53 protein-coding genes (2 of these 53 cut by a window edge) are annotated in these 56,949 nt (G+C 62.4%); 16 read left to right on the forward strand and 37 right to left on the reverse strand.

Annotated features, from left to right (window positions below):
* The 3 genes in view from EK23_RS10485 to djlA are tightly spaced (at most 19 nt apart) and all read right to left on the reverse strand, a layout consistent with a single transcriptional unit that may run on beyond the window.
* Window positions 1-462: the 5' portion of a pteridine reductase gene (locus EK23_RS10485; protein WP_235282000.1), read on the reverse strand. 297 nt of this gene lie to the left of the window's left edge; 462 of the gene's 759 nt are visible here — the first part of the coding sequence; its start codon is at window positions 460-462; the stop codon falls past the left edge of the window.
* Complete coding sequence (locus EK23_RS10490) at window positions 455-937, reverse strand: YajQ family cyclic di-GMP-binding protein (protein WP_045225299.1); 483 nt, start codon at window positions 935-937, stop codon at window positions 455-457. Before EK23_RS10490 ends, EK23_RS10485 begins: the two co-directional genes overlap by 8 nt.
* Window positions 938-956: 19 nt before the next feature.
* A complete protein-coding gene (gene djlA / locus EK23_RS10495; protein ID WP_045225300.1) occupies window positions 957-1,793 on the reverse strand; it encodes a co-chaperone DjlA in 837 nt (278 codons plus the stop codon).
* A gap of 96 nt (window positions 1,794-1,889) precedes the next feature.
* On the opposite strand from djlA, the gene EK23_RS10500 reads away from it, so the two are divergent.
* The 5 genes from EK23_RS10500 to purH all read left to right on the forward strand — a co-directional run bounded on the left by EK23_RS10500 (window position 1,890) and on the right by purH (window position 5,915).
* Window positions 1,890-2,795 (forward strand): phosphoribosylaminoimidazolesuccinocarboxamide synthase, encoded by a 906-nt coding sequence (locus tag EK23_RS10500; RefSeq protein WP_045225301.1) that lies wholly within the window; start codon window positions 1,890-1,892, stop codon window positions 2,793-2,795.
* Window positions 2,796-2,809: 14 nt separating this feature from the next.
* Window positions 2,810-2,965: a hypothetical protein gene (locus tag EK23_RS23925; protein WP_200892140.1), complete on the forward strand. Its 156-nt coding sequence runs from the start codon at window positions 2,810-2,812 to the stop codon at window positions 2,963-2,965.
* A gap of 89 nt (window positions 2,966-3,054) precedes the next feature.
* Window positions 3,055-4,038 (forward strand): tRNA dihydrouridine synthase DusB, encoded by a 984-nt coding sequence (gene dusB / locus EK23_RS10505; RefSeq protein WP_045225302.1) that lies wholly within the window; start codon window positions 3,055-3,057, stop codon window positions 4,036-4,038.
* Window positions 4,035-4,319, forward strand: a complete 285-nt coding sequence (locus EK23_RS10510; protein ID WP_052808102.1) for a helix-turn-helix domain-containing protein — start codon at window positions 4,035-4,037, stop codon at window positions 4,317-4,319. The genes dusB and EK23_RS10510 overlap by 4 nt, the downstream gene beginning before the upstream one ends.
* A gap of 30 nt (window positions 4,320-4,349) precedes the next feature.
* A complete protein-coding gene (purH, locus tag EK23_RS10515; RefSeq protein ID WP_045225303.1) occupies window positions 4,350-5,915 on the forward strand; it encodes a bifunctional phosphoribosylaminoimidazolecarboxamide formyltransferase/IMP cyclohydrolase in 1,566 nt (521 codons plus the stop codon).
* Between the two features lie 76 nt (window positions 5,916-5,991).
* On the opposite strand, the gene EK23_RS10520 is transcribed toward purH, so the two are convergent.
* The 3 genes from EK23_RS10520 to ilvA form a co-directional block, all read right to left on the reverse strand.
* Window positions 5,992-6,255 (reverse strand): RNA recognition motif domain-containing protein, encoded by a 264-nt coding sequence (locus EK23_RS10520; protein ID WP_045225304.1) that lies wholly within the window; start codon window positions 6,253-6,255, stop codon window positions 5,992-5,994.
* A 113-nt stretch (window positions 6,256-6,368) separates the two neighbouring features.
* Entirely contained in the window at window positions 6,369-6,578 is a 210-nt protein-coding gene (locus EK23_RS10525; protein ID WP_045225305.1) for a cold-shock protein, read from the reverse strand.
* Between the two features lie 258 nt (window positions 6,579-6,836).
* Window positions 6,837-8,387, reverse strand: a complete 1,551-nt coding sequence (ilvA, locus tag EK23_RS10530; protein ID WP_268748175.1) for a threonine ammonia-lyase, biosynthetic — start codon at window positions 8,385-8,387, stop codon at window positions 6,837-6,839.
* Between the two features lie 91 nt (window positions 8,388-8,478).
* Between ilvA and rpiA the strand changes: the two genes are divergently transcribed.
* The 4 genes from rpiA (at window position 8,479) to EK23_RS10550 (ending at window position 15,393) form a co-directional block, all read left to right on the forward strand.
* Complete coding sequence (gene rpiA, locus EK23_RS10535; RefSeq protein ID WP_045225307.1) at window positions 8,479-9,135, forward strand: ribose-5-phosphate isomerase RpiA; 657 nt, start codon at window positions 8,479-8,481, stop codon at window positions 9,133-9,135.
* Window positions 9,136-9,315: 180 nt separating this feature from the next.
* The gene (locus tag EK23_RS10540) at window positions 9,316-9,870 is read left to right on the forward strand and encodes a hypothetical protein (protein ID WP_045225308.1); all 555 of its coding nucleotides are present in this window, start codon (window positions 9,316-9,318) and stop codon (window positions 9,868-9,870) included.
* 313 nt (window positions 9,871-10,183) lie between these two features.
* Window positions 10,184-14,737: an EAL domain-containing protein gene (locus EK23_RS22495; RefSeq protein ID WP_158002490.1), complete on the forward strand. Its 4,554-nt coding sequence runs from the start codon at window positions 10,184-10,186 to the stop codon at window positions 14,735-14,737.
* Window positions 14,738-14,838: 101 nt separating this feature from the next.
* Window positions 14,839-15,393, forward strand: coding sequence for a lipid-binding SYLF domain-containing protein (locus tag EK23_RS10550; RefSeq protein WP_045225309.1), 555 nt, complete (start codon window positions 14,839-14,841; stop codon window positions 15,391-15,393).
* A 54-nt stretch (window positions 15,394-15,447) separates the two neighbouring features.
* Here EK23_RS10550 and der read toward each other — a convergent pair whose 3' ends face one another.
* The 10 genes from der to iscR form a co-directional block, all read right to left on the reverse strand.
* The gene (gene der, locus EK23_RS10555; protein ID WP_045225310.1) at window positions 15,448-16,845 is read right to left on the reverse strand and encodes a ribosome biogenesis GTPase Der; all 1,398 of its coding nucleotides are present in this window, start codon (window positions 16,843-16,845) and stop codon (window positions 15,448-15,450) included.
* A gap of 2 nt (window positions 16,846-16,847) precedes the next feature.
* A complete protein-coding gene (gene bamB, locus EK23_RS10560; RefSeq protein ID WP_097990938.1) occupies window positions 16,848-18,035 on the reverse strand; it encodes an outer membrane protein assembly factor BamB in 1,188 nt (395 codons plus the stop codon).
* A complete protein-coding gene (locus tag EK23_RS10565) occupies window positions 18,035-18,682 on the reverse strand; it encodes a YfgM family protein (RefSeq protein WP_045225312.1) in 648 nt (215 codons plus the stop codon). Before EK23_RS10565 ends, bamB begins: the two co-directional genes overlap by 1 nt.
* Window positions 18,683-18,698: 16 nt before the next feature.
* A complete protein-coding gene (hisS, locus tag EK23_RS10570; protein WP_045225313.1) occupies window positions 18,699-19,973 on the reverse strand; it encodes a histidine--tRNA ligase in 1,275 nt (424 codons plus the stop codon).
* A gap of 27 nt (window positions 19,974-20,000) precedes the next feature.
* A complete protein-coding gene (gene pilW, locus EK23_RS10575; protein WP_045225314.1) occupies window positions 20,001-20,750 on the reverse strand; it encodes a type IV pilus biogenesis/stability protein PilW in 750 nt (249 codons plus the stop codon).
* The gene (rlmN, locus tag EK23_RS10580; protein WP_045225315.1) at window positions 20,747-21,835 is read right to left on the reverse strand and encodes a dual-specificity RNA methyltransferase RlmN; all 1,089 of its coding nucleotides are present in this window, start codon (window positions 21,833-21,835) and stop codon (window positions 20,747-20,749) included. Before rlmN ends, pilW begins: the two co-directional genes overlap by 4 nt.
* 45 nt (window positions 21,836-21,880) lie before the next feature.
* Complete coding sequence (ndk, locus tag EK23_RS10585; RefSeq protein ID WP_045225316.1) at window positions 21,881-22,312, reverse strand: nucleoside-diphosphate kinase; 432 nt, start codon at window positions 22,310-22,312, stop codon at window positions 21,881-21,883.
* 135 nt (window positions 22,313-22,447) lie between these two features.
* The gene (locus EK23_RS10590; protein ID WP_045225317.1) at window positions 22,448-22,771 is read right to left on the reverse strand and encodes a HesB/IscA family protein; all 324 of its coding nucleotides are present in this window, start codon (window positions 22,769-22,771) and stop codon (window positions 22,448-22,450) included.
* A 47-nt stretch (window positions 22,772-22,818) separates the two neighbouring features.
* Complete coding sequence (locus tag EK23_RS10595; RefSeq protein ID WP_045225318.1) at window positions 22,819-23,961, reverse strand: cysteine desulfurase family protein; 1,143 nt, start codon at window positions 23,959-23,961, stop codon at window positions 22,819-22,821.
* An 8-nt stretch (window positions 23,962-23,969) separates the two neighbouring features.
* The gene (gene iscR / locus EK23_RS10600) at window positions 23,970-24,458 is read right to left on the reverse strand and encodes a Fe-S cluster assembly transcriptional regulator IscR (protein ID WP_045225319.1); all 489 of its coding nucleotides are present in this window, start codon (window positions 24,456-24,458) and stop codon (window positions 23,970-23,972) included.
* A gap of 205 nt (window positions 24,459-24,663) precedes the next feature.
* On the opposite strand from iscR, the gene EK23_RS10605 reads away from it, so the two are divergent.
* A complete protein-coding gene (locus tag EK23_RS10605; RefSeq protein ID WP_158002491.1) occupies window positions 24,664-25,998 on the forward strand; it encodes a YfiM family lipoprotein in 1,335 nt (444 codons plus the stop codon).
* Window positions 25,999-26,053: 55 nt separating this feature from the next.
* Here the strand turns inward: EK23_RS10605 and EK23_RS10610 are convergent, their stop codons facing one another.
* Window positions 26,054-27,091, reverse strand: coding sequence for a cytochrome-c peroxidase (locus EK23_RS10610; RefSeq protein ID WP_045225321.1), 1,038 nt, complete (start codon window positions 27,089-27,091; stop codon window positions 26,054-26,056).
* Window positions 27,092-27,346: 255 nt separating this feature from the next.
* On the opposite strand from EK23_RS10610, the gene EK23_RS10615 reads away from it, so the two are divergent.
* Window positions 27,347-28,771, forward strand: coding sequence for an amino acid permease (locus tag EK23_RS10615; protein WP_045225322.1), 1,425 nt, complete (start codon window positions 27,347-27,349; stop codon window positions 28,769-28,771).
* 61 nt (window positions 28,772-28,832) lie between these two features.
* On the opposite strand, the gene pgi is transcribed toward EK23_RS10615, so the two are convergent.
* Window positions 28,833-30,485, reverse strand: a complete 1,653-nt coding sequence (pgi, locus tag EK23_RS10620) for a glucose-6-phosphate isomerase (protein ID WP_045225323.1) — start codon at window positions 30,483-30,485, stop codon at window positions 28,833-28,835.
* 447 nt (window positions 30,486-30,932) lie between these two features.
* Window positions 30,933-31,169: a hypothetical protein gene (locus EK23_RS10625; protein WP_045225324.1), complete on the reverse strand. Its 237-nt coding sequence runs from the start codon at window positions 31,167-31,169 to the stop codon at window positions 30,933-30,935.
* 208 nt (window positions 31,170-31,377) lie between these two features.
* Between EK23_RS10625 and EK23_RS10630 the strand changes: the two genes are divergently transcribed.
* Entirely contained in the window at window positions 31,378-31,752 is a 375-nt protein-coding gene (locus EK23_RS10630) for a YkvA family protein (RefSeq protein WP_045225378.1), read from the forward strand.
* Between the two features lie 21 nt (window positions 31,753-31,773).
* On the opposite strand, the gene EK23_RS10635 is transcribed toward EK23_RS10630, so the two are convergent.
* On the reverse strand, window positions 31,774-32,916 hold the full coding sequence (locus tag EK23_RS10635) for a GNAT family N-acetyltransferase (protein ID WP_045225325.1): 1,143 nt from the start codon (window positions 32,914-32,916) through the stop codon (window positions 31,774-31,776).
* 102 nt (window positions 32,917-33,018) lie between these two features.
* On the opposite strand from EK23_RS10635, the gene EK23_RS10640 reads away from it, so the two are divergent.
* Entirely contained in the window at window positions 33,019-33,339 is a 321-nt protein-coding gene (locus EK23_RS10640) for a hypothetical protein (RefSeq protein ID WP_045225326.1), read from the forward strand.
* 86 nt (window positions 33,340-33,425) lie between these two features.
* Window positions 33,426-33,869, forward strand: a complete 444-nt coding sequence (locus tag EK23_RS10645; protein ID WP_045225327.1) for a hypothetical protein — start codon at window positions 33,426-33,428, stop codon at window positions 33,867-33,869.
* 56 nt (window positions 33,870-33,925) lie between these two features.
* On the opposite strand, the gene EK23_RS10650 is transcribed toward EK23_RS10645, so the two are convergent.
* Window positions 33,926-34,432, reverse strand: a complete 507-nt coding sequence (locus EK23_RS10650; protein ID WP_235282003.1) for a VOC family protein — start codon at window positions 34,430-34,432, stop codon at window positions 33,926-33,928.
* Between the two features lie 544 nt (window positions 34,433-34,976).
* On the opposite strand from EK23_RS10650, the gene EK23_RS10655 reads away from it, so the two are divergent.
* Entirely contained in the window at window positions 34,977-36,290 is a 1,314-nt protein-coding gene (locus EK23_RS10655) for a glycoside hydrolase family 140 protein (RefSeq protein ID WP_045225328.1), read from the forward strand.
* Between the two features lie 34 nt (window positions 36,291-36,324).
* Here EK23_RS10655 and EK23_RS10660 read toward each other — a convergent pair whose 3' ends face one another.
* Genes EK23_RS10660 through secA form a run of 3 tightly spaced genes read right to left on the reverse strand, consistent with a single transcriptional unit; the run spans window position 36,325 to window position 41,808 of the window.
* A complete protein-coding gene (locus EK23_RS10660; RefSeq protein ID WP_045225329.1) occupies window positions 36,325-37,803 on the reverse strand; it encodes a UvrD-helicase domain-containing protein in 1,479 nt (492 codons plus the stop codon).
* Window positions 37,804-37,853: 50 nt separating this feature from the next.
* A complete protein-coding gene (gene argJ, locus EK23_RS10665) occupies window positions 37,854-39,071 on the reverse strand; it encodes a bifunctional glutamate N-acetyltransferase/amino-acid acetyltransferase ArgJ (RefSeq protein WP_045225330.1) in 1,218 nt (405 codons plus the stop codon).
* A 16-nt stretch (window positions 39,072-39,087) separates the two neighbouring features.
* Window positions 39,088-41,808, reverse strand: a complete 2,721-nt coding sequence (gene secA, locus EK23_RS10670; protein WP_045225331.1) for a preprotein translocase subunit SecA — start codon at window positions 41,806-41,808, stop codon at window positions 39,088-39,090.
* A 158-nt stretch (window positions 41,809-41,966) separates the two neighbouring features.
* On the opposite strand from secA, the gene EK23_RS21720 reads away from it, so the two are divergent.
* A complete protein-coding gene (locus tag EK23_RS21720; protein WP_158002492.1) occupies window positions 41,967-42,386 on the forward strand; it encodes a DciA family protein in 420 nt (139 codons plus the stop codon).
* A 124-nt stretch (window positions 42,387-42,510) separates the two neighbouring features.
* Here EK23_RS21720 and lpxC read toward each other — a convergent pair whose 3' ends face one another.
* From lpxC to EK23_RS10740, 13 genes are all read right to left on the reverse strand, one after another.
* The gene (gene lpxC, locus EK23_RS10680; RefSeq protein WP_045225381.1) at window positions 42,511-43,428 is read right to left on the reverse strand and encodes a UDP-3-O-acyl-N-acetylglucosamine deacetylase; all 918 of its coding nucleotides are present in this window, start codon (window positions 43,426-43,428) and stop codon (window positions 42,511-42,513) included.
* A gap of 128 nt (window positions 43,429-43,556) precedes the next feature.
* Window positions 43,557-44,708, reverse strand: coding sequence for a cell division protein FtsZ (gene ftsZ, locus EK23_RS10685; RefSeq protein WP_045225332.1), 1,152 nt, complete (start codon window positions 44,706-44,708; stop codon window positions 43,557-43,559).
* Window positions 44,709-44,743: 35 nt separating this feature from the next.
* Window positions 44,744-45,979: a cell division protein FtsA gene (gene ftsA / locus EK23_RS10690; RefSeq protein ID WP_045225333.1), complete on the reverse strand. Its 1,236-nt coding sequence runs from the start codon at window positions 45,977-45,979 to the stop codon at window positions 44,744-44,746.
* A 3-nt stretch (window positions 45,980-45,982) separates the two neighbouring features.
* Entirely contained in the window at window positions 45,983-46,819 is an 837-nt protein-coding gene (locus EK23_RS10695) for a cell division protein FtsQ/DivIB (RefSeq protein ID WP_045225334.1), read from the reverse strand.
* Between the two features lie 6 nt (window positions 46,820-46,825).
* The gene (locus EK23_RS10700; RefSeq protein ID WP_268748176.1) at window positions 46,826-47,749 is read right to left on the reverse strand and encodes a D-alanine--D-alanine ligase; all 924 of its coding nucleotides are present in this window, start codon (window positions 47,747-47,749) and stop codon (window positions 46,826-46,828) included.
* Window positions 47,746-48,678 carry a UDP-N-acetylmuramate dehydrogenase gene (gene murB / locus EK23_RS10705; protein ID WP_052808104.1) on the reverse strand — a complete coding sequence of 311 codons (933 nt, stop codon included), beginning with the start codon at window positions 48,676-48,678 and terminating at the stop codon, window positions 47,746-47,748. Before murB ends, EK23_RS10700 begins: the two co-directional genes overlap by 4 nt.
* Window positions 48,675-50,123, reverse strand: a complete 1,449-nt coding sequence (murC, locus tag EK23_RS10710) for a UDP-N-acetylmuramate--L-alanine ligase (RefSeq protein ID WP_045225335.1) — start codon at window positions 50,121-50,123, stop codon at window positions 48,675-48,677. The genes murB and murC overlap by 4 nt, the downstream gene beginning before the upstream one ends.
* The gene (gene murG / locus EK23_RS10715; protein ID WP_045225336.1) at window positions 50,120-51,190 is read right to left on the reverse strand and encodes an undecaprenyldiphospho-muramoylpentapeptide beta-N-acetylglucosaminyltransferase; all 1,071 of its coding nucleotides are present in this window, start codon (window positions 51,188-51,190) and stop codon (window positions 50,120-50,122) included. Before murG ends, murC begins: the two co-directional genes overlap by 4 nt.
* The gene (gene ftsW / locus EK23_RS10720) at window positions 51,172-52,377 is read right to left on the reverse strand and encodes a putative lipid II flippase FtsW (protein ID WP_045225337.1); all 1,206 of its coding nucleotides are present in this window, start codon (window positions 52,375-52,377) and stop codon (window positions 51,172-51,174) included. Before ftsW ends, murG begins: the two co-directional genes overlap by 19 nt.
* Window positions 52,374-53,753, reverse strand: a complete 1,380-nt coding sequence (gene murD / locus EK23_RS10725; RefSeq protein WP_045225384.1) for a UDP-N-acetylmuramoyl-L-alanine--D-glutamate ligase — start codon at window positions 53,751-53,753, stop codon at window positions 52,374-52,376. Before murD ends, ftsW begins: the two co-directional genes overlap by 4 nt.
* 17 nt (window positions 53,754-53,770) lie before the next feature.
* Window positions 53,771-54,853 (reverse strand): phospho-N-acetylmuramoyl-pentapeptide-transferase, encoded by a 1,083-nt coding sequence (gene mraY, locus EK23_RS10730; protein WP_045225338.1) that lies wholly within the window; start codon window positions 54,851-54,853, stop codon window positions 53,771-53,773.
* Window positions 54,853-56,217 (reverse strand): UDP-N-acetylmuramoyl-tripeptide--D-alanyl-D-alanine ligase, encoded by a 1,365-nt coding sequence (locus EK23_RS10735; RefSeq protein ID WP_045225339.1) that lies wholly within the window; start codon window positions 56,215-56,217, stop codon window positions 54,853-54,855. Before EK23_RS10735 ends, mraY begins: the two co-directional genes overlap by 1 nt.
* On the reverse strand, window positions 56,204-56,949 hold the end of the coding sequence (locus EK23_RS10740) for a UDP-N-acetylmuramoyl-L-alanyl-D-glutamate--2,6-diaminopimelate ligase (RefSeq protein WP_045225340.1). It continues 799 nt past the right edge of the window; the window shows 746 of its 1,545 coding nt (coding positions 800-1,545); its start codon lies beyond the right edge, outside the window — the gene reads right to left on this strand; it ends in the stop codon at window positions 56,204-56,206. Before EK23_RS10740 ends, EK23_RS10735 begins: the two co-directional genes overlap by 14 nt.

The raw sequence follows: 56,949 nt of genomic DNA on the forward strand, positions 1-56,949 counted from the left end.
CCCCCGCTCGGCGTGAATGTCGATAAGATTGACCACCGAACCACGCCGCGCACGAAGAAAAGGCGCAGCCGCCTGGCACAGAAAGAAAGGCGCTTTGAGGTTGCTGCCCATAAGCTCCTCCCACTGCCCCTCGGTCACATTTTCAAGGGGCGTGGGATAAAAACTGGAGGCATTGTTCACCAATACATCCAACCGGCCCCAGGCGCCGGCTGCTTCATTCGCTACATTTCCGAGAGCGGAAAGGTCCAGGAGATCGGCCTGACAGACCAGCGCCGAGGAGGCTCTCAGCCCATTCAGCTCGGCAGCCATCGCGGCAGCCTCCGGTCCGGAATTTCGAACGTGGAGCACGACATTGCAACCGGCGCCATGGAAGCGGCGCGCCATGCAGGCGCCCAGGCGCCGCCCGGCCCCGGTGATCAGCGCGACCGGCGCCTCGCCCCCGGCCGGTCCCGGCTCAATCACGGAAGTTGTCGAACTGCAGGGGCTGTTCCAGCTTCTCGGCACGCAGGGCCGCAATGCATTCCTGCAGATCGTCGCGCTTCTTGCCGGTCACGCGTACCTTGTCCCCCTGGATCGCCGCCTGCACCTTGAGCTTGCGGTCCTTGACCAGCTTGACGATCTTCTTCGCCAGCAGCGTGTCGATGCCCTGGACCAGGCTGATGGCCTGCCGCGCTTCCTTGCCCGCCTGAGTCGGCGGCTCGGTCTTCAGGCTGGCGATGTCTACGCCCCGCTTGGCCAGCTTGTTGTGCAGAATGTCGCGCATCTGCTGCAACTGGAATTCGCTCTCGGCGCTCAGGCTGATGGTCGCATCGTTTAGAACGAATTTGGCGTTACTGCCCTTGAAGTCGAAGCGGGTCTCCACCTCGCGATTGGCCTGGTCCACCGCGTTGCTGACCTCGTGCAGGTTGACCTCGGATATCACGTCGAATGAGGGCATGGCTGTCTCCTTGAATTCACTAAATTTTCAGTTTTCGGTGCTTGCAGATAATCTCGTAGGCTTGGCGGATCTGCCGCGTCTTCTCGTTGGCCAGCTTCACCATTTCCTCGGGAAGGCCGCTGGCCACCAGCTTGTCCGGGTGGTGCTGGCTGATCATGCGGCGGTAGGCGCGCTTGATCTCGGCAGCCGAAGACGAGGGCTTGATTCCAAGCGCCGCGTAGGCGTCGGCCAGGCTCGGTTCCTGGCGCAGCACCCGCTGCTGGCGATAGCCCGAACCACCGGACTGCCGCCAAGCGCCAGCCACCCGCAATTGAGCCTCCAGCGCTGCGCGAATGGCATGAAACTCGAAGCGGGAAAACCGGAGACGATCGCAGATCTCAAGCAGCAAGCGCTCCTCCTCGGCCCGCAAGGCGCCATCGGCCAGGGCGGCCTCCAGTTGGATCTCGATAAATACACGAATCAGGGTGTAGCGCCGGTGGCACTCCTTGTGAAACTGCTCGAGCACCTCGCCCAACGGAAAATCGGCCCGCTTGCCATCGGTGAACAGGCTTACCGCCTGTTTGCGCATCTCATCGGACAGGTCCATGCGGCTCATGATGGTGCGTGCCGCGGCGATTTCTGCTTCGCTGACACGTCCATCGGCTTTGGCCACATGCCCCATCACCGCGAAGGTGGCGGAGTAAAAGGCGGTTTGCACCCTCTGCTGGTCACCCGGTCCAAAATGCAGGCCGAGCACACCCTCCGTCAGGTGGCGCCGGTCGAACTGGTGCCCCACGGCAGCCCCCAGGATGGCGCCGGCAGGCCCTCCCACCAGCAGCCCCAGCGCCCCACCGATGACCTTACCGAACCAGTTCATGGGCTGTGCCGTTGATTTATTTTATGCTTGCGATCAAAGTGGCAGAAAGTACATGATTGCCCGCTTTTCATAAAGCCCGCCACGCCGAGAGGAAGCATGAACCCGCCCGAAGTCCTTTACGAGACCGATCTAAAGAGCCTCGCCTTCAAAGCCCGCGGAAAAGTACGCGACATCTACGACGTGGATGAGCGCCACATGGTCATCGTCACCACCGACCGGTTGTCCGCTTTCGACGTTGTATTGCCGGACCCTATTCCCGGCAAAGGCCGCGTGCTCACCTCCGTCTCGAACTTCTGGTTTCAACGGTTGGCGCACGTCATTCCCAACCATTTGTCCAAGCTGAAGCTGGAGCAGGTCATCAGGGACCCGGCGGAATGCGCCCTTCTGCAAGGCCGCGCCATCGTGGTCCGCAAGTTGCGGCCGCTACCGGTGGAAGCGGTGGTACGCGGCTATCTCATCGGTTCCGGTTGGAAGGACTACCAGCGCGACGGCGCCGTCTGCGGAGTATCCCTGCCTCAGGGACTGCGCCAGGCCGAACAACTGCCCCAGGCCATCTTCACCCCTTCGACCAAAGCCGAACTGGGCTCCCACGACGAGAACATCGATTTCGCGCGCACCGTTGAACTGCTGGGAGCAAGCCTGGCACAGCAGGTGCGCGATACCAGTCTCACCCTCTACACGGAAGCGGCTGCCTACGCCCGGGAGCGCGGCATCATCATCGCCGACACCAAATTCGAATTCGGCTTGGACGAGGCAGGGCACCTTTTGCTCATCGACGAGGCGTTGACCCCCGACTCCTCCCGCTTCTGGCCGCTGGACCAGTATCAGGTCGGCATCAGCCCCCCCAGTTTTGACAAACAGTTCGTGCGCGATTACCTGGAAACCCTGGATTGGGACAAGACCCCCCCCGGCCCCAGACTGCCGGCGGACATACTGGAGCGTACCGCGCAGAAGTACCGCGAAGCGGAAACGCGGCTGACGGGCGCCGTTGGGCCCGCCTGAACCCACGGGGCCGCATGCGCGCCAAGACCCAGTTGTTGATCTGGCTCAGCCTTATCGCCGTGTTGGACACACTGCCCATCCCGATCTTGGCCCTGATCCTGTTTTACATCGTCCTGACCCGCCCGCCTGCCTTCAAATCCCTGGTCGACCGCCTCTACCAAGGCAACTGAAAACCGGCGCGGCGGGCGGGAAAATTGACTTTGCCAGCCTGAGGCTTTCCGTTTAGACTTCACGCCCCGCTGCTGGACACACCCTCCCGATGCACATAGGACCGTATCGACTCGATAGCCGCTTGATCCTGGCGCCCATGGCCGGGGTCACCGACCGACCCTTTCGCGCCATCTGCCGGAGTTACGGCGCGGGTCTCGCGGTGTCCGAAATGGTGAGCTCCAATCCTGCCCTGCAGGATGACCGCAAGACGCGCCTGCGTTGCGATCATCTCGGCGAACCTGAACCCCGCGCGATCCAGATTCTCGGCGCCGACCCGCTGCACATGGCCCAGGCGGCGCGCCTCAATGTGGAGCGCGGCGCACAGATCATCGACATCAACATGGGCTGCCCGGCCAAGAAAGTGTGCAACGTGGCGGCCGGCTCGGCGTTGCTCAGGGACGAAACACAGGTAGCACGCATCCTGGAGTCCGTGGTCAAGGCCGTCGAAGTGCCGGTGACACTCAAGATCCGCACCGGCTGGGACCTCCAAAACCGCAACGCCGTGCGCATCGCCAGACTCGCCGAGGACTCAGGGATCCAGGCCCTTGCGGTGCACGGCCGCACCCGCGCCTGCGGCTTTTCCGGAATGGCCGAATACTCTACAATCGCAGAGGTCAAAAGCGCCGTCGGCATCCCGGTGATCGCCAACGGTGATATCGATTCCCCGGACAAAGCCAGGTTCGTCCTCGACACCACAGGAGCCGACGCTCTCATGGTGGGACGTGCGGCCTTAGGCCGTCCCTGGCAATTCAGAACGATCAACGCCTTTCTCACGGAAGGGCTAAGGCTCCAAGACCCCGAGCCCACCGAACGCCACCGCGTCCTGATCCAGCATGTGCAGGAACTGCATGCGTTTTACGGCCCCATGGCCGGCGTACGCATCGCCCGCAAGCACATCGGCTGGTACGCCAAGCACTGGCCAGGTTTCGCCCTTGATCGCCTGAAGCCCTTATTTTCCGAGGAAAAACCGGATCGACAGATCCAGCTTACACGAGAACTCTTCGAAACCGCATTCCGGAAACTGGCCGCATGAAAGTGGACGCAAGCGAGACTGGTATTGACACAGTCCAGGGAACCCCAACCAACTCCCTGGTGCTCAGCGAGCATGTGCGCATGGCGATCAAGGATTATTTCTCCCAGCTGGGTGGCTGCGACGTCACTGAACTGCACGCCCTGGTCCTGAGCGAGGTGGAACGACCGCTCATTCAGACGGTGCTCGAACACTGCGGCTACAATCAAACACGCTCGGCGCAGATGCTAGGCATGAGCCGCAGCACCTTGCGCAAGAAGATCGCCCAGTACGGACTGGAATAATCGCCCCTTTCACTTCACGGCGAAAACAGCATGAACCACACAATCTCCCGTGCGCTACTGAGCGTTTCGGACAAGAGCGGCATTGTCGAACTGGCCCGCAATCTCGCCGCACTCGGCATCGAGATCCTCTCGTCGGGGGGTACGGCGCGACTGCTGGCAGACAGCGGCATCGCCACCACCGAAGTGTCGCAGCACACCGGCTTCCCGGAGATGATGGACGGGCGCGTCAAGACCCTGCACCCCAAAATTCATGGCGGTATTCTGGGCCGGCGCGGCATCGATGAGGCGATCATGGCCGAGCATGGCATCGCCCCGATCGACCTGGTGGTAGTCAACCTGTATCCCTTTACCCAGACCGTGGCGCGATCCGATTGCAGCCTGGACGAGGCCATCGAGAACATCGATATCGGCGGTCCGGCCCTCATCCGGGCCGCCGCCAAGAATCACGCATCCGTCGGCGTGGTGGTGGATCCAGCCGACTATTCGGCCCTGCTCGAGGAACTGCAGGGTAACGCCGGCTCCCTCTCGGCTGCGACGCGGTTCCGCCTCGCCGCCAAGAGCTTTGCCCATACCGCACGCTACGATGGCGCCATCGCGCACTATCTGGCACAGCGAATGGAGAACGCGCCGCCTTTTCCGGAACATCTGAGCCTGAGCTTTGAACGCGCACAGAGCATGCGCTACGGCGAGAATCCGCACCAGCGTGCGGCTTTCTACGTGGAAGCCGGCGCACCCGCGGGCAGCATCGCCAGCGCGCGGCAACTGCAGGGCAAGGAGTTGTCCTATAACAACATCGCCGACGCCGACGCCGCCCTGGAATGCGTGAAAAGCTTCGCCGAGCTACCCACCTGCGTCATCGTCAAGCACGCCAACCCCTGCGGAATCGCGCAAGCGGAAAGCTTGCTGACAGCCTACGAGCGGGCGTATGCCACCGATCCCACTTCGGCGTTTGGCGGCATCATTGCGTTCAACCGTCCGCTGGACGCCGCGACCGCCAAGGCCATCATCGACCGCCAGTTCGTGGAAGTAATCATTGCGCCGGGCATCGACGCCGATGCGTTGCCGCTACTCGCAACCAAGCAGAACGTACGGGTGCTGGATTGCGGTCAGTGGCCTAAAGTCAGTCAGCCGGCGCTGGACTTCAAGCGCGTCACCAGCGGCCTGCTGGTGCAGGACCGCGACGACGGCGTGATTGGCCGCGAACACTTGAAGATCGTCACCCGGCGGGCTCCGAGCGAGCAGGAGATCGTTGATCTGCTGTTCGCCTGGAAAACGGTGAAGTTCGTGAAATCCAACGCCATCGTCTACTGCAAGAATCGTCAGACCATTGGCATCGGTGCCGGCCAGATGAGCCGGGTCTATTCGGCCCGTATCGCCGCCATCAAGGCGGCCGATGAGGGCCTGGAGGTGAAGGGTTCGGTGGTGGCCTCAGATGCCTTTTTCCCGTTCCGCGACGGCGTGGACTCCGCCGCACAGGCCGGCATCACCGCGGTCATACAGCCCGGCGGCTCGATGCGGGACAGCGAAGTGATCGCCGCCGCCGACGAGCACGGCATGGCCATGGTATTTACCGGCATGCGGCACTTCCGGCACTGAACGCCAGAAAGCGTCGCTACTCGGCATGCTCGGCCCGTGCCAAGGAGCGACGGGCCGCCTGACTCAGACGAAAATCTCAGCGTCGGCCACGCCCATTGCGCGGGCCTTTATCCAAGGCCACATAGATGGTGTTGCCGTTGAAATCCGACCCGTCCAGTCCGGCGATAGCCTGGCGCGCCTCATGACCTTCCATGTTGACCGAGGCCGTGCCGCGGGCTTTGCCCGTGAAAAGATCACGGCTGACCTTTAGATCAAACACCTTGCCGTAATGGCTGAACAACTCGGTCAGGTTGGTTTCAGTGGTGGTGGGGGGAAGGTTACGAACAAAAAGGGTCAACATGCGCTGCCTCTCCTTAAGTCAAGAACGTGACATGCGAGCCTTAGAGGGCCCGCAAAAGAAAAAGGGTGGGCTGCCATTGCAGCCCACCCTTGCGGACGAGCAGGTTACAACTGTTAGAGAACGATCACGTTCTCGGCCTGCGGGCCCTTCTGGCCGCTGACCTCCGTAAAGCTCACGCGCTGACCTTCCTTCAGAGTCTTAAAACCCTGCCCCTGAATCGAGCGGAAGTGCACGAACAGGTCGCTGCCGTTTTCGCGCTGGATGAAGCCAAATCCCTTGCTTTCGTTGAACCACTTAACAGTTCCGTTCTGAGTCTGTGACATGCTGAAATCTCTCAATAAAACGCTTGCGCTGAAAACCCCGACAGCCATTTAAGCGCTGGCCAGGGCCGGTGTGGAGTATTACGGAAGGCGGGCAGTTGGAGCAGAAAAATTCCAGATGGAACCAATACTACGGTGCGCTGGCGCGGACCCCAATACAACAGTGGCAACAATAGAAGAAAACCGCCGGCATTACAAGCAAAATCTGAATATCCAGGGCCTTTCGGTCCAAGCAAGCCGCCGGACCGAGTCCCAACGCCATCACATCCCACCCCCGGCAAACAGTCGGTAAGCCGGATTCTCGGTTTCCTCGCGATAGACATACCCCAAGGCGTCGAGAAACTCCCTGAATGCCTTGCGGTCTGCCTTCGGCACCTGGATGCCCATGAGCACGCGACCAAAAGCGGCCCCGTGATTGCGGTAATGAAACAAGCTGATGTTCCAGCGCCCGCCCATCAAGGACAGGAACTTCAACAGGGCGCCGGGACGCTCCGGAAACTCGAAGCTGTAGACGATCTCGTCCAGCAGCCGCGGCGGGTGCCCGCCCACCATGTAGCGGATGTGCTCCACCGCCAGTTCGTTTCCGGTCATGTCGGTGACATCGAAACCCTGACTGGCCAGGTCCTTGATCAGGACCTCGCGATCCTTGCGGCCATCGCTGATCTGCACGCCGACGAACACATGCGCCGCCTGTTCATTGAAGAAGCGGTAATTGAACTCGGTGATCCCGCGCCGCCCCAGGGAACGGCAAAAATTCAAGAAACTGCCGGGCCGCTCGGGAATCGTGACCGCCAACAGGCTTTCCCGCTGCTCACCCACCTGGGCGCGTTCCGCCACATGCCTGAGGCGGTCGAAATTGATGTTGGCGCCGCTTTCGATGGCGATCAGCGACTCCCCGGACAGTGCCCTGTCCTCTGCGTAGCGCTTCAGTCCGGCGATTGCCAGGGCCCCAGCCGGTTCGGCGATGGACCGGGTGTCGTCGAAGATGTCCTTGATGGCGGCGCAGATTTCGTCCGTGGTCACCGTGACCACCTCATCCACATACTGGTGACAAATATGGAAGGGTTCCTTGCCGATCTGCTTCACCGCGACGCCGTCGGCGAACAGGCCCACCTGTTTCAACACCACGCGCCGCTTGGCCTTGAGCGCCCGGTTGAGGCAGTCCGCATCGTCCGGCTCGACGCCGATGATCCTGACCTCGGGCCGCACGAATTTCACGTAGGCGGCAACGCCGGCAATCAGACCTCCGCCGCCCACCGGCACGAAGATGGCGTGAACCTCGCCGGTATGCTGGCGCAGGATCTCCATGCCGACGGTGCCCTGCCCAGCGATCACATCCGGGTCATCGTAGGGGTGCACGAAGGTGAGGCGCTGCTCCTGCGCCAGGGTCAGCGCATGCTCGTAGGCCTCGTCGTAGGAATCGCCGTGCAACACCGTTTCTCCACCCAGATTGCGCACCGCTTCCACCTTGATGGCCGGCGTGGTGCAGGGCATGACGATGAGGGCACGGATGCCGAGCTGCTGGGCCGCCAGTGCAACACCCTGGGCATGGTTGCCGGCGGAGGCGGCAATGACGCCGGCGGCGCGGGACTCTTCGTCCAAGGCGGCGATCTTGTTGTAGGCTCCGCGCAGCTTGAAGGAGAATACCGGCTGCAGGTCTTCCCGCTTGATGTACACCGAGTTTTGCAGCCGCCGGGACAGGTTCGGGGCAAAATCCAGCGGCGTCTCCACCGCCACGTCGTAGACACGGGCGCGCAGAATCTTCTCTATGTACTTGTAAATCATCGGTGCAGTCTCGGAGATAGCGGCCACGCCGGTCGGGGCGCGGGCGAGCCGGGCATGACAGGGCCGGCCGACGCGAGGTATTATCGCACGGATGTCGAACCCATGACGGAGCTAAGCTATGACACAAGATGAGCTGAAGAAGAAGGCTGCCGAAGCAGCCCTGGAATACGTGAAAGGCGTTACGCTGCTGGGCATCGGCACCGGCTCCACGGTCAACCATTTCATCGAACTCCTGGCGGACCTGAAGGGCGACATCGAAGGCACGGTCTCCAGTTCCGAAGGCAGCACCAAGCGCCTGAAGGAGCTTGGCATTCCCGTGCTGGACCTGAATGCGGCTGGGGAATTGGAAATCTACGTGGACGGCGCCGACGAGGTGAATCCCCATTTCCAGATGGTGAAGGGCGGCGGCGGCGCACTGACCCGCGAGAAGATCATCGCTGGGGCCAGCCGCAAGTTCCTCTGCATCGCCGACGAAAGCAAATACGTGCCCGTGCTGGGCAAGTTCCCGCTGCCGGTGGAGGTCATCCCCATGGCGCGCAGCTATGTGGCGCGCGAGATGGTCAAGCTGGGCGGCCAGCCGCAGTGGCGCGAGAACTATGTCACCGACAACGGCAACCACATCCTCGACGTGCACAATCTGGAAATCCTCGACCCGCCGGCGCTGGAGCGCACCATCAACAACATCCCGGGCGTGGTCACCGTGGGCATCTTCGCCCTAAGGCCCGCGGACATCGTTCTGTTGGGCTCGCCGGACGGCATCCGCGCGCTGAAGTGAGATCACGACCCGCCATTGCAGGGATGCAGTGGCAGCCGCCTTCGCTTCCCGGCCAAGGCGTGGCCTGCACGTAAAAATTTCGCAATAATCCCGACCGGTGGATAGAATTCGAATGGCCGCCGCCTCGACTCCGATACCGTCCCGCATGCCGCTTATTAGAAAACAACTGGGTAGAGAATTATGAGCACATCACCCGATCAGCCGCGCAACGAGCGATTCTACCGCCGCCAAGACAGCGATCCGGGACCGCCGCCGCAAGTCTCGCCGATCCGTGGCCTGATCTGGCTCACCCTGTTCATCGCCGCTATCGTGCTCGGGGTGATGTATTGGGAAATCCTGTGGAACCTGGTCAGCGAATTCGTGCCGCTGACCCTGGAGTTTGTCGAGGAAAGCCTCGACACCTTGTTTGAACTGGTGGGGCTCAGCCCGCCCATCGCACAGATGGCCACCGCCTATACCGGCGTGGTCATCGCCTTGGCGCTGTTTTACATCCTGCTGCGCAAGTCCATCACCATCAGCAAGAAGACGCGTCAGACGGTGACCGCCTACAAGACCGTCTACAAGGATCTGAGCAACCAGTGGTATGCCAGGAAGCGGGCCCAGGCGCTGGAGTGGTGGGATACCCTGGACTGGATGCAGCGAGTCGCCGCCATAGGCGCATTGGTGCTCATCGGCATCCCGCTGGCATTGCTGCTGTCCTTCATCCTCGGAAGCCTGGTCACCATGCTGATCTGACCGGCCATCATTACCGATGCCACAGCCGATGCGGTCAGAGCCTTGATTCTGGAACCTTTCGGGCGGGGAGGAGTCTCAAATGGCGTTCCTCCTCTTGCTCCGAGAGGTTTGGTAGACCATCTACTAAACCCGCCTTCCGGCGGGTTCTTTTTTGCCCCAGCAAGGCGGAAGCGGCGTCGCCAGATCGACATCCAACGGCCGTTTCCGCGCCATTTGCCGCGATGCCCCCACCGCAATACGCGTCGCCTTCCCGCCTGCTATGTTTTCTCAGGCAGGTTGGGGAAATCGCATCCCCGGGAGAACTAAGCGGACTATGTCTTCCATTGAAGCCTTGAAACTGGGCGACATCATGAGTCCCAGGGTGCGGACCGTGGACCCGCGCTGCCCGATTGGCGAGGCCGCCCGGCTCATGGGCGAGGCGCGCATCTCATGCCTGGTGGTGGCGGATGGTCACCAGCCCGTCGGCATCATCACCGAAAAAGACCTTCTGACCCTGCTGAACCGCCAGGATGGCGGTCAGGCTGCGGTCAACGAGCGCATGAGTTCATCGCTCATCACCGCCACCGTCGATACAGACTTCCATTCAGCGTACTCAATTCTGCGCCGGCACCGCATCCGCCACCTGGTGGTAACGGACACTGCAGGCACACTGGTCGGAATCGCAACCGCCACCGATTTCCGCAATCATCTGAACCAGGAAGTTTTCAGCAAGATTGATCGCCTCGACGCGGTGCTGGATCCCGTGGTGTCGCAACTGCCACCGGACATGCCGCTGGGCCAGGCCATCCAACACATGGTGACTTCGGGCTGGGACTATGTGCTGGTGGTGGAAAGCCAGCGGCCCTTGGGCATCTTCACCGAGCGCGATATTCCGCGGCTGTGGAACGCCGGCGTGGATCTGGAGGCCGTGCCCATTTGCCAGGTCATGACCGCGCCACTGCACTGCATCCCCGTTTCGACCCAGGTAGCCGAGGCGTCCGCCACCATGGCGCGCTGGAAGCTCCGGCACCTGCCCGTCGTTGATGGGGAAGGACACTTGCTCGGGGTGGTCAGCCAGAACCGCATGCTGGAAAAGCTCGGGTTGGCGCTGTTCGACGAAGTCTGGCACGAACGTGCCAGCTTGCAGGAGCAGAACTCCGATCTCGCCGCGCGACTGGGCTTGATCCTGGAAGGCAGCGGCGTGGGCGTCTGGGAATTTGACCATGAGACCGACGGGGTCGTCTGGAGCCCCAAGTTGGCCCTGCTGTGCGGAAAGCCGGAAGGCTGGGCGCCCACCGGACTGCGCGGCTGGCTGGACCTGATTCACCCGCAGGACCGGCCGCACACCTTCGAGCACCTGCGCGCGCCCCAGAGTGCCGCCGGCGAACTGTTCGAAACGGAGTTCCGCCTGCGCGGCGCGGACGGACGCTGGCTGTGGCTGGAGGCCAGGGGACGGGTACTGCACCGGGACGAGCAGGGCCGCCCGCTGCGGACGGCGGGCAGTCTGCTGGATATTTCCGAGCGCAAGCACGCCGCCTTGCTCATGGATGCCCAGCATCGATTCATGCAAGCCCTGATGGCCCGCCCAGGACGGGATGCCCTGCTGCGCGCCGCCCTGGACTTTGCCCTGTCCTTGACCGATCTGGACGGCGGCCTGGTGTTTCAAAGCTTGCCCGACCAGTCCATTACGGTATTGAACCGCCAAGGCGTTTCCGAGCACTTCGAACAGGACTGGCCGCAGCTTGTGGCCAAACTTCGACCGGAGCCGCTGAGGCCGGGCAAGCTCTATTGCAGTTGCCCGGCACGCGACGACCTGTGCCCCGTAGCCAGCGCCCCTCACAACCTGTGTGGACAAGCGAACTCCTCCTGGGATGAAATCCGCGCGCAAGACGGCGCCAGCGCCGCCGTCTTGCTTCCCCTCGGCGTCGCTGGAGACCCGCTCTGGGAAGGCGGTCTGTTGCTGGTCTGCCGACATGTCCCGCGCATCACCAGTCATACCGCGACTGCCCTGCAAACCTTGGCCAACCTGTTCGATCAAGCCCTGCTCAGCCTTCGGGCACAGAACGAGGCAGAACGGCAGCATGCCCTGGTTCATGAAGAAAAGCTCTTTTCGGAAGACCTGATCAACGCCCTGCCGGGCAGTTTCTACATGACCGACGGCACGGACCGGATCCTGCGCTGGAACCAGCATCTGAAGCAACTGACCGGTCTTTCTGACATCGATCTGCCCCGCCTGCGCAGCGCCGACCTGTTCCAAGCCGCAGACCGCCCGCACATCGCCAAGGCCCTGGCCGACGCGTTCGCCCAGGGCGGAGCCACGGTGGAAGCCGGCATGCACACGGCCAGCGGCGCGACCATTCCGGTGCTTCTGACCTGCAAGCGGACGCACATCGGCGATCAGACCTACCTGCTGGCCCTGGGCGTCGACATCTCGGAATCCAAACAGGTGCGCCGCAGCCTCGATGAGGAACGCCTGCGCTTGCGATCCCTGCTCAACACCATCCCCGACATGGTCTGGCTCAAGGATCCCGATGGCGTCTACCTGTTCTGCAACCCCAGTTGCGAGAGGCTGATGGGGCATCCGGAGGCGACGATCATCGGCAATACCGATTACGCGTTCTTCCCCAGAGAGACAGCCGATTTCCTCCGCTCCCGTGACCTTGCCGCCGTCGCGGCGGGAGTATCGGTCGTCAACGAGGAATGGCTTACTTCGGCAACGGACGGCCACCGCGGCATCTATGAGACGGTCAAGACACCGCTCCTGAACCAGCAAGGGGCATTGGCAGGCGTTTTGGGCATAGCCCGCGACATCACCGACCGGCGCGATGCCGAGGAGGCCATGCGCCGTGCCTCCAGCGTGTTTCACAACACCCAGGAAGGCATCATCATCACCGACGCCGAGAACAACATCATCGACGTCAATCCCGCCTTTACCCAGATTACCGGCTACACGCGGGATGAAGTGCTGGGGCAAAACCCGAAACTGCTCGGGTCCGGTGTCCAGGGCTCAGGCTTTTACGAGGAGATGTGGCGATCGGTGCTGCAGACCGGGCAATGGCGCGGGGAAATCTGCAACCGGCGGCGCGACGGGAGCCTCTACACGGAGATGCTGTCCATCGCCGCGGTGCGCGACTCGCACGGACAGGTTCAGGAATACGTGGGGGTGTTTTCCGACATCAGTCGCCTCAAGGAGCACGCCGCGGAGTTGAACCGCATCGCCCATTTCGACCCTCTGACCGGCCTGCCCAACCGCCGCCTGCTGGCCGACCGCCTCAATCATGCCATCGCCCACGCCCGCCGCAGCGGCAAGCTGCTTGCCGTGTGCTACCTGGACCTGGATGGCTTCAAGCCGGTCAATGACCGCCTCGGCCACGACGCCGGCGATCAGCTTCTGGTCATGCTGACGCGCAATCTGCAGGAAGTGCTGCGTGCCGAGGATACCCTGGCGCGGCTGGGTGGCGACGAATTCGTGCTGCTGCTCAACGACCTGTCCCGGGAAGAGGAAAGCAGCCATTTGCTGGAACGGGTGCTCGCCACGGTTTCCCACCCCCTGCATCTGGACGAACAGGTCATCACGCTGTCCGCGAGCATCGGCGTCACGCTGTTCCCCCACGACAATGCCGATGGCGACACGCTTCTGCGTCACGCCGACCAGGCCATGTACCGGGCCAAGGAGAACGGGCGCAATCGCTTCCATCTGTTCGATCCCGAATTTGACCGCCAGGCGCGGGAACAGCGTGACTTCCTGCAGCGCGTATCACACGGGATCAGGCATGACGAATTCATCCTCTATTTCCAGCCCAAGGTCAATCTGGTCACGGGCCAGGTGATCGGCGTCGAGGCCCTCATTCGCTGGCGCCATCCTGACGAGGGTCTCTTGACGCCAGCTGCCTTCCTGCCGTTTCTGGCAGGCACGGAACTGGATGGCCAACTGGGCGAGTGGGTCATCGACGCCGTACTGGAGCAGATGGAGGCCTGGAAAAAGCTCGGGCTGGAACTGGCCGTGAGTGCCAATGTCAGCGCTGAGCACCTGTTAAGTCCGGACTTCATCCATCGGCTGGAACTGGCACTGCAACGCCATCCGGCGATCGGACCCCGCCGCTTGGAATTGGAGATACTGGAAACCGTCGCCATCAGCGACCTGGAAAAAGCCTCGGCTGCGCTGCAGGCAGGACTCGATCTGGGCGTGGGCTTTGCTCTCGACGACTTCGGCACCGGCTACTCCTCTCTGACCTATTTCCGGCGACTCCCGGTGGAATCGCTGAAGGTGGACGGCAGCTTTGTGCGCGACATGCTGGACGACCCCGACGACCTGGGCATCGTGGAAAGCGTGATTCATCTGGCCGAGGCCTTCAACCGGTACGTCATCGCCGAAGGGGTGGAAACCTTGCAGCATGCCATGCTGCTGGTCAAATTGGGCTGCAAGCTGGGCCAGGGCTACGGCATCGCGCGGCCCATGCCGGCAGAGGACATTCCGGCGTGGATGGAACGCTGGATGGCGGAGCGCCCATGGCAAGATCTTGGGACCAGTTGCCTACCCGCGGAGGACACTGCTCTGCTGCTGGCCATGGTCAGCCACCGTCAATGGTGTGAACGGGTGGCCGCCTATGTCCGGGCGCCGAAAGGCCCTCCGCCCGCCCTAGGCAGCCGGGCCTGCCGCCTGGGACAATGGTATTATCGGGGAGGCATGCGCCGCTATGGCCAGGTTGCGGAATTTCAGGCCCTGGAAGCAATCCACGAGGAGTTTCATGCGCTCGCCAATCAATTGCTCAAGCTGGCGGAAAACGGAGACCCGCATGCCCAAGTGCGTCTGCCGGATTTGTTCCGCCAGCGGGATGCGGTGCTGCAGCTGCTGGAGCGCTTCATCGAACGTTTGCAGGCCAGTTGAGCCAAATTAAGCCCCTCTCCGCAAACACCCGCTTCCGCTGCGTGGGTTGCTTGCTTACACTGTGTCCCAAGGTTTCCACACCACGTACCGGAGTCAGGCACATGAGCATCCCGTTGAAGCTTTTTAGCGTACTGCTGATCCTTTTCAGCCTCGGCGGCTGCCAGAGCACCGGCGGCGGCGCCCTGCAAGCCGAGGACATCGACGCCAACGTGGACGCCGCCCTCAAGCGGCTCTACGCCAGCACACCATCGGCGCGCTCGCTTTCCAGGCAAGCCAAGGGAATCTTGGTCTTCCCCGGTGTCGTCAAGGCCGGCTTCATTGGCGGAGTGCAATATGGCAAGGGCGCCTTGCGCGAGCGCGGGCGAACCGTAGGCTATTACAATATGGTGGCAGGCTCCTACGGTCTGCAGGCGGGGGCGCAGACCTTCGACTACGCCATGTTCTTCATGACCCGTGACGCGCTGGATTACCTGAAGCGCAGCGAGGGCTGGGAGATCGGGGTGGGTCCCAGCATCGTGATCGTGGATGAAGGCGTGGCCAAGTCGCTGACCACCACCACGGCCAAAGACGACGTTTATGCCTTCATCTTTGGACAGCGTGGCCTCATGGCCGGGCTGGGACTGCAAGGTTCCAAGATCACCCGCATCCATCCTTGAAATCGGCGCAGCGGCCCGGCGCTTATCTGTCCGGTGCGGGCGGGGGAAGCCCCGTCAGCGTTTCTTCACATGCTTTATCAGGCGCCGGCGCTTTTGCACCTGGCGCTGGGTAAGCACGTTCTTCTTGTCCTTGTAAGGGTTGGCGCTGCCCTTGAATTCCAGCTTGATGGGCGTGCCCTCCAGCCGCAGGGCGGCGCGGAACACGTTGACCAGATAGCGCTTGTAGGCGCCGGGCAGCTCGTCGGTCTGATTGCCATGAATGACGATGACCGGCGGGTTGTGGCCGCCCTGGTGGGCGTACTTGAGCTTGATGCGCCGGCCGCGCACCAAGGGTGGCTGATGGGTAGCCTGGGCCTGCTGCAGAATCTCGGTGAGACGGGAGGCGGACAGGTTCTGTCCCGCACTTTGATGGATGCGATCCACTTGTTCCAGCAGCTTGCCGACGCCGGTGCCGTGCAGCGCCGACACAAAATGCTTCTCGGCAAAATCCAGGAAGGTCAGCTTGAGATCGATCTGGCGCTTCACCTGCTCGCGCTGGTCGTGGCTGAGACCGTCCCATTTGTTCAGCCCGATGATGAGGCCGCGCCCGGCTTCCAGCACCAGCCCCAAGAGATTGGCGTCCTGATCGGTGACACCCTCGCTGGCGTCGATCAGATAGATCACGACATGGGCCTTGTCGATGGCCTGCAGCGACTTGATCACGCTGAACTTCTCGATGCCTTCGCCCACCCGCGAACGGCGGCGGATTCCCGCCGTGTCGATCAGGGTATAACTCCGTCCATTGCGCTCGAAGGGGATGAAAATGCTGTCGCGGGTGGTGCCAGGCTGGTCGTACACCACCACACGCTCCTCACCCAGGAGGCGATTAACCAGGGTGGACTTGCCGACGTTGGGACGTCCAACCACGGCGATGCGCGCACCGCCCGCAGCGGATTCCGCTGGTTCCTCCGCTTCGACCTGAGGCAGCAACGCATCCACCCGTACCAGCAGTTCCGGAATACCGGTGCCATGGGCGGCGGCGATGGCACAAGGCTCGCCCTTGAGGCCGACGCCGTGGAATTCCGCCACCGCGAGTGGGATGTCCAGGCCCTCGGTCTTATTGGCCACCAGCAGGATGGGTTTGGTGAACTTGCGCAGGGTCTGCGCGATGGCTTCGTCGGCCGGCGAGAGACCGCTGCGGGCATCCACCAGGAACAGCACCAGGTCGGCTTCCTCCAAGGCACTGTGCACCTGGCGCATGGCCCGATCCTCGATGCCTTCCGCCTGTTCGATGATGCCGCCGGTGTCCACCACGATGAAGGGGCGATCTCCGCGCTCCACACGCCCGTACTGGCGATCTCGCGTCAATCCCGGAAAATCCGCCACCAGGGCGTCACGGGTCTTGGTCAGGCAGTTGAAGAGAGTCGACTTGCCCACATTGGGCCGGCCCACCAGAGCCACCACAGGCAGCATGCTCATTCCACCGTCACCGCGGCCAGCTTGCCGCCACTGGTGTAGACATAGAGCACGTCGTCGTAGACGGTGGGCGACTCCTCGATGGAGGTGTCGTCGAGTTCCAGCCGCCCCACCAGGCTGCCATCATCCTGGGACAGGGCATGCAGGTAGCCCTCGAAATCGCCGACCACCAGAGAGGTCTTGATCAGGGCCGGCGCGGTCAGGCGGCGCTGATGCAAGGCATCCTGCTTCCAGAGGTCGCCGCCGTCACGCATGTCCATCTGCCACACGTCGCTGTTTCCGTCTGTCAGGAACAGGGTCCGGCCGCTGGCGGCCAGGCCCGAGTAACTGGACACCTTGTCCTGTCGCCAAAGCACCTCGCCGTCCTTCATGTTCACCGCCGCCAGGCCGCCCTGGTAGCCCGACACATAAATGGTGCCGCCCTTGACCACCGGCACCGAGTCCACGTCCACCAGGCGCTCAATCTCGGAGCGGCCATGGGGCAGGGCAACCGTGGCTTCCCACTCCAGCTTGCCGTCCTCCAGGCGCAGGGCGATCAACTTGCCGCTGGCGTAGCCGTCCAGCACCAGTCCTTCGGCGATGATGGGCGCGCCGTGGCTGCGCACCAGCAGGGCGGGCGCGCTGCGCTCGTAGCTCCACAGGGTGCGGCCGTCCTTCTGGTCCAGCGCCGTGATGCGCCCGTCGCTGCTGCGGACGACGACCACTCCGTCACCAATGCGCGGCAAAGCCAGGATTTCGCTGGATACGGTGGATTTCCACAGCAAGGCGCCGTCGGCGGTGTTGTAGGCCGCCACCTCGGCGTTGCTGGTACCCAGGACCAGTGTCTCCTTGTCCACCACGGGACCGGCCGAGAACATCATTTCCGTCTCGACCGACCACAGTTTCTCGCCGGTCAGGCGCTTATGCGCCTGCAGTACGCCTTCGCGGTCCGCGGCGTAAACCCGCTCTTCGTCCACCGCCGCGACCAGGCTGAGGTATTGATCCTCGTAGCCATCCCCCACGGTCGCGCTCCACAGTTCGTTGAGCTTCAGCGTCGGCTCGAAGTTCTCATCGAGTTCCTTGGGCGGCTCGGCATTGTCCTTGCCGCCGAAGTACTCGCCCAGGCCGTCGTAAGCGTCCTTCAGGGTATCCAGTCCCGCGCAGCCGCCCAGAAGGAGCGCAGCCAGGAGCAGCGGCAGGAGACGCATCAGGATGCAGGCTGGGCCGGCGGCGCGGCCAGATCGTTGATCTTGACTTCCAGCATGGGTGAGGACTCACCCAATTGGCGCGCCTTTTCGTAAGCTAAGCGCGCATCGTCCGGCCGGTGCAGATCGGCGTAGAGATCGCCCTTCAGTTCCTCATAGAGACTTTCGAATTCACCCATCTTGTCGCGGCTCAAAGGCGCGATCAGTTGCAGAGCGCCCTCGCTCTCCCCCATGGCGCGCATTACACGCACCAGGCGCACCCGCGCCAGGTGTTTCAGGCTGTCATCCTTTACCGAGGCCGACAAATCCTGCAAAGCTTTCTTGGCGCCCGCCAGATCGCCGCCCTGAACCTTGAGCCTGGCCAGGAACAAGGTGCCATAGGTGGCATAGGGAGTGCCCTGGAATTGCTCGATGAGGCGCTCGCTGAGCTTGGTGGCCGGTTCCGTCTGTTTGGCCTCCACGGCCTTCAGCAACTGCTGATACAGGCTGGAAGCTTCCTCGGCCTTGACCCGCTGGCTGCCCTTCCAGGCATTCCAGCCAGCGATGATGGCCAGCCCGAGGGCGACGCCGACCATCACGGCCTTGGCATTCTCCTTCCACCACTTTTTCAGCGCCTCGACGCGCTCTTCCTCGGACAGGTAGATTTCCATGATTACTTACTCTCGATCAGATCAGGTTGGTCAGATGGGCGATCAGTTCCGACTGGCGGAGGGTGAGCTGGACAGCGTCCTCCCGCAGCGGCTTGACGCCGATGAGCTGGTCGCGGGCCTCGTCACCCCCCAGGATCAGCGCCACACGGGCACCGCTGCGGTCGGCCCGCTTGAACTGGGCCTTGAAGTTGCCGCCGCCGCAGTTCACCTGCAGGCGCAGGCCCGGCAGGGCGTCGCGCAGCCGCTCGGCCAGCTTCAGGCCCTCGCGCTCGGCCTCCTCACCCACGCGGATTAGGAAGGCATGGGGCAAGCCCAAGTCCGCGATGCGATGGTCATCGTCCTCGATGAGGTCGATGAGGCGTTCCATGCCCAAAGCGAAACCGATGGCATGCGAGGCCTTGCCGCCCAACTGGGCGATCAGTCCGTCGTAACGCCCGCCAGCGCACACCGTGCCCTGGGCGCCGAGCCGGGTGGTAACCCACTCGAACACCGTCCGCGAATAATAGTCCAGGCCGCGCACCAGGCGCGGGTTGATCGTGTAGGGAACACCGCCGTCGTCCAACTGGCGCAGCAAGCCTTCGAAGTGCTCCCGCGACTCGGGACCGAGGAATTCCGCCAGGGTCGGCGCCTGTGCAACCACCTCGGTCATATCCGGATTCTTGGTGTCGAGAATACGCAGCGGATTGGTTTCCAGCCGGCGCCGGCTGTCCTCGTCCAGGGAGTCGAGATGCTGGTGAAAGTACGCCACCAGATGCTCGCGATAGACCAGCCGTTCCTCGGTGGTGCCTAGGGAATTGATCTGGAGTTCCAGGGTGTGGTCTATGCCCAGGTCTTTCCATAGCCTGCGCGTCAGCAGGATGATTTCCGCGTCGATATCCGGTCCTTCCATGCCGTAGGCTTCCACGCCCAACTGGTGGAACTGGCGGTAGCGGCCCTTCTGGGGACGCTCGTGGCGGAACATGGGCCCCTGGTACCACAGGCGGTGGGTCGGGTAGTGCAGCAGCCCCTGCTCCAGGCAGGCGCGCAGGCAGCCGGCCGTGCCTTCAGGCCGCAAGGTCAGGGAGTCGCCGTTGCGGTCGAGGAAGGTGTACATCTCCTTTTCGACGATGTCGGTCACCTCTCCGATGGAGCGCTTGAACAGCTCGGTCTTCTCCACGATGGGCAGGCGAATCTCCTGATACCCGTAGGCCGGCAATACACGCCGGAACACCGACTCCACGTACTGCCATTTGGAAGTGTGCTCCGGCAGGATGTCATGCATGCCCCGGATGGCTTGAATCTTGTCCGTCATGTTGGCGTGTGCGGGATCTTTTCGCGCTTATTGCACTGACAGCCGGCGCGCCTGCGCGGTTTCGCGGCTGTCGGGAAAGCGGCTGCGCAAACTGTTGATGTAGTCGGTGGCGGCCTCGGTATTGCCCAGGGCGAATTCAGTCTGCGCGCCGATCCAGAGGGCGTCGGCGCCCATGGCACCGGCCGCCTCGTAGCGTTGCAGGAAGGCCCGGGCCGACAGGTACTGCCCCGCATCCAGGCTTACCCGCGCCATTTCCAGCAAGGCTGGGGCGAAAGTGGGATTGGTCTCCAGCGCCTTGCGCAGAAACTCTTCGCCTTCCGGCCGGTGTCCCTGGGAGCGCGCGCAGAGCCCGGCATTGGTCAGCACGATCCAGGGCTGTCCGTAGAGCCTTGAATCGATGATCTTGGAAAAACACCCCATCGCCTTCTCGTACTGCCCCTTTCCGCAGAGAAAGCGGCCATAGTTGTTCAGGGTGTTGGCGTTGCCGCTGTCCAGGGACAGGGCCTGCTGGTATTGCTGCTCGGCTTCGGCGGACCGGTTGAGGCGCTCGAAGAGTACGCCCAGCGCGTTATGCGCCTCGGGGTTCTTGGGGTCCAGCTCGACGGCATGCTGCAGATCCTGCAAGGCAAACTCGAACTGTCCGGCTTCCATGTACTGGACCCCCTTCCGCACATAGATGTCGGCGGCATTGGGGGTATTGGCATCCTGCTTGGGTGCCGACGAACACGCCGCCAGTGCCAGCAGCACCGCTCCCGGCCAGAACCCGCGGTGCATCATGCCGATTGCGCCTGGAGCCGGATGTGCCGCCGACTGCGGTCGTTGACCCGGCCTACCAACTGCCCGCAGGCGGCGTCGATATCCTCCCCGCGGGTCTTGCGGGTAGTGGTGATCAGCCCTGCCGCCTGCAAGATCTCGCTGAAACGGGTGATCGTTTCCCGGCTGGAGCAGCGGTAACGCGAATTGGGAAACGGGTTGAACGGAATCAGGTTGACTTTGGACGGCACCGTACTCAGCAGCTTGACCAGGGCACGCGCATGGGCGGGGGTATCGTTCACACCGTCCAGCATCACGTATTCCATGGTGACCTTGCGGCGGTTGTCCGACCCCACGTAGCGCTTGCAGGCCGCCAGCAGTTCCTTGATAGGATATTTCTTGTTGATCGGCACCAGCTCGTCGCGCAAGGCGTCGTCCGGCGCATGCAGGGAGACCGCCAGGCTGACGTCGGTGACCTCGCCCAGCCGGTCCAGCGCCGGCACCACTCCGGAAGTGCTCAGGGTCACGCGGCGCTTGGACAGGCAATAGGCGAAATCGTCCATCATCAATTCCATGGCGCTGACCACATTATTGAAATTCAGCAGGGGTTCGCCCATGCCCATCATCACCACATTGGTGATGCGGGCGGCATCGCCCAGCTCGCGCACCGCCACCCAGAGCTGGCCGATGATCTCGGCCACGCCCAGGTTGCGGTTGAAGCCCTGCTGCGCGGTGGAGCAAAAGCTGCACTCCAGGGCGCAGCCGACCTGCGACGACACGCACAGCGTTCCCCTTCCTTCCTCCGGGATGAACACGGTCTCGATGCGGTTCTGCTCGTCCACCTGCAGCAACCATTTGCGCGTGCCGTCGGCGGACCGCTGGTCGAGCACTATCTGCGGCGGACGGACCTCGCACAGTTCTTCCAGCCGCGCCCGCAGGGCCTTGCTCAGGTTGGTCATCTGGGCAAAGTCCGTGACTCCGCGTTGATGTATCCATTGCAGCAGTTGCACGGCCCTGAACGGCTTTTCGCCGATGCTGCGGAAATAGTCTTCCATGGCCTTGCGGTCGAAGGCGAGCAGATTGATCTTGCCGTCGCTGGTTTCGGTCATGGTTGCACTCTCAGGCTCAGCCAGCCGCTGGCTAGCGCGAAGGACTCAACGGGTGCGCGGGCAAATCTCTTCGGCCTTGAAGAAAAATGCGATCTCCTGCGCTGCGGTTTCCGGCGCATCGGACCCGTGCACCGCGTTCTCGTCAATGCTCGCGGCGAAGTCGGCGCGGATGGTACCCGGCGCGGCCTGGGCCGGGTTGGTGGCGCCCATCAGTTCGCGGTTCTTGGACACGGCGTCCTCACCCTCCAGCACTTGGATCATCACCGGGCCGCTGATCATGAAAGCCACCAGATCCTTAAAGAACGGGCGCTCCTTGTGCACCGCATAGAAACCTTCCGCCTGCTCGCGGCTCAGGTGGGCCATCTTGGCGGCGACGATCGTGAGGCCGGCCTTCTCAAAGCGGCTGTAGATTTCGCCGATCACGTTCTTCGCGACTGCGTCCGGCTTAATGATGGAAATGGTGCGTTCAACCGCCATTGGATCTCCTTCAGATCTTGTCACTGGAATTTTGGGTTTTGGACACGCTCCGCCCCGGCCAATCAGGGCCAGGGTGGATAAGAGAGAGGATTTTACTGGAATTTGGGCTCGTTGGTAACGAAAACCCAAATAAAATCAGACGGTGAAACTTTCGCCGCAGCCACACGTGCCTTTAGCTTTGGGATTGTTGAAGCGAAATGCCTCGCTGATCCCCTCGCGCACGTAGTCAATCTCCACCCCGTCGAGGAACTCCAGATCCGCCGCAGCGATCACGACCTTGACGCCATGCGCCTCAAAAACCTGGTCACCGTCGGCCAAGTCGTCCGCATAGTCCACCACGTAAGCGAAGCCCGAGCAGCCAGCCTTCTTCACGCCGAGGCGCAGGCCCACGCCCTTGCCACGCTTTTCCAGTTGACGGGCCACTTGCCGGGCCGCCTTCTCTGAGATGTTTACAGTCATAATCGCATCACGGTTCGAGTAGAAAGGTCACTGGCATCCGCACTGGATTAGTGCGTCAGCGCCGCCTCGTGCGCCACACCGAACTGGCCTGCCGTATCCTTCAGGGCAGCGAGCAGCGCGTCGATGTCCGCGGCGGTGTTGTCCTTGCCCAAGCTGACCCGGATCGCGGTCTTGGCCACGCCCGGATCGATCCCCATGGCCAGCAGCACGGGACTCGGCTCGCCCGCGCCGCTGGCGCAGGCCGAACCGCTGGATACCGCGATGCCGCGGCGGTCCAAGGCCATGACCAGAGCCTCGCCCTCGATCCCGGCCAGGCCGAATTGCAGTGTGTTCGGCAGGCGATCCGCTTCGGCGGAGAACAGCCGCACGCCACCCATGTTGCGAAGCCCGCTCTCCAGGCGTTCCCGCAGACCGAGCAAATGGCTGGCACGCGCCTCCAACTCCAGCCGTGCCAGTTCCGCCGCCCGCCCGAAACCGACAATGCCCGCCACATTTTCGGTGCCGCCACGCAGCTCGCGCTCCTGACCACCGCCATCCAGCAAGGGCGGCAGCGCAAGGGAGCGGTCGGCAACCAGGGCGCCAACTCCCTTGGGACCATAAATCTTGTGCGAGGAGAGCGTCAAAAAATGCGCCCCGCAGGCGGCAAAATCAACCTCGATCTTGCCGACGGCCTGCACGGCGTCGCAGTGCAGGATGACCCCCTGGCGTCGCAGGCGCTCGGCGATCGGCGCGATCGTCTGAACCACTCCGGTCTCGTTGTTGGCCAGCATCAGTGAGGCGAAGCGCAGGTCTTCTGCAAACTCGTGATCCCGCCAATCGAGCCGCCCTTGTCCGTCCACCGCGACCACATCCACCGCCCAACCGCGACGGCGTAAACGCTCAGCCGGCTCGCTCACCGCCGGGTGCTCGGTAGCGCCGATTGCCATGCGCCCCTTCGGGAGCACCTCGGCGAGGCCTTTGATCGCCGTGTTGTTGGACTCGGTACCGCCCGAAGTGAAAAACACGTCATCAGCCCGGGCGTTCACCAGCAACGCCACCTGCTCCCTCGCCTGCTCCACCGCGCTGCGACTGATCCGGCCGAGGCGGTGCAGGCTGGACGGATTGCCGAAAAAACGGCCCAGATAGGGGAGCATCGCCTCAAGCACACGCTCATCCATGGGCGTGGTGGCGTTGTGGTCGAGATAGATCAAGGCACCGCCTAGGACTGCAGCCGCGACTCCTGGCGCATCAGCACGTCCAACCCCAGGGCGGACTGCTTGTCCTGCCGCTCCGCCACCTGGCGCACATTCTTGCGCTGCAGCAAGTCATCCAGACTGATGGTGGAAAGGTAAAGCCGGATCTGCTCGCTCAGACCCATCCAAAGGTCATGGGTCAGACAGGGCTGCGCGTTCTGGCAGTTGGACTTGCCGCCGCAACGGGTGGAATCGATGGTCTCGTCCACCGCGGAAATGATGTCGGCAATGTTGATCTGCGCCGAATCGCGGCTCAACTGGTACCCTCCGCCCGGTCCACGCACGCCTTCCACCATGCCTGCCCGCCGCAAACGGGCGAACAATTGCTCAAGGTAGGACAGGGAAATACTTTGCCGCTTCGCGATGTCGGTCAGAGTGACCGGCCTGGTTTCGCTGTGATAGGCCAGATCAAGCATGGCGGTTACGGCATATCGGCCTTTCGTCGTCAATCGCACGAGTCGCTCTCCCGAAATATGGTGTTACAGGTGAACTATACCTATCTCCCAGGATTTTAGTCAATTTTGGCCAGCAGCTTTATTTCCCTGCCGAAAATACAGTGACCTGTGCGGGACACCCGGCCGGCCGCGCACCCCGCCGCCCCGTCAACGTAGACGCCGGCTGAACTAGGCTTAGCGCGGTGAGGCGATCCAAGGGAGGGTCATGGCGAAGTGGCATTCAGCAATCACGGTACAAATCCGGCATACTAAGCTCATGCAGATCGAGCCTCGCATCCTTGGCGCCACAGCAGTTCTCGGCCGTGCCGCCTTGCTGGGCCTGATCTGGATGTTGCTGCTGATGACCGTCCTGGCTTGCCTGGCACTGGACCTGCACCCGAACCTGAACCCCAGGCAACAGCCAAGCTACCTGTCCGCGACCCGCTCGCTCATCGACCGGAACATGCGAGCCAACCCCCTGAGAACGGCGGAAGTGCGCTCCATCGCTCTGACCGAGGACGACCTGACCGCGGTCGCCAATTTCGTGTTGCTGCGAAAACGCCTGGACGGTCACGCCGTAGCCGACATCCACGGCAAGCGCCTGGATTTCCGCAGCAGCATCAAGCTGCCACTGGACTGGCCCGCGCTCTATTTGAACCTGAAGATCGTGACGGACGATGCCGAGCCTTCTGCCCGGGTGCGGCAATTGAAGGCCGGCAGCCTGACTCTCCCACAACCGCTGGTTTCCGTGCTGCAGTTCGCCGTGTTGAACTGGACGCCCCTGCGGCGTTACACCCGGATCTTCGCCCCCCTGATCCACGAGGTGCGCATCACAGATGAACGCCTGAGAATCGCCATCAACTGGAACCGCGACACCCTGACACAGATGCAGGAAGGGGTCAGCGACGAAGCCAGCAAGGCCCGCCTGCTCGCGTACCAGAAACGCCTTACGGACCTGCTGTTCCAGTATCAGAGCAAGCGCTACGTCAGCCTGAGCCTGCTGATGCAGCCTTTGTTCGTACTGGCCCGGGACCGTTCCCTGCAGGCGGACACCGATCCGGTGATAGAGAATCGCGCCTTGATCCTGGTGCTGGGCGCTTACGCCAATGGAAGGAAGCTTGCGACCGAAGGCCTGACGCTATCCCCACCGCAAAAGAGCCTGCTGCTCAACCGCCGCATAGATACCGCCCAACATTTCATGGCCTCGGCCGCCCTGGCGGTATCCGGCCATCGCACCTTCGCCGATATCATTGGCCTGGCCAAGGAAATCAACGATACCCACAGCGGAAGCGGCTTCAGCTTCACCGATCTGGCGGCCGACCGCGCCGGCGCCCTGTTCGGCAAGTTCGTCACTAAGTCCCGTGACCACGCGCTTCGGGCCCAAGCGCTGCTCAGCCAAAGCGGCGACGAAACTCTCTATATGCCCAACCTGCGCGGCCTGCCCGAAAACCTGGGTCCCACGGATTTCGCCAATCGCTTCAGGAATATCGACAGTCCCGAGTTTGAGACGCTCAAGCGCAACATCGAGGAGCGCATACAATCCTGCGCGCTGTACCGCTAAATGAAGAAACCGGCCAGAGGCCGGTTTCTCGTGCGCGGAAAGACCGGCTGAGACTTCAGTTGAAATCGAAGGTCTTGTTGGCCAGAGCCGGCAGACGCGGCATTTCCTGCTTGGGGAACTCGCCGCTCAGGGCATTCAGGAAGGCCACGATGTCGTCCACCTGCTCCTGGGACAGATCTTTGTTGAGCTGGGTCTTGCCCATGACCTTGACGGCATCGGGCAGGGTCTTCACCTTGCCATTGTGGAAATAAGGCGCGGTCAGAGCGATGTTGCGCAGGGTAGGCACGCGGAACATGTGCTTATCGGCGTCGTTCTTGGTTTCCTGGGCGCGTCCAAGGTCCTTGGTGAAGCCGTATTGGGCTTCCAGCGCGCCATTGTCGAACATCGGGAACTTCTGATAGAAGCCCGTGCCTTCCGGCAACTGCGGGCCATTGAAAGCCGGACCCGAGTGGCAGGAGTTGCAACCCACTTCCGCGAAGGTCTTCAGCCCGCGCTGCTGCTGCTCTGACAGCGCGCCGGCATCGCCCTTGGCGAACTTGTCGTAGGCGCTGTTGGGCGTGATCAGGGTGCGTTCATAGGCCGCGATGGCTTTGGCGGCGTTGTCGGCGGTAACCGGATCGGCGCCCTCGAAAGCAGCCCCAAAGGCCGCCACGTAGCCCGGAATGGCCTTCAGACGCACTACCACGTCATCCCAACTCTTCATCCCCATCTCGATGGGATTGGTAACCGGGCCCTTGGCCTGCGCTTCCAGACTCGGCGCACGACCGTCCCAGAACTGCACGGAATTGAACGCGGAATTCCACACGGTAGGCGCGCTGCGTCCCCCCACCTGTCCCTGGACACCGACGGAACCGCCACGGTTGTCTTCACCGCCCGACATGACATTGTGGCACGAGGCGCAAGCCACGGTGCCGCTGGAAGACAAACGGGGATCGTGGTAGAGCATTTTGCCAAGTTCTACTTTCGCCGGCGTCGTGGGGTTGCTGGCCGGCTCCGGCGCCTTGTCCGGCAACGCCTGCCACTCGCCCGCCTGGGCCATGCAGCTGGCACCCGCCAGGGCGAGAGCACTGATCAATGATCCGAATTTATGCATTTGTTGGCTCCTCCGTCGTGAAATCTGCCCGACACTCAGGCGTTATAGTGTTTGAACGAAGCACTCTTATAGAGAAATACCAACCCAATTTCAACTGGCGAAATCCCTGAACGCCCGCTTTCACGGGGCTGTGCCATTTCACACAGTCAAACCTTGCTAGGCGTGGGCGTCAGCCTGCGTAACACCGGCCAGCGGCCCCGAGATTTCAGGCATAATGAAGATTCCCCCCAGCCCGACGCAGACCAGGAGAGTGGCATGCAGATTTTCCGGACCAAACGCACATCGCCGAACGACTTCGAGGAAAGCGGGCTGCGACGGTGCCTCAGCGCCACAGATCTGACCTTGCTGGGAATCGGGGCCATCATCGGCACCGGCATCTTTGTGCTTACCGGCATCGCCGCTGCGACCCAGTCAGGGCCCGCCGTGGTCCTGTCCTTCGTATTTGCCGGCCTGGCCTGCGCGTTCGCCGCGCTGTCCTACGCGGAGCTAGCCTCCAGCGTCGGCGGTTGCGGCAGCGCTTACGGATACAGCTATGCGGCGTTCGGCGAACTGGCCGCCTGGATCATCGGTTGGGATCTGATTCTGGAATACGGCATTTCGGTGGCCGCCGTCGCCAATGGCTGGTCGGGTTACTTCAACAACGCACTCAACGGCATCGGACTGCACTTGCCGGACGCCCTGACGCATGCCCCGGAAGTGGGCGGCATCATCAACCTGCCCGCTGCAGGCATCGTGTTGATCCTGATGATTCTCCTGATCGTGGGCGTGAAGGAAAGCGCGCGCCTGAACACCGTGATGGTGTCGGTGAAAGTGCTCACCATCGCGGTGTTCATCGCCGTCGCCGTATTCAACGTCAATCCGGACAACTGGACACCGTTCATGCCCTTCGGCTGGTTCGAACATACCCCGGAAGGCAAGCCGATCGGGGTGCTGGCTGGGGCTTCCATCGTCTTCTTCGCCTATGTAGGATTCGACGCCGTCTCCACGGCCGCCGAGGAAGCCCATAATCCACGACGCGATCTGCCCATCGGCATCATTGGCTCCCTGACCTTCTGCACCCTCATTTACATCGTGGTCTCGGGCCTGCTGACCGGCCTGGTGCCCTATACAGAACTCAATGTGTCCTCGCCCGTGGCGCATGCGTTGAAGCTGCTGGGCTTCAACTGGGCCTCCTCGCTGGTAGCCACCGGCGTCATCGCCGGCCTGACCACCGTGATGCTGGTGTTGTACTACGGACTGACCCGCATCATCTTCGCCATGTCCCGCGATGGACTACTCTCCCCCGGCTTTTCCACCGTGAACCCGCGAACGAAGACACCGGTCAAGGTGATCGTGTCCTGCGGGCTGGCCATCGCCGCCGTGGCCGGCTTTGTGCCGCTGGGCGAACTGGCCGAATTGGTCAACATCGGCACCTTGTTCGCCTTCGTGCTGGTCTGTGGTGGCGTCATCACCCTCAGAGTGACACAGCCCGACCTGCACCGACCGTTCCGCACACCGATCAACCCAGTGTTCCCGACCTTAGGCGCCTTGTCCTGCAGCGCCCTCATGGCCTTCCTGCCCACCATGACCTGGTATCGCTTCGTCGGCTGGCTGGCCATCGGACTGGTTGTCTACTTCAGCTATTCCATACGCCACAGCAACCTGGCCCGGCACAACGCCACCAGCACCACGCACACCTGAAACCAAGAGACCGGCGGCGCGCCACGCTGGTCTCTGCTGGCTGACTGCGCTATAGCGGAACTTAACAGGAACGCGACCGAAGCGATTTGTAGTAATTCAGAAGGCCGTTGGTGGATGCGTCATGGGTGTGAACCGGGGCGTCCCCGGTCATTTCCTGCAGGATGGTCCGCGCCAGCTGCTTGCCCAGTTCAACCCCCATCTGATCGAAAGAGTTGATATCCCATAAGGCGCCCTGAACAAAGATCTTATGTTCGTAGAGTGCGATCAGGGCCCCCAGAATCTCGGGCGTCAACTTCGGGTACAGGAATGAATTGGTCGGCTTGTTGCCTGGAAAGGTCTTGGCGTTGGCCAGAAGGTCCAACTCAGGGCCCGACACGCCCATATTTACCAGCTCAGCGCGGGCTTCCTCTGTCGTTCTACCCCGCATCATGGCCTCGGTCTGGGCCAGAAAGTTCGACACCAAAATGTCGTGATGCTCACCCAGGCCGTAATGACTTTGGGCAGCGGCAAGGAAATCGCAGGGCACGAGTTTGGTGCCCTGATGGATCAATTGGTAGAAGGCATGCTGACCGTTGGTTCCAGGCTGACCAAAGATGATCGGGCCCGTGCCGTAGTCGACGGTTTCGCCAGCCACGTCGACCCCCTTGCCATTGCTTTCCATGTCGGCCTGCTGCAGATAGACCGGCAGGAACTCCAGGTACTGCTCGTAAGGGAGGATCGCATGGGTCTCTGCGCCGAAGAAATTGTTGTACCAGACCCCCAGCAGCGCCATGATGACCGGGATATTCCGCTCGAACGGGGTGCTGCGGAAATGCTCGTCCACCCGGTGGGCACCGGCCAGCAAGGCCTCGAAATGGTCCATTCCGATAGCCAATGCGATGGGCAAGCCGATAGCGGACCAGAGTGAATAACGGCCGCCAACCCAGTCCCAGAATACGAACATGTTACGGGTATCGATGCCGAACTGCGCGACCTTCTCCGGATTGGTGGAAACCGCCACGAAGTGTTGGGAGATGGCGGCTTCGTCACGGGCTCGGGCGAGAAACCACGACCTGGCGGAATGCGCGTTGGTCATCGCCTCCTGGGTCGTGAAGGTCTTTGACGCTACGATGAACAGGGTGGTTTCCTGATCCAAGTCCTTGATGGTCTCCATCAGGTCGGTTTCGTCCACGTTGGAGACGAAATGCACCCGCAATCCAGGTTTGCAGTATGGTGACAGCGCCTTCACCACCATTTTTGGCCCCAGGTCGGATCCGCCGATCCCGATATTGACCACGTCGCTGATGGGCTTCCCAGTAAAACCGCGCCACTCATGGGAGCGCACCGACTCCGTGAAATGCCGCATGCTGTGCAGGACCGCATTCACTTCGGGCATGACATCCTCGCCATCCACCAGGATGGGGCGATTCGACCGGTTGCGCAAAGCCACATGGAGCACGGCGCGGCCTTCGGTTCGATTGATCTTCTCACCGCTGAACATGGCCTCGATCTTGCCGCTCAATCCCGCCTCTTGGGCCAGGGATACCAGGAGTTCCATGCTCCGTTCGGTCACCCGGTTCTTGGAATAATCGAACAGTAGATCGCCAAGACGCAGGGAGAAGCGGTCGAATCGCTGGCCGTCACGCGCAAAAAGCTCCCGCATGTGCAAAGGCTCGACCTCGTCGCGGTGCTGCGTCAAAGCCTTCCAAGCGGGTAGTTGAGTGGGTCGGGTCATTCACGCTCTCGTTGTAGTATTGGGATAGGGAAGCCCCACAGCCGGGGGCGTCGCCCGGCGGCGCATACGGCCGGCGATCCGGACAGGCGCTGTGCCATTCCATCGCGGAATTCGGTCGGGCAGGGCGCTTATGAAATGCGCGTAATGCTACTACAGCCTTGTATGCCAAGCAAAAGCGCGAAAGGCCTTGGAAGGGTGCCACTCTGCGCCGCGCGCCAGACGGCTTCGGGCTTTCGCCGCATCGGAAGAACCTCTATATTATTTCTTCACTTTATACGGGATGGTGTCATGACCACAGCAAGAATAGCCATTGAAATCCTGATCGCGGCAGGGGTCCTGATCGTGCTATGGAGGGTGTTCTTCCGCCGAAGCTAGCGCCCGACTGACCGCCGCGGCTACGATTCGTGCAGAGTGGCGCCCATGCCCCCCTTCCAGATGTTGAGTGGGTTAAGGTTCTTGCATCTTGCCGGAACGGTCCGCCGTCAATTCGTACCGCACTACGGCCGGCGGGACACCAAGCAACCTGGCGATGTCAGCCACCGAACGGCCACGACTGACCTGCGACTTGACCCAAACCATCCGCCCACGGACGAACGCGTGTTGAATACCCGTTTCGGAGACGAAAGCGTTCGCCTGTAACGCGCGAGCCAGCAACAGGAGCAGGAAACGTTTCAAATCGCTCATGGTCTTTACCTCGTAAGGATGAGCCGATACGTGGAGTCGCAATTTGTGAAGGTAGTCGAATTTTTCTTACCATTGTGGGAAGCAGCTCACACCTTGATTGCCGGCGTTACTGTCACGCAGTGCCCCGCCGGCCATGAGAAACAACATGAAATTCCTGAACCGCCAGCCAGCCCACCTATCCGCCGCGGTCACAACCCGGAGTTCCGACATGAATACACTGCCTGTGCTTTATAACGATCCAGCCGCGCATTACTCGGAGGCGAGCCTTTTCCGTAAGCTCAAGAAATATGCGCGGGCCGCGGGGGAGGAGCTGGTGGAGAAGAGCCTGGTCCTCTACTACACCCTGCAGAAATCAGACACTCCACTTTGGGCAAAGACCGTCATATACAGCGTGCTCGGCTACTTCATCCTTCCGCTGGACCTGATTCCGGACGCCCTCCTGCCCATGGGCTTCACCGACGATCTCGGCGCCATCCTAGCGGCCCTGGCCACCATCTCCTTGCATGTGACGCCCGACGTGAAGGAGAAGGCCCGCGCACGGATGTCCGAATGGTTTGTGATGGAGGACGACATGGCCGAATGATCCCTGCATGGGACTGGGCTGTCAGGATGCTTCCTTGAAAGGCGAGTGGCGGCTCAGCGCGGCCATGTACTGACGAATCTGGGCCGCCTCCCGGGACAGGAAGTCGGCAATGGCATGGTGAAAGCGCGGCTCCGGTATCCAGTGCAGTGACCAGGTGGCGGTGGGCAGGAAACCGCGGCTGATCTTGTGCTCACCCTGTGCGCCGGGCTCGAATCGGGACAATCCGCGCTCCAAGCAGTAATCGAGCCCCTGGTAGTAACACGCCTCGAAGTGCAGCGAAGGCACTTCCTCGAATGCCCCCCAGTAGCGTCCGTACATGCTGTCCACGCCAATCAGGAAAAACGCGGCGGCCACAATGCGCCCCGTCTTTTCCGCCAGCACCAGCATCACGTCCTCGCCCATGGTGCGTCCCAGTTCCCGGAAAAACTCCAAGGTCAAGGCTGGAAAGTTGCCATGGCGGTCGAACGTGTTTTCGTAGCATCGGTGGAAGGCAGCCCATTCCGCATCGCTCGCTTCGGCCCCGAGCACCCGCCGAAGCGTGACGCCCGCCTCCCGCACTTCGCGGCGTTCCTTGCGAATCTGCTTGCGCCGCTTGGAACTCATGAATGACAAGTAATGATCAAAATCGCCGTAATCGCGATTGTGCCAGTGGAATTGGTAACCCTGGCGCACCAGAAGTTGGGGCGAATTCAACAGACTCTGGTCCGTGGCAAACAGCCAATGACAGGACGAGACGCCCGCAGAGGCCGCAAACGCGAGCGCAGCCTCGAGACAGCGCTGCGGAAGGTCGGTTTGCCGCTGTTCCGGCCGCAACAGCAACCTGGGGCCGGTGGCCGGCGTGAACGGCGAAGCGACCACCAGCTTGGGATAATACGCCAGTCCCGCCCGCTGATAGGCGCTGGCCCAGGCCCAATCGAAGACGAACTCCCCGAAGGAATTCAGTTTCTCATACATCGGCATGGCCGCCACCAGGGTATTGTCCTGCCAGAAGGTGAGATGACTCGGTAGCCAGCCCACGCCTTCGCCCAGGCAGCCGAATTCCTCCAGGGCACTCAGGAATTCATGGCGCAGGAACGGAATGCCGCCGCATCCCAGGGCATTCCAGTCGGCCGCCGGCAAATCCGCAAGGCGCGATATCACTCGCGTCCGCAAAGACATCGGCATGATGTTTGCTGCATGGGAATTAGAGAAAAAGTGCGCCTTCGGGAATCGAAAGGCCGTTTTCGCGTCTAAGGCTACATCGAACCCTGTCCCAGAGTAAAACCCATGGACACCCAAGTCTCAAAATCCTCCACCGTCCACGACCTCACCTCCTGGTTCCAGGAGAAACTCGAGCAGAGCGATGTCCACTGGGAGGACGAACCCCTCAGCTATGACGGCAACACCCCGTATGATATCCAGTTTTATCGCTTGCAGGCCGAGGCGGCGGCGTTCTGGCAGGAACGGTACGGCTACACCCCGACGCCTGGGCAACTCATGCAGGGCTTCTTTGGCGCGGAGTACCTGCGATCACGCCAACGGCGACTGGCCAGCCGCAGTTGGCGCGATAAAATCCAGACTTGGTGCGAACAGGCCCGTGGCATTTGACGCACCTGTCCCGCAGTCAGTGCTGGCCGTGACTCGAGTGGGAGAATGGGGTACGCTGTAAGTTATTTCCCTGCATCAAAGCAGACATGACGGACGCTACGACCCTGTATCTTAAAAAGCTGGAAGACATGCTCGCCCACGATTTTGCCGCCACGGGGGACACCCTGACGGAAAAGCTTGCGAGCATTCGCAGCAAGCTTCCCGACGAGTTGGCTGCGGGCCTTGAAAGCCTTGCCGGACATGCGCCCACAGGTGACAGTGACGAAGAAGAAGCTGGCTTGGTGTTCCGCTGCGGCCAGTTGGCCGAGCAACTGCGCGGGGTTTTGCTCGCTCAGGCAGCGGAGAACGTAGCCGCCGTGCATCCTGGCGGCCTCGATACCGAGGAGTTGGCGCCTACGGATCTGGATGCCGTCGCACGCTTCATTGCAGCGCGTGACCGTTTCATGCGCGCCGTCGCCAACTTCACCCTCAAGGCCCTACTCATCATCGTGGGCCTGTTGATCATCGGTCTGGCGCTGGGCATCGTCTGAACGGTGCGGCCATGCCCGGGGCAGCCGAACAGGCAGATTCAATCACCCTCGAATGGTCACTCGCAAGCCTTCAGGTACGTGATGACTGTCATCGGCGCGCCTTGAGGATCACGAAAGACGCAGATACGGCCCACCGTGGGAATATCCGTAGGCGGCAGACAAACCGAGCCACCCAACTCTTCCACCCGCTTCGCCGTAGCATCCACATCGTCCACGGTCACGTAAACGCCCCAGTGCGGCGGTATTCCTGACATATCGGGTGGCATCGCCATGATGCCGCCCACGCCAACTCCGTCGGCACTCACGACAGTATAGGGTGTCCCCGTGACGTTCTTGACCTCCATCTGCCATCCAAACAGGCTGCCATAGAACTGCTTGGCCGCCTGAACATCGGTAGTCATCAACTCACACCAACTGAACGCCCCATGTCGCTCGAAAGCCTTGTTTTGCATGCTCATCCCCGGCCGATAGAATTCAGGAGCCCACCGCGCGAGGCATTTCAAGCCCTCGCCGAGCTTCCCAGGCAGCGCCAGGTAGCGCGTGCCACGACAGTCTTCAGACACATTACGACTCCCGGGCCACGAATACAATACATACGAAAGGCGCTAAAAGGGGCCTTGGTTTTCGCCCCCCCCAGCCAGGCAAAGCCGGAAATTTCGGCTATGCTTTTTGTCAGATGGTTTGCACGGCACCGAAATCAGAAAAGCCGTGCCAGTGCCGACCCGCGGGGGCTTCCCCGCAGCGGCGGCCCGCAACAGCGACTTCCTCCTCGCAACGGTCGATAGTACCGTTACCAAATGCCCGGCCAGGTTTCGATAGCTACCTCGCCGGGCGCTTTTTCGTCCGATAGCCACATTTTGCGTCGCGGCCTTTAGCCGGGACGGCCTTTGCCCTACCCGCCCACTCCGCTTGTGTAAGCGGACGACTCGACCCGACATGCGCGCTTATGTCAAGTCAACGACGACCCTGCCAGAAGCCGACAATCGCCGTGACTCTAGAACCGGTAAAGCCGTATGATCGGATGCAACAATCGGCGGCGCAGCCTCTATCTGGACATCGTCAGCCGACTGGCAACAAGGTCCGGCCTATCCCGAAGGAGAGTCCCTCATGAATACGATCGCACAAGGCGTCTGGCGCCTGAGCCATACCCTGGCCGCCGTTGGTAGCCTTGCCCTGTGGGCATTCTCCTCTATGGCTTCTGCTGAAGGCACATTCCCGCTGCGGGTCGGCCCAAACGGGCGTTATCTTGTAAGCGCCAGCCAGGCGCCCTATCTGCTGTTCGCCGATACCGGTTGGATGCTGTTCGCGAACTTGTCCGACAGCGACCTGGAAATGTATCTCGACGACCGCAAGTCCAAAGGTTTCAACTCCGTCCTGGCCTATATCGCCCCCTTCAAGACGGATGCCCCCAACAAGGCAGAACACCGCGCATTCCATGACCTCAACCTGGCAACCCCCAACGACGCCTATTTCGAACATGTGGACTGGGTGCTGGCGCAGGCAGCGGCGCGGGACATGCAACTCATCCTGTGCCCCGCCGAGATGGACAGTGCCGGCGCGCTTTACACCGCCGAGAAGGCCAGGAAACTGGGCCACTACCTGGGGCAGAGGTACCAGAACGTCCCCAACATCATCTGGTTCACAGGGGGAGACATCGCACCCGAGGAACCCGCCCGACAGGAGATCGCCCGAGAGTTGGCCATCGGCATCCGGGAACAGGACAAACGACATCTCATCACCATGCATCCCCGCTACCGGCTCTCCAGCTCCAAGTGGTTCCACCGCGACGAATGGCTTGGGTTCAACATGTATCAGACCTTTTCCAGGGGCTCCACGAACGCCTACATGCTGGCCCGCTCAGACTATGCCTTGCAGCCGGTCAAGCCCACGTGGCTGGCAGAACCCAACTACGAAGGCGGCAAAGGCGAGAATACCGCTTACGACATGCGTACTTCAGCAGGCTGGTCCTTCTTCTCCGGAACACTGGGGATCACCTACGGGGCCGACAAAGTGTGGATGTTCGACGATCCGGCCCAAGCTTGGAAGAACAATCTGAACATGCCGGGTGCCCGGCACTTGAGCCATATGGTGGACGCCATGCGATCGCGCCCCTGGTATAAGCTGGTGCCCGACTTTGAACACAAACTGGTCACCGACGGCTACGGCGAGTTCGGCAAAAGCAATTATGTCAGCGCAGCTTTGGCCAGCGACGGCAGCTTCGCCGTGGCTTACCTGCCTGACGCCCGCAGTATGACCATCGACATGGGCAAGTTCAACGGCGGAAAAGCCATCAAATGGTTTGACCCCACATCCAATGCCTATACCGTTGGCGTCACCCACCCAAACCGCGGCAGCCTCAAGCTGCCGCCTCAACCGCCCAACAGCGCGGGGCAATCCGATTGGATTCTGGTCATTGAGTAAGAGTGACCTTGCAGAGCCGAAGGGGCGCGCATTCCTAAAACGGCGCCAACCGGATCGACTTGCGGGCCCGGGTGGCTGCGACGTAGTAGACGTTGACTTCCTCCTTGAGCCTGGCCGGGTTAGCCTCACCCTGCTCGGCATCCAGCAACTTGGCGAGGTCGCCGCGCGTCGCGAAGTCGTCCTGCACCATCTCGACCACGTCATATTCCTGGCCCTTGGCCTTGTGGGTCGTGGTGAAGATGACCTGGGCACGGTCCCGATCCACCAAGCGCTCCTTGATGAGCCGGTCGAAGTCGAACAACTTGCCGCCGTGGCGTGACACCAGTTCCAGCATAATGGAGAGATTGGCATTCTGGGTGTCCTTGGCGAAGCGCCTCACCTCCTCAAACGAGCGGAATTTGCCGATCAAGGGGTCGCTTACCTTGGCGTGGCGGCCTTGCAGCAAATAGAGCAGGCTCACCACCCGCGCATTGAGAAAGGCATAGCCCGGATAACCGCCTTCGAAATGCAGCGCCTTGGCGCCGCCGAACAAACGCTGAAGTACCGCCTCGAACAGATTGGCATTGCTGCGCGCGATCACTGTCATGGGGTATTGATTCTGCAACGCACGCTTGCCGAAGCGCGTGTCGTGCTCGGCTCCCTGGATGCGTAATGTGGGCTCCTCTCCCAGCAGCTGATAGGCCGCGTTGATCCGCTGACCCAGATGCTGCGCCAACCCGTCGCCGAAGCGGAAAGTCCGGCTCAGCCAGTAGGCCTGTCCCGGAACCCGTTCCAGGGAATTGACGGCGTGCCGGAAAGCATAAATCTGCTGATAGCTATCGCCCACAAAGATCTGCTGGGCCTGCTCCTGGCGGGCGATGATCGACAACATGACGCCGGAGACATCCTGGGCTTCGTCGACCAGGATCACCTCGTAGGGCAATCGCCCCTTGGCGAACTGGAACAGTTTCAGGTAGAAATCATGGACGGCTGGCGCCTGACGGTTCTTCATGTCGGACAGCATGGTCCGCACCAGTCCAATGAGTTCGGCGCTGCGCGTTCGCAGCAGGATGCCGACCCGCTCGCTGGGGACGGTAGCCGCCTCGTAGCCGGCCAGGAGTTCCGCATCCAGTCCGGTGTGTTCCGCGTTGAGGTAGTAGTTGATCAGATCCTTCAGCAGCCAGGCATAGGTCAGGCCGCGCTCGCTATTGCGGTCCCCGATCGGCACATACTGCTCGAGGATGCGCCACTCGCTGAGATCATGCTCCAACTCGTAGCGGTGCCCATTGGCCTGCCGGTAAGCCAGGGCATGGATGGTGCTGACGCTTAAATTGGGGAGCGAGCGGGCCTTGGCCTTCTCCCGCACCTCCTCGGCCACGGAGCGGTTATAGGCCAGGTACAGCATCTTGGACTTGGGACGGCTGGCGGCATACTCCAGCAGGGTGGTGGTCTTGCCGCTTCCGGCCACGGCGTTGACCTTGACGACAGGTTCTTCTGCCGCAATGACACCCTGTTGCTCGTCGGTCAGCGGCATGCGGGATAACAGCCGCTCAGGTGCGTCCAACCTCGGCCTTCAACAGGCCCTCAGGTCCGGTATTCGGCGTTGATGCGCACGTAGTCGTAGGAAAAATCACAGGTCAGCACGGTCTGCTGCGCCGTCCCGCGCCCCAGACTGATGCGCACGGTGATATCGTCCTGCGCCATCACCGCCTGCCCGGCTTCTTCGGTGTAAGTCCCTGCCCGTCCGCCTTGCTCCACGATGCAGACATCATCCAGCCAGATGGCGACTCGGTCGATATCCAGATCATCGCAGCCGGAGCGTCCCACCGCTGCCAGGATTCGGCCCCAGTTGGGATCGCTGGCGAAGAAAGCGGTCTTGACCAGGGGCGAATGGGCCACGGTCTTGGCCACCTGCCGCGCCTCGGCTTCGCTGCGGGCCTGCTGCACCTGGATGCGAATCAGCTTCGTGGCGCCTTCGCCATCGCGCACGATGGCTTCGGCCAAGGCATCGCACACGGATTGCACCGCCTGCGCGAAGGCCGGGTAATGCGGGCTGTCGGCGGCAATCGCGGGGGCCTGCGAATGCCCGCTGGCCATCAGCACGCAGGCGTCATTGGTGGAGGTATCACCGTCCACGGTCACGCAGTTGAAGGATCGGTCCGCCGCATCGGCCAGAAGGTTCTGCAGGGTCGCCTGATCCACCCGCGCATCGGTGCCGATGTAGGCGAGCATGGTGGCCATATTGGGCTGGATCATGCCGGCGCCTTTGGCGATGCCCACCACGTGGACCGCTTGGCCATCCAGCATCAGCAGGCAACCGGCGATCTTGGGCCGCGTGTCTGTGGTCATGATGGTGCGCGCCGCCCGTTCCCAGCCGGATTCCGTGAGTGCGTCCAGGGCGGCAGGCAGGGCGCTGGCGATCTTGTCCACCGGCAGATACTCGCCGATGACTCCCGTGGAGAACGGCAGCACCTGCCGCGGCAATCCACCCGTCCTTTCCGCCACCAGACGGCAGGTCTCGCGCGCATCGGCCAAGCCACGGCTGCCCGTGCCGGCATTGGCATTCCCGGAATTGACCAGCAGCCAGCGGGGCTGGGTGGACAAATGTTCGCGCGCCACGGTCACCGGCGCGGCGCAGAAGGCATTGCGGGTGAACACCGCTGCACAAGTGGAGCCCGGCGCCATCTCCACCAGCAGCACGTCGTCCCGGTCGTTGCGCTTGATACCCGCACCGGCGGAGCCGAGCCGGATACCTTGAACCGACAGCGGCCCGTTGTAGTCGGGTGGCGAGGGCGAGGTCATCGTCGCGCGCCCTTCCTTAGGCCAGTTTACCGTGGCACTGCTTGTATTTCTTGCCGGAACCGCAGGGGCAGGGGTCGTTGCGGCCGACCTTCTGCGACTCGCGCACGAAGGGCCTGTGGGCCTGATCGGACGCCGCCTCATCCGGCAATTCGCTTTCGGTGTCTTCCGCCAGCACGCTGGCAGCCTCGGCGTGGTGGTACTGCATTTCCACCTGAGGGCGGTTCTGCTCCTCCATCACCTTGATCTCTTCTTCGGTGTGCACCTGCACCTTGGAAACGATGCCGATCACCTCGTGCTTCACGCTGTCCAACATGGTGGTGAACATCTCGAAGGCTTCACGCTTGTATTCCTGCTTCGGGTCCTTCTGGGCGTAGCCGCGCAGGTGGATGCCCTGGCGCAGGTGGTCCATGGCCGCCAAGTGCTCCTTCCAGGCATTGTCCAGCACCTGCAGCATCACCGACTTCTCGAAATGGCGCATCACCGGCAGGCCGATAGCCTCGGCCTTGTGGTCGTAGACCTTGTCCACCTCGTCGCAGATCATGTCCTTGAGCTTTTCCTCATGCAGGAAGTGGTCGGCCTCCAGCCATTCCTCCACCGGCACGCGCACGCCCAGATCCTTCTCCAACGCCTCCTCCAGACCCTTGACGTCCCACTGCTCCTCCATGGTCTGAGGCGGGATGTACTGCTCGAACATCTGCGCCACCACGTCGTGGCGGATGGCAGCAATGGTGTCGCCGATGTCTTCCGCCGCCATCAGGTCGTCGCGCTGGTGGTAGATCACACGGCGCTGGTCATTGGCCACGTTGTCATATTCGAGCAACTGCTTGCGGATGTCGAAGTTGCGCGCTTCCACCTTGCGCTGGGCATTTTCGATGGCCTTGGTGACCCAGGGGTGCTCGATGGCCTCGCCTTCCTTCATCCCCAAGCGCTGCATGATGGCGGCCACGCGATCGGATGCGAAAATGCGCATGAGGCTGTCCTGCAGGGACAGGTAGAAGCGCGTGGAGCCCGGATCGCCCTGGCGGCCGGAACGTCCGCGCAGCTGATTGTCGATGCGGCGGGATTCGTGGCGCTCGGAACCGATGACGTGCAGGCCGCCAGCCGCCACCACCTCCTCGTGGCGCTTCTGCCATTCGGCGCGCGCCTGCGAAATTTCCGCCGGCTCGGTGAGGTTGCGCCGGGCAATCTCCTCGTCCAGATTGCCGCCGAGCACGATGTCGGTGCCGCGACCCGCCATGTTGGTGGCGATGGTGACGGCGCGTGGACGGCCGGCCTCGGCCACGATATGGGCTTCCTGCTCGTGGTGCTTGGCGTTGAGCACTTGATGCTCGACACCCGCCTTCGTAAGGTGGGAGGACAGGTATTCGGAGTTTTCGATGGAGGTGGTGCCAACCAGAACCGGCTGGCCCCGATTTACGCAATCCTGGATGTCTTCCAGGATAGCGTCGTACTTCTCCTTGACCGTCAGGTAGACCAGGTCGCCCATGTCCTTGCGGACCATGGGCCGGTTGGTGGGAATCACCACGACCTCGAGACCGTAAATCTGCTGGAACTCGAAGGCTTCGGTGTCGGCGGTGCCGGTCATGCCGGACAGCTTGTCGTAGAGACGGAAGTAGTTCTGGAAGGTGATGGAGGCGAGGGTCTGGTTTTCGTTCTGCACCGTAACCCCTTCCTTGGCCTCGACCGCCTGGTGCAGCCCCTCCGACCAGCGCCGGCCCGGCATGGCACGGCCGGTGAATTCGTCGACGATGATGATCTGGTCGTCGCGCACGATGTAGTCCACATCCTTCTGGAACAGCACATGGGCCCGCAGGGACGCATTCACATAATGCATCAGGCGGATGTTGACCGCATCGTAGAGGCTATCGCCTGCCTTGATCAGTCCCTTTTCCTCCAGCATCTGCTCGATGAATTCATGACCCGCCTCCGTCAGATAGACCTGGCGTGCCTTCTCGTCCATGCTGTAATGTCCGGGACCGTCCTCCTTCTCCTGCTTGGAGAGGCGCGGCATGAGCTTGTCGATCTGATGATAGAGGTCGCTGCGGTCTTCGGTGGGACCGGAAATGATCAGCGGGGTGCGCGCCTCGTCGATCAGAATGGAGTCGACCTCGTCCACGATGGCGAAATGGCGTTCGCGCTGAACCCGCTGGTCCGGCGAGAACGCCATGTTGTCACGCAGATAATCGAAGCCGAATTCGTTGTTGGTGCCGTAGGTGATGTCGGCGGCGTAAGCCTGGCGACGCTCTTCGTTGTCCAGACCGCTGACGATTACGCCGGTGCTAAGGCCGAGGAACCCGTAGAGCCGACCCATCCATTCCGCGTCACGGCGGGCCAGGTAATCGTTTACCGTCACCACGTGCACGCCCTTGCCGGGCAGCGCGTTCAGGTAAGCTGCCAGGGTGGCGACCAGGGTCTTGCCCTCGCCGGTTTTCATTTCGGCGATCTTCCCGTCGTTCAGGATCATGCCGCCGATGAGCTGCACATCGAAATGGCGCATGTTCATCACGCGCTTGGAGGCCTCACGCACCGTGGCGAAGGCCTCCGGCAGCAGGGTCTCGAGCTTCTCACCCTGATCGAGGCGGTCGCGGAACTCCTGGGTCTTGGCCCTCAGGGCTTCATCCGACAGGCGTTCAATGTCCGGCTCCAGCGCATTAATCTTCCGAACGATTTTTTTCTTCTTCTTGACGATTCGGTCGTTGCGACTGCCGAACAGGGATTTGGCCAGCTTGCCTAGCATCTTGTTTTAATTCCAGATGGTCAAAATAATCTGACGATGATAACCTAAAACCAAAGCGCTTGGATAATGCTCGTCTGCTTCGCGGTGTCGTTGACGCACCCCCTTGCCTCGTGGATCGATCTGCTTTGCCCAGCTTTCGTCTCCTTCCCCGCGACCTTGTGAGCGCGCCTCTGGCGCCCGTCCTGGAGCGCTTGCGCCTGCACGCGCTGGTGTTACGCGAGGTAAAGGATTCTCTACCGCCGCACTTGGCGGAACATTGCCGGGACTGCGTGGTGGCCGCGAACCAGCGCTTGGTCGTCTACGCGGACAGTCCGACCTGGTCTTTTCAGTTGCGCTTTCACGCCCCTGCGACTCTGGAACGGATGGCCACCGCGGGCAGGACATTCAGGGCACTGGAGTTCCGCGCCCTGGCCAAGGCGGCGAGTGTCACACAGCGTGATGGGGGACCCAGGGTTTCTCTGGCTACGGCGGAGTTGGTGAAGACGAGCGGAAGCGGGATGGAATCGCGCGAGCTATCGGCAGCCCTGGAGCGGCTGGGGAAAACCATGGCGGAGAAAGCGAAAGGACATGTGCCGTAAGGAGTAAGCGCGCAAGGTGCCGTTGCAGACACGAGTGCACCCATCAGGGAAAACCGGCGTCTTTCCTGAACGTCGGAACCGGGGCGGCGAGGGGGGCGCCGCCCCGGACCGGCTTACGCTCCGCTCAGCGAGTGGCGGCGCGGGCGGGACGCATATAGGAAATCGGCAGTCCCTCCTCTTCCTTGAAGGTAACCGACTCCCAGGCATCCTTGCGCTTGAGCAGTTCCCGCAGCAGGCTGTTGTTCAGACCATGGCCCGACTTGTGACCGACGAAGGATCCGATCAGGCTATGGCCGAGCAGATAGAGGTCGCCGATGGCATCCAGGATCTTGTGCTTGACGAACTCGTCCGCGTAGCGCAGCCCATCCTCGTTTAGGATGCGATAGTTATCCACCACGATGGCATTGTCCATGCTGCCACCCAGCGCCAGCCGGTTCTTGCGCAGTGCCTCGATATCACGCATGAATCCGAAGGTGCGGGCACGGCTGACTTCCTTCACGAATGACGTGGAAGAAAAGTCGATACTCGCCGTCTGGCTGTCCTTGTGGAAGGCCGGGTGGTCGAAGTCGATGGTAAACGTCACCTTGAACCCATCATAGGGTTCGAAGCGCGCCCATTTTTCGCCGTCCTCCACCAGCACTTCCTTTTTGATGCGGATGAACTTTTTTGGTGCATCCTGCTCTTCCACGCCCGCCGACTGGATCAGGAACACGAACGGCCCCGCGCTGCCGTCCATGATGGGCACTTCCGGTGCGCTCACATCCACGTAGGCGTTGTCGATGCCGAGCCCGGCGAAGGCCGAAAGCAGGTGTTCCACCGTCGAGATCCGCACATTGCCGTTGACCAGGGTGGTGGATAAGGTGGTGTCTCCCACGTTCTCCGGCCTGGCTTCGATGACGACGGGTTCGGGCAAGTCCACACGGCGGAACTTGATGCCGGTATTGGGTGCGGCGGGACGCAAGGTCAGGTAGACCTTTTCCCCGGTATGCAGCCCGACCCCCGTCGCTCTCATGACATTCTTCAAGGTTCTCTGCCTGATCATCCAATTCTCCTGCATCAAAATTCCCACTCAGTTGTGACTTAGATGCAACAAGCATAACCCGCGCCAGATGCGCCGACAAGCAAACAATTGTCGCAGCCCACAGGCGCAGGTCATGCCAACATCCAAGCTCAATCGGCTTGACGTCGCAAAAATGCTGGAATATCAAGATATTCCAAATCCATCTCCTTTTTCGTTTCGGCACGCGGTTCGTGTTTCGGCTTGTTGCGTATGCTGGTGGGCTTCTCCAGCTCGCCATAATCGATCTCGCCCGTGTTGCGTTTATGCACCAATCTGATCGGCGCCTCGCTTACCTTGTGCTGTCCGGCCAGGCCGGTGGCCACCACGGTGACCCGCACCTCGTCTTGCAAATCCGGGTCGATGGAGAGGCCGGTCACCACCTGCGCGTCTTCCGAGGCAAACTCGTTGACCACGCTACCCACCTCGTCGAACTCGCCAATGGCCAGATCCGGTCCGCCGGCGATGTTCACCAGGATGCCGCGCGCGCCCTGCAGGTTGACCTCGTCCAAGAGCGGACTGTGGATGGCCCGCTCCGCCGCCTCGCGGGCGCGATTCGGACCGCTGGCGACGCCAGAACCCATCATGGCCACGCCCATTTCCGACATCACCGTGCGCACGTCAGCGAAGTCCACGTTGATCAAGCCCGGACGGGTGATCAGATCGGCGATACCCTGCACCGCGTGCAGGAGCACGTCGTTGGCGGCGGCGAATGCGCTGATCAGGCTCACGTCCTTGCCCAGCACCGGCAGGAGACGCTCGTTGGGAATGGTGATGAGCGAGTCCACGTACTGGCTCAGGTCTTCGATGCCCTTTTCGGCGACGGCACGGCGCTTCTTGCCTTCGAACGGGAAGGGCTTGGTCACCACCGCCACGGTGAGGATTCCCGCTTCCTTCGCGATCTCGGCGATCACCGGCGCGGCGCCCGTGCCGGTGCCGCCGCCCATGCCGGCGGTGATGAACACCATGTCGGAGCCGTCCAGCACTTCCAGGATACGCTCCCGGTCATCCTTCGCGGCCTGACGTCCGATATCGGGATTGGCCCCGGCGCCCAACCCCTTGGTCAGTGCATTGCCAAGCTGGATCACCACCGAACGCGATTGCGTGCCCTTGAGGGCCTGCGCGTCGGTATTGGCGCAGATGAAGTCCACTCCCTCGATATGGCTGGCCGCCATGTGGTTGACCGCATTGCCGCCGCCCCCGCCGATGCCGATGACCTTGATCACCGCCTTCTGACTGTAAGAATCCACCAATTCAAATTTCATCGTTATCCCCCTGACTTGACTGCCTTAACTGGATTTCAAAAATTACCCTGGAACCAATTCTTCATCTTTGCCCAAATACCCCGAAAACCTCCGCCAACCAAGGCACCCCGCTCCACCAGCGGGTTATGCTGTTTTCCAAACAACAATAGTCCGACACCCGTCGCGTACACCGGATTACGCACCACGTCATTGAGTCCCGTGACGTACTGCGGAATTCCCATCCGCACTGGCATATGGAATATCTCCTCCGCCAATTCCACCAACCCTTCCACCCGAGCGCTGCCACCGCTGAGAACGATGCCCGCGGCGATCAGATCCTCGAACCCGCTGCGCCGAAGTTCGGCCTGCACCAGCAGCAACAGTTCCTCGTAGCGCGGCTCCACGATCTCCGCCAGGTTCAATTTGGATATCTGCCGCGTCGGCCGCTCACCGATGCTGGGCACCTCGATGGTTTCCTCCAGCTTCGCCAACTGCGTCAGAGCGCAGGCATGCTTGATCTTTATTTCCTCGGCGTGCTGAGTGGGTGTCCGCAGCGCAACCGCAATGTCATTGGTGACCTGATCGCCGGCGATGGGAATCACCGCCGTGTGACGGATGGCGCCGTCGGTGAACACCGCGATGTCGGTGGTGCCGCCACCGATATCCACCAGACACACCCCCAGGTCTTTCTCATCTTCAGTCAGCACCGCGGAGCAGGAGGCCAGCTGCTCGAGGATGATGTCCTCGACCTCCAGGCCACAGCGGCGGATGCACTTGACGATGTTCTGCGCCGCGCTCACGGCGCCGGTCACGATATGCACCCTCGCTTCCAGGCGGATACCGGACATGCCGATGGGCTCCTTGATGCCCTCCTGGCGGTCGATCACGAACTCCTGGGGCAGGATGTGCAAAATCTTCTGGTCTGCAGGTATGGCGACCGCTCGGGCGGAGTCGATCACCCGATCCACGTCGCTCTGGGTGACCTCCTTGTCCTTGATGGCGACGATGCCATGGGAATTCATGCTGCTGATGTGGCTGCCGGCGATCCCCGCGTAGACGGAGTGGATGCGGCAGCCCGCCATCAGCTCGGCTTCCTCGATGGCGCGCTGTATGGACTGGACAGTGGTTTCCAGATTGACCACGACGCCCTTTTTGAGGCCACGGGAAGGGTGCGAACCGATACCGATCACCTCGATCTCGCCATCCTCGTTCAGTTCACCGACGATGGCGGCGACCTTGGAGGTGCCGATATCCAGTCCCACGATCAAGTTCCGATCCGATTTTCTAGCCATTTCTCATTGCGTCTCTAGAGCCACCCAAGTGGCCTGTTCCAATCGATTTAGTCCTGCGCTGGGCGCTTCGCTGCCTTCCAGCAGACCTTCCGCCTCGGGCCGCCATACCACGGCAAAGCCATTGGGATAGCGCAGGTCCACCCGCAATAGGTGCGCTAGCCGATTCTCTCCCAACTTACCCACCAGGGAGAGGAAATGTTCCACGGCCGCCACCGGCTCGCGCCGCCCCAAAAACATGTCCGGCCCGTTCTCCAGGCGCAGAGTCCAGGCCCTGCGCTTGCTGACCTCAAGGGTCGCCACTTTGAACCCCTGCGGGGCCAGGAGGTCGTTCAATTGCGCCAAGGTGCTCAGCAGGTAATGCTCGGTGCCAGGCGGGCCAGACAGCTCCGGCAGCGTTTCGAAACCTTCCACTCGATCCGGGGCGAATCGCTCGCCGCGCGTATCCAGCATCGCCTTCTCGCCCCAGCGGGCGACCGGCACGTGCTCCTTGACCGTCACCACCAGGGTGTCCGGCCACACCCGGCTCACCTCAACGCTCTCGACCCACGGACAGGAGCGCGCAGCGCCTTCCACCTCGCCTATGTCCAGCGAGAAATACCCGGCCGCCACCGCCGGCGCCAACACCTCCCTGAGCTTTCCCGTGTTCAGGTTTTCAATTCCGCCCTCAACCCGAACATAGCGAACCGGAAACCACTCCCGGTTGAAGTCCACGCCCTGCCGCCATAACCAATATCCGCCTGCCGCCACGAGCAGCAGAGCGAGTAGCGGGAACAGCGGGAAGCGCGCCTTGCTCTGCTCCCTGCGCCCCTTTTCCGGGGATCCTTTGCGCTGCGTGCCCACGTGCGGTCAGAGGCTGGATTCCAATATCCGCCAGACCAGCTCGTCGAAGTCAATGCCGGCGGACCTGGCCGCCATGGGCACCAGGCTATGGTCGGTCATGCCCGGCACCGTGTTGACCTCGATCAGCCATGGCTGGCCGCTTTCGTCCACCAGCAGGTCCACCCGCCCCCAACCTTCGACGCCGATGCACTCGCAAGCCTTGAGCACCAGTTCCTGCAATTGCGCTTCGCGCTCCGCGGGCAAACCGCAGGGGCAGTGGTAGCGCGTGGACTCCGCGCGGTACTTGGCGTCATAGTCGTAAAACACATGGGGCGTCTCCAGACGGATCATGGGCAACGCCTGCCCCCTGAGAACCGCTGCCGTGTATTCCTTGCCGGTGATCCAGGATTCTGCGAAGACCCGGCAGTTGAACTGCGATGCTTGCTGCCAGGACTTTTCAAGTTCCTGGCGATTTTCCGCCCGGCTCATGCCTATGCTGGAGCCTTCTTCCGACGGCTTGACGATCACCGGAAAACCCAAGGCCGCCGCGCAACGGTCCAGATCCGCGGCAGACTCCAGGAGCATCCAGCGTGGCGTCGGCAGGCCCGCGCCCATCCAGCACAGCTTGGTGCGCAGCTTGTCCATGCTCAGCGCCGAGGCCAACACGCCGCTGCCGGTGTAGGGAATGCCCAAGGCCTCCAAGGCGCCCTGCAACACGCCATCTTCGCCGCCACGCCCATGCATGATGTTGAATACGCGGTCGTAATGGCCGTTCAACAGCGGGTCCAGGGGATTGATCCCCACGTCGATGCCGATCGCATTTACCCCGCGCGCCAGCAAGCCTTGCAGGACGGCATTGCCGCTCTTCAGGGAAACCTCGCGCTCGGCGGAGATACCGCCCATCATTACTGCCACCCGCCCGAACTTGGCGGCATCCACGCTTTCGCTCACACAGCCTCCATCGAATTATTCAGCGGCTCGCCCACGATACGGACCTCGGGCTCCAGCCGCACCCCGCACACCGTCTCCACCCGCGTTTGTACGAGTTGAACCAGGGCCTCGATATCGGCGGCGCTTGCACCGCCGGTGTTGACGATGAAATTGGCATGCTTCGGCGACACTTCGGCGCCTCCGATCCTTTGGCCTTTCAGGTCGCAGGATTCGATCAGCCGCGCGGCATGGTCGCCCTCCGGGTTGCGGAATACCGAACCGCAGCTGGGCAGATGCGTCGGCTGGGTTGCCGCCCGTCGCGCCAGCAGGTCGCGGATACGTTCGCCACCCTGCGCGTCCACGTCGGGCGCGAGGCGGATTTCCGCCGCCAGGAACCATTCTCCCGGAACGCCCTTGACGCGGCGGTAGCCTACGGTGAACTCCCGCGCGCCGCGCTCGTAAACCTGACCGCTGCGGTCGCAGGTCAAGACGCTTTCCACCAGGGGCCAGGTCTCGCCGCCGAAAGCTCCGGCGTTCATGGCCAGGGCGCCGCCCAGGGTGCCAGGAATGCCCGCCATAAACTCCGCCCCGCCCAACTGTTCACGGGCCGCAAACTTCGCCACATGGGCGCAAGGCACCCCAGCCTCCACGTAGATGCGGTTGCCATCGAGGCGCTTGAGTTCCTTGAGTCTCCCTTTGGTGCAGATCACCGTGCCGCGCAGACCTCCGTCTCGGATCAGCAGGTTGCTGCCCAGCCCTAGCCAGAACACGGGTTCTCGCGGTTCCAGCGTGCTTAGGAAATTGCGCAGATCCGCCAGGTCTGCCGGAAGGTAGAGGCGGTCCGCCGGCCCCCCGACCCGCCAACTGGTAAACTCCGATAGCGGCACATCGCGGCGCAGTTCTCCGCGTAATTCCTGCTGAGTGTCTGGCAAGGAGCGGGCCGTGTTCATGTCGCGCCGCGCTGCGCCAATGCCTGGGCTGTGCGGCGAGGGAGTTCGGCCGCAAGGGCGCCGATGTTACCCGCGCCCAAGGTCAGCACCACATCACCCGGTTCCAGCAGGCCCGGCAACAGTTCATACAACTCGTCCGGTTGCTCCACGAAGATCGGATCCACCTGCCCCCGAACCCGGATGGCGCGCGAGAGCGTGCGGCCGTCCGCACCGGCCAGGGGCGTCTCGCCGGCCGAATAAACGTCCAACAGCACCAGCACGTCCGTCTTGGACAATACGTGCACGAAGTCCTCGAACAGATCGCGCGTGCGCGTGTAACGGTGAGGCTGGAACACCAGCACCAGACGCCGCTCGGGCCAGGCCTGACGCATGGAATCCAGTGTCGCCGCCACCTCTCTCGGGTGGTGACCGTAATCATCAACAAAAGTCACGGCGCCGTCGCCCAGCGGCACATCCCCGTTGATCTGGAAACGCCGGCCGATGCCGGTGAAGTTCGCCAGGGCGCGCTGCAGAACCTCGTCCGAGACGCCCAGTTCGCTGGCCACACCGATGACCGACAGGGCGTTACGGATGTTGTGCAGACCCGGCAGGTTCAGGGTGATCGCCAGGCGCCCCGGCACCCCCTGCCGCAACACGCAGAAACGGCTGCTGAGACCCTTGCGCACAATATCGACGGCGCGGATATCGGCATCCTCGCTCAGGCCGTAGGTACGTACCGGCTTGTCGATGCGGGCCAGAATGTCGCGAACGCCCGGATCGTCCAGGCAAACCAGGGCAAGCCCGTAGAACGGCACATGGCGGAGGAATTCCACGAAGGTGTCCTTCAGCCGCTGGAAATCGCCGCCATAAGTCTCCATGTGATCCTGGTCGATATTGGTGACTACCGCGATCATGGGCTGCAGGTGCAGAAACGAGGCATCGCTCTCATCCGCCTCCGCGACCAGATAATCGCCCTTGCCCAACTGCGCATTGGCGCCCACGCTGTTGAGCCGGCCCCCGATGACAAAGGTGGGGTCCAACCCCGCCTCCGCCAGCACGCTCGCGGCCAGGCTGGTGGTGGTGGTCTTCCCGTGGGTCCCCGCCACCGCGATTCCGTAGCGGAAGCGCATCAACTCAGCCAGCATCTCCGCCCGCGAGATCACCGGAATACGCGCCTTGCGCGCCGTCTCCACCTCCGGGTTGTCGCGGCTCACGGCGCTGGAAATCACGACCACCTCGGTGCCCGCCACGTTTTCCGGGTGATGACCGATAAAAACCTTGGCGCCGGCCTCCTGCAAGCGGCGTGCATTGGCGCTCAACTGCAGGTCGGAGCCTGACACCTGGTAACCCAGGTTGATCAGGACCTCGGCGATGCCGCTCATCCCGGTTCCGCCGATGCCGACGAAATGGATACGCTTGATGCGGCCCATGCCGTACTGACTGGAGAGGGGCTGCGGCAATCTCATGGGCGCACCTGTTTCAGGCACAAACTCGCCACTTCGCTCGCGGCGTCCAGGCGCGCCTGCCGCCGGGACTCCCGCGACATGTCCGCCAGGCGTTCCGGTTGGGCCAACAGGCTCTGGATCTCGGCGGCCAGACGCTCGCCGGTCAGTTCGGATTGCGGCATCAGAATGGCTGCGCCGGCTTCGGACAAGTAACGCGCATTGGCGGTTTGATGGTCATCGATCGCAAAAGGGAATGGAACGAGCAGGGCTGGAAGGCCGGCCGCGGTCAACTCGCTGACGGTCATGGCGCCGGAGCGGCAAATGGCCAGATCGGCCCAGCGGTAGGCCTCGGCCATGTCCTCGATGAAAGGGGCCACCTTGGCACCGACGACTCCCAGCCGCCGGTAGTGCTCCTCCACTTCCTGACACATGGCTTGCCCCGTCTGATGCCAGACGCGCACCCCAGGGCCTACCAGTGCCAAGGCCTCGGGAACGGTGTGGTTCAGAGCTGCCGCACCCTGGCTGCCGCCCACGACCAGAATCTTAAGTTCGCTCCCCTCCAGGCGCTTTTTCGTAGGCACGGCTACGGCAATCTCCCTCCGCAAGGGATTGCCCACGCAATGCGCGCCGGCCAGGGCCGGGAAACTGCCGGGAAAGGCCTCCAGAGCCAGGTTGGCGCATTTTACCAAGATTCGGTTGGTTGTACCCGGAATCCTGTTCTGCTCGTGGATGACCAGGGGAATGCCGAACAGACGCGCCATGAAGCCGCCTGGCCCCGCCACGAACCCGCCCATCCCCAAAACGACCTGCGGGCGGTCGGCAATCAGGATGCCCCCTGCCTGCAAGCAGGCGCGGATCAGGCGGAACGGGGTCGCCAGCTTGGCCAGCCAGCCCTTGCCACGAAACCCGGAGACCGCGAGCCGCCTCAGGGGAAAACCCGCCGCGGGCACCACGCGGTTCTCCATACCCGCCTCCGAACCCATCCAGAGCACCTCATTGCCCTGATCCCGCAGTTCGCAGGCCACGGCCAAGGCCGGATAGATGTGTCCGCCGGTCCCGCCGGCCAGGATCATGATGCGCGCAGCCATGCGGAGCTACTCGTCCGGGGCGTGCCGGTGTGGGATTCGATCACTTCGCTGCGCACGCGGAACAGCAAGGCCAAGGCGGAACACATGACCATCATGCTGCCGCCGCCATAGCTCATGAGCGGCAGGGTCAGGCCCTTGGTAGGCAGCATGCCCATGTTCACCCCCATGTTGATGAAGGCCTGCAAGCCGAACCAAATGCCGATGCCATAGGCCAGGAAGGCGGCGAAACGATTGTCCGAGCGTGCGGCCAGGTGGCCGATGACGAATGCGCGCCAGACCACCACACCGAACAGGAAGATCACCACGCTGGCACCGAACAGGCCCAGTTCCTCTCCGATCACCGAAAACAGGAAGTCGGTGTGCGCCTCCGGCAGGTAAAACAGCTTCTGCACGCTGGAGCCCAGACCCACGCCCATCCATTCACCGCGCCCGAAGGCGATGAGCGCCTGGGTAAGCTGGAAGCCGGAATTCAGGGGATCAGCCCAAGGGTCGATGAAGCTCAGCACACGCTTCAGTCGGTAGGACGAGGTGAAGATGAGCACGACCCCGGCAGCGCCCATGGCGCCCAGCAGGATGCCGAATTGCCACAGACGCGCCCCGGCCAGGAACAGCATCCCGAGGGCAGTGGCCATGATCACCGCGGTGGCGCCAAAATCAGGCTCCAGCAGCAGCAGCACCCCACCCACCGCCAGCAGGGCCAGGGGCACGATCATGCCCATCACGGATTCCCGCACCAAATTCAGGCGGCGGGTGATGAAGCTGGCCATGTAGATGACGGCAAACAGCTTGAAGATTTCGGAAACCTGGATGCGCACGCCCAGCAGGCTGAGCCAGCGGGAACTGCCGTTGACCGACTTGCCCAGACCAGGAATCAGCACCAGCACCAGCAGGCCCATCCCCACCAGCAGCAGCACCGGAGCGGACTTCTTCCAGAACTCCAGGGACTGGCAGCCGACGAAGATGGCCGAGGCCAGGCCCATGGCGATGTGCACCACCTGGTGCTTGGGGAAATAGAAGCTGTCCTCCGCCAGTTTCTCGCCCAGATGCAGGGACGCCGAGGCCACCATGACAAAGCCCAGCACCAGCAGACCCATTGCCGCACACAGCAGGACCGTGTCCACATAAAACCGGCTGGGGCCCCACTGCAGCACCAGCCCACGCCCGCGACCCGCTACCCGTGTGTTCATGGCTTCAACCCTCTAACCGCTTCCGCGAACATCCGCCCACGTTCCTGATAATCCTTGTACTGGTCCAGGCTGGCACAAGCTGGAGCCAATAGCACCGTATCACCCGCTTGCGCCATCCGCCGCGCGGCTGCGACCGCCTCGCTCATTCCGCCGACGCGCGCCGTCTCGACCACCGGGCTCAAAATCTTTTCCAGCAACGGCGCATCGCGCCCCATGAGCACCGCAGCGCGTAACTTGCCCTGAGCCACCGGCGCCAGGGGCGCAAAGTCGGCGCCTTTGCCATCACCGCCGGCGATCAGCACCACCGGCCCTTCGAGGCCTTCCAGCGCCGCGATGCAGGCGCCGATGTTGGTGGCCTTGGAATCATTGATCCAACTTACGCCGTCGATCTCGGCCACCCACTGCATGCGATGATCCAGGCCCGCAAATTTCCGCAGCGCCGTTAACATGGCCTCCCGCGGCAGGCCTGCCGCTTCGCCCAACGCCAGCGCCGCCAGGGCATTGGCCAGGTTGTGGCGGCCCTTGATGCGTATCTCCGCCGTCGCCAGCCAGGGTTCGCCTCGCACGGTTAGCCAGTCGGCGCCATCTTTGCGCTTCAGGCCATACTCGGGTGCGGGCTCGGCGCCCTCGTCCAAACCGAACCAGGTGACGGTTCGCCCTGGTTCCGCCATCGACACGACCATCGGGTCGTCGGCATTCAGCACCATCACGCCCTGTCCCTTGAATATCCGCCGCTTGGCCTCGGCATAGGCGGCGATGTCCGGATAACGGTCCATGTGGTCCGGGGAAATGTTCAGCACCGTCGCCACGGCAGGTTCCAACAGGGAGGCCCGCTCGGTCTGGAAACTGGACAGTTCGAGCACGTATAGATCGGCGTCCTCGTCCAGCAGGTCCAGCATGGGCTCGCCCAGGTTCCCGCCCACCTTCACCCGGCGCCCGGCGGCCTCGGCCATGAGGCCCACCAGGGTCGTCACCGTGCTCTTGCCATTCGCGCCGGTAATGGCGATCACCGGCGCCTTGGCCATGCAAGCGAACAGATCCACGTCCCCGAAGGCCGGCAGACCCATTTGCACCGCCTGCACCACGGCCGGATTGTCCATCCCGATGCCCGGGCTCACCACCAGATGGGTGGCGGCGGCAAAGGCCGCCTGATCGAAACCGCCCAGGAAGACAGCCACATCAGGCAGGCATTCCTGCAATTCGCTCAGGCCCGGCGGACTTTCCCGTGTATCCACCACGGCCAGCGGAATACCCTGGCGGGAGAGAAAGCGAGCGACGGAGAGGCCGGTCTTGCCCAGTCCCAGCACCAGGGCGCGTGAGCCTGCATTTAGGCCCAGCCGGGCCAGGGGGTGCGCTGTAACCGGGACCTCAGTCATGGTGCCGACCCCCCACATCAGCGCAGCTTCAGGGTGGCCAGGCCGAACAGCACCAGGATCACCGTGATGATCCAGAAACGCACGATCACCCGCGGCTCCGGCCAGCCCTTAAGCTCGAAATGATGGTGTATGGGCGCCATGCGGAAGATGCGCTTGCCGGTCAGCTTGAACGACAGCACCTGCAACATCACCGACACGGTCTCCATCACGAACACGCCCCCCATGATCATCAGCACGATCTCCTGGCGTACTAGCACCGCCAGCGTGCCGAGCCCTGCGCCCAGCGCCAGTGCGCCCACATCGCCCATGAAGACCTGGGCGGGGTAGGCATTGAACCAGAGAAAACCGAGGCCGGCCCCGACCAGGGCGGCACAGAACACCACCAGTTCGCCCGCCTTGGGAAGGAACGGTATGCCCAGGTATTCGGCGAACACGGCGTTGCCCGAGACATAGGCAAACACGCCCAGGGCGCCGCCCACCAGCACGGTGGGCATGATCGCCAGGCCATCCAGCCCGTCGGTCAGATTCACCGCGTTGCTGCTGCCTACGATCACCAGATAGGTGAGCAGCACGTAAACCCAGCCCAGGTTGAGCATGAAGTGCTTGAAGAAGGGCACGATGAAGGTGGTCTCGGCCGGCAGCGTCGCCGTCAGGTGCAGGAAGATGGCGGCGGCCAGTCCGACCACCGACTGCCACAGGTATTTGTGGCGCGCGGCCAGCCCCTTGCTGTTGCGGAGCACCAGTTTCTTGTAATCGTCGACGAAGCCGATGAGTCCAAAAGCCAGGGTCACCAGCAGGGTCACCCAGACGTAACGGTTGCCCAGATCGGCCCAAAGCAGCGTACTGATGCCGATGGACACCAGGATCAGCGCCCCGCCCATGGTGGGGGTGCCCGCCTTGGAGAAATGCGACTGCGGGCCATCCTCGCGTATGCTTTGCCCGATCTTGTAACGGCTGAGCCGGCGAATCATCGCCGGGCCAACCAGGAAAGCGATGAGCAAGGCCGTCAGGGTGCCGAGAATGGCGCGAAAGGTCAAATAGTGGAAGACGCGGAAAAAATCCACGTAACCTTCCAGCATCAAGGCGAGTTTCAGGAGCATCAGGTTTCTCGTACGCCTCGGCAAAAGGCTTCAATGACGCGTTCCATGCGCTGCGCTCGGGAACCCTTGACCAGCACAACCGCTTTGGGATCGAGCGTCTCCTGCAAGTGTCTGATCAGATCCGTTTGTTCGGAGAAATAACGGCCATGGGAACCGAACGCGGCCACCGCCTGTTCGGCGTGCGGGCCGGTGGCGAACAGGCGGGCGACACCCGCGCGTCGCGCCTCTTCCCCAAGCCCTGCGTGCAGCGCCGCACTGTTCTCGCCCAATTCGCCGAAGGCGCCCAGCACGATCCAGGGTTCGCCTGGCAGTTGCAGCAGCACGTCCAGCGCGGCGCTGAATGAGCTGGGGTTGGCATTATAGGTGTCGTTGATGAACAAGGCACCATTGCCGGCGAACTCCGGCTGCATCCGTCCCGGCACTGGCTCGATCTGAGCCAGTCCCGCGGCAATCTGCTCGGATGGCAAACCCAGCGCGGTGGCGACGGCGGCCGCAGCGAGGGCATTGGCGACGTTGTGCCGGCCCGCGAGACGCAGGGCCAATTGGCGCCTCACTCCCCCGATGACATAGTCGAAAAGGGTATGGAACCCATCCGCCTCGTGGGACACCCGGACAGTCTCTGTCAGGCCGCGCACGTCGGCCGTTTCGTGAAAGCCGAAACTGATGACTTTGCGCTCCCCGGCCAGCCCACGCCAAAAGCCGATGTAGGCGTCGTCGGCGTTGAGCACCGCGACACCGTCCGCCAGCAAGGCCCCGATCATTTCGCCCTTGGCCCGCGCCACCCCGTCGCGGCTACCAAACCCCTCCAGATGGGCATCGCCGGCATTGGTGATGAGCGCCACTTCCGGCGCGGCGAGCCCTGCCACATAAGCGATCTCGCCCGGATGATTGGCGCCCATTTCGATCACCGCATAGCGGTGCTCCGGACGGAGACGCGCCAGGGTCAAGGGCACCCCTAAATCGTTGTTCAGGTTACCCACCGTTTTCAAAACCGGGGCATGGACGCCCAGAATGGCGCTGACCATTTCCTTTGCCGTGGTCTTGCCATTGCTGCCGGTGACGCCCACCACGGTTACGGGCAAGGCCTTGCGCCAGGCGTTGCCTATCCTTCCCAGGGCGAGACGGGCGTCCTGGACCACGATCTGCGGCAGCGTAACGTCCACGGGACGCTCCACCAGAGCCGCACAGGCACCGGCCGCCGCCGCGGCAGCGACAAAGTCATGCCCATCAACGCGGGCGCCCGGTATCGCGACGAACAATTGGCCAGGCTTCAGGGTACGGGTGTCGATGCTGACACCGCCACATTCGGCGTCCGCGCCGGACAGCGCACCTCCGGCGGCCGTCGCCAGATCAATCAGTCGCATCCGACACTCCCTGGCCCATGGCCTGCAACAGCTCGCACACGACCACGCGGTCACTGAACGGGTGCTTGATCCCGCCTATGTCCTGGGTGTCTTCATGCCCCTTGCCGGCCACCAGCACCATGTCGCCGGGGCGAGCATCGGCAAGGGCTTCCGCAATGGCGGCGCGGCGATCACGCTGCACGCGCAACTGCGAAGGCGCCTGACAGCCCGCCAGGATTTCCTCCACGATGCGCTGACCGTCCTCGGTGCGCGGATTGTCGTCGGTTACGATGACACGGTCCGCCAGCCGCTCGGCGATGGCTCCCATCTGAGGGCGCTTGCCCTTGTCACGGTCGCCACCACAGCCGAAAACCGCCGTCAGGCGACCCTTGCAGTGCTGGCGCAGGTTGTCCAGCACCTTCTCCAGGGCATCGGGAGTGTGTGCATAATCGACGATGACCTCATAGCCAGAACGCGCGGAGAAGCGCTCCATGCGGCCCGGCACGGCCTTGACCCGGCTGACGCGGCGCGCGGCTTCGCCGAGCGAATAGCCCATGCCCAGCAGCACGGCAGTGACGCCCAGCAGGTTTTCGACATTGAAGCGCCCGTACAGCGGCGCCGAGACCTCGGCCTCGAGGAAGGAATGGCTGACTCGAAAAGAGACGCCGTCACCACGCTGGGCGACGGCGCTGGCGCACACGAGTTCGGCATCCACGGTCCTACCGCGGGCGGCATTCAGGGTGTAGGCGAGGC

The organism is Methyloterricola oryzae, assembly GCF_000934725.1.
In the GTDB taxonomy this organism is placed as follows: domain Bacteria; phylum Pseudomonadota; class Gammaproteobacteria; order Methylococcales; family Methylococcaceae; genus Methyloterricola; species Methyloterricola oryzae.

What these genes read in the sequence shown, in the direction of transcription:
- ndk (WP_045225316.1), bottom strand. Translation starts at nt 22,312, where the DNA reads ATGGCGGTTGAACGCACCATTTCCATCATTAAGCCGGACGCAGTCGCG.
- hisS (WP_045225313.1), bottom strand. Translation starts at nt 19,973, where the DNA reads ATGACGGACAAGATTCAAGCCATCCGGGGCATGCATGACATCCTGCCG.
- ftsZ (WP_045225332.1), bottom strand. Translation starts at nt 44,708, where the DNA reads ATGAAATTTGAATTGGTGGATTCTTACAGTCAGAAGGCGGTGATCAAG.
- djlA (WP_045225300.1), bottom strand. Translation starts at nt 1,793, where the DNA reads ATGAACTGGTTCGGTAAGGTCATCGGTGGGGCGCTGGGGCTGCTGGTG.
- dusB (WP_045225302.1), top strand. Translation starts at nt 3,055, where the DNA reads ATGCACATAGGACCGTATCGACTCGATAGCCGCTTGATCCTGGCGCCC.
- rlmN (WP_045225315.1), bottom strand. Translation starts at nt 21,835, where the DNA reads ATGACCGAAACCAGCGACGGCAAGATCAATCTGCTCGCCTTCGACCGC.
- EK23_RS22495 (WP_158002490.1), top strand. Translation starts at nt 10,184, where the DNA reads ATGTCTTCCATTGAAGCCTTGAAACTGGGCGACATCATGAGTCCCAGG.
- EK23_RS10645 (WP_045225327.1), top strand. Translation starts at nt 33,426, where the DNA reads ATGACGGACGCTACGACCCTGTATCTTAAAAAGCTGGAAGACATGCTC.
- murC (WP_045225335.1), bottom strand. Translation starts at nt 50,123, where the DNA reads ATGAGATTGCCGCAGCCCCTCTCCAGTCAGTACGGCATGGGCCGCATC.
- EK23_RS10550 (WP_045225309.1), top strand. Translation starts at nt 14,839, where the DNA reads ATGAGCATCCCGTTGAAGCTTTTTAGCGTACTGCTGATCCTTTTCAGC.
- EK23_RS10540 (WP_045225308.1), top strand. Translation starts at nt 9,316, where the DNA reads ATGAGCACATCACCCGATCAGCCGCGCAACGAGCGATTCTACCGCCGC.
- murD (WP_045225384.1), bottom strand. Translation starts at nt 53,753, where the DNA reads ATGACTGAGGTCCCGGTTACAGCGCACCCCCTGGCCCGGCTGGGCCTA.
- EK23_RS10635 (WP_045225325.1), bottom strand. Translation starts at nt 32,916, where the DNA reads ATGCCGATGTCTTTGCGGACGCGAGTGATATCGCGCCTTGCGGATTTG.
- EK23_RS10525 (WP_045225305.1), bottom strand. Translation starts at nt 6,578, where the DNA reads ATGTCACAGACTCAGAACGGAACTGTTAAGTGGTTCAACGAAAGCAAG.
- pgi (WP_045225323.1), bottom strand. Translation starts at nt 30,485, where the DNA reads ATGACCCGACCCACTCAACTACCCGCTTGGAAGGCTTTGACGCAGCAC.
- EK23_RS10610 (WP_045225321.1), bottom strand. Translation starts at nt 27,091, where the DNA reads ATGCATAAATTCGGATCATTGATCAGTGCTCTCGCCCTGGCGGGTGCC.
- EK23_RS10565 (WP_045225312.1), bottom strand. Translation starts at nt 18,682, where the DNA reads ATGGAAATCTACCTGTCCGAGGAAGAGCGCGTCGAGGCGCTGAAAAAG.
- pilW (WP_045225314.1), bottom strand. Translation starts at nt 20,750, where the DNA reads ATGATGCACCGCGGGTTCTGGCCGGGAGCGGTGCTGCTGGCACTGGCG.
- rpiA (WP_045225307.1), top strand. Translation starts at nt 8,479, where the DNA reads ATGACACAAGATGAGCTGAAGAAGAAGGCTGCCGAAGCAGCCCTGGAA.
- EK23_RS10510 (WP_052808102.1), top strand. Translation starts at nt 4,035, where the DNA reads ATGAAAGTGGACGCAAGCGAGACTGGTATTGACACAGTCCAGGGAACC.
- EK23_RS10490 (WP_045225299.1), bottom strand. Translation starts at nt 937, where the DNA reads ATGCCCTCATTCGACGTGATATCCGAGGTCAACCTGCACGAGGTCAGC.
- lpxC (WP_045225381.1), bottom strand. Translation starts at nt 43,428, where the DNA reads ATGATCAGGCAGAGAACCTTGAAGAATGTCATGAGAGCGACGGGGGTC.
- EK23_RS10520 (WP_045225304.1), bottom strand. Translation starts at nt 6,255, where the DNA reads ATGTTGACCCTTTTTGTTCGTAACCTTCCCCCCACCACCACTGAAACC.
- EK23_RS10640 (WP_045225326.1), top strand. Translation starts at nt 33,019, where the DNA reads ATGGACACCCAAGTCTCAAAATCCTCCACCGTCCACGACCTCACCTCC.
- EK23_RS10500 (WP_045225301.1), top strand. Translation starts at nt 1,890, where the DNA reads ATGAACCCGCCCGAAGTCCTTTACGAGACCGATCTAAAGAGCCTCGCC.
- EK23_RS10655 (WP_045225328.1), top strand. Translation starts at nt 34,977, where the DNA reads ATGAATACGATCGCACAAGGCGTCTGGCGCCTGAGCCATACCCTGGCC.
- EK23_RS10625 (WP_045225324.1), bottom strand. Translation starts at nt 31,169, where the DNA reads ATGAGCGATTTGAAACGTTTCCTGCTCCTGTTGCTGGCTCGCGCGTTA.
- EK23_RS10605 (WP_158002491.1), top strand. Translation starts at nt 24,664, where the DNA reads ATGGCGAAGTGGCATTCAGCAATCACGGTACAAATCCGGCATACTAAG.
- ftsW (WP_045225337.1), bottom strand. Translation starts at nt 52,377, where the DNA reads ATGAACACACGGGTAGCGGGTCGCGGGCGTGGGCTGGTGCTGCAGTGG.
- secA (WP_045225331.1), bottom strand. Translation starts at nt 41,808, where the DNA reads ATGCTAGGCAAGCTGGCCAAATCCCTGTTCGGCAGTCGCAACGACCGA.
- mraY (WP_045225338.1), bottom strand. Translation starts at nt 54,853, where the DNA reads ATGCTCCTGAAACTCGCCTTGATGCTGGAAGGTTACGTGGATTTTTTC.
- der (WP_045225310.1), bottom strand. Translation starts at nt 16,845, where the DNA reads ATGCTGCCTGTGGTGGCTCTGGTGGGCCGGCCCAATGTGGGCAAGTCG.
- EK23_RS10660 (WP_045225329.1), bottom strand. Translation starts at nt 37,803, where the DNA reads ATGCCGCTGACCGACGAGCAACAGGGTGTCATTGCGGCAGAAGAACCT.
- murG (WP_045225336.1), bottom strand. Translation starts at nt 51,190, where the DNA reads ATGGCTGCGCGCATCATGATCCTGGCCGGCGGGACCGGCGGACACATC.
- EK23_RS10615 (WP_045225322.1), top strand. Translation starts at nt 27,347, where the DNA reads ATGCAGATTTTCCGGACCAAACGCACATCGCCGAACGACTTCGAGGAA.
- bamB (WP_097990938.1), bottom strand. Translation starts at nt 18,035, where the DNA reads ATGCGTCTCCTGCCGCTGCTCCTGGCTGCGCTCCTTCTGGGCGGCTGC.
- EK23_RS23925 (WP_200892140.1), top strand. Translation starts at nt 2,810, where the DNA reads ATGCGCGCCAAGACCCAGTTGTTGATCTGGCTCAGCCTTATCGCCGTG.
- argJ (WP_045225330.1), bottom strand. Translation starts at nt 39,071, where the DNA reads ATGACCTCGCCCTCGCCACCCGACTACAACGGGCCGCTGTCGGTTCAA.
- EK23_RS10735 (WP_045225339.1), bottom strand. Translation starts at nt 56,217, where the DNA reads ATGCGACTGATTGATCTGGCGACGGCCGCCGGAGGTGCGCTGTCCGGC.
- ftsA (WP_045225333.1), bottom strand. Translation starts at nt 45,979, where the DNA reads ATGGCTAGAAAATCGGATCGGAACTTGATCGTGGGACTGGATATCGGC.
- murB (WP_052808104.1), bottom strand. Translation starts at nt 48,678, where the DNA reads ATGAACACGGCCCGCTCCTTGCCAGACACTCAGCAGGAATTACGCGGA.
- EK23_RS10630 (WP_045225378.1), top strand. Translation starts at nt 31,378, where the DNA reads ATGAATACACTGCCTGTGCTTTATAACGATCCAGCCGCGCATTACTCG.
- EK23_RS10590 (WP_045225317.1), bottom strand. Translation starts at nt 22,771, where the DNA reads ATGACTGTAAACATCTCAGAGAAGGCGGCCCGGCAAGTGGCCCGTCAA.
- purH (WP_045225303.1), top strand. Translation starts at nt 4,350, where the DNA reads ATGAACCACACAATCTCCCGTGCGCTACTGAGCGTTTCGGACAAGAGC.